We start from the raw sequence: 57,018 nt of genomic DNA, 5'->3' as shown, positions 1-57,018 counted from the left end.
CGCGGTGTCCTTCACGATCACGACGAGCTGGCTGACGATCGCGGGGAGCATCGTGGTGACCGCCTGCGGCAGCAGGATGAGCCGCATCACCTGGTTCTTGCGCAGACCGATCGCCAGGGCCGCTTCGGACTGCCCCTTCGGCAGGGCGAGGATGCCCGCGCGGACGATCTCCGCGAGCACCGACGCGTTGTACAGCACCAGGCCGGTGACGACCGCGTACAGCGGACGGTCGTCGGAAGTGACGTTCGTGTACTGGCTGTACAGCTCGTTACCGAAGATCATCAGGACGAGCACCGGGATCGCGCGGAAGAACTCGACCACGACGGTTGCCGGTATCCGCACCCACACATGGTCCGAGAGCCGGGCGATGCCGAAGAAGGCACCCAGCGGCAGCGCGATGACCATGGCCAGCGCGGCGGCCTTCAACGTGTTCTGCAGGCCGGGCCAGATGTACGTGGAGTAGGCCTCGGTGCCGCTGAAGAAGGGCTTCCACAGGGCCCACTCCAGCTGGCCCTTGTCGTCGAGGGACGTGTACACCCACCACACGAGGGCGACCAGGGCGACCAGGAAGACCGCCGTGTAGAGGATGTTGCGCCGCTTGGCACGCGGCCCCTGGGCGTCGTACAGGACCGAACTCATCGCTTCACCGCCACCTTCTTGCCCACCCAGCCGAGGATCAGACCGGTCGGCAGCGTCAGGCAGCAGAACCCGAAGGCGATGACCGCGGAGATCGCCAGCAGCTGTGCCTCGTTCTCCACCATCTGCTTCATCAGGAGCGCCGCTTCCGCCACGCCGATCGCGGCCGCCACCGTCGTGTTCTTCGTCAACGCGATCAGCACGTTGGCCAGCGGGCCGACGGCCGCGCGGAAGGCCTGCGGAAGGACGACCAGACCCAGCACCTGGGTGAAGCTCAGGCCGATGGCCCGGGCCGCCTCCGCCTGGCCGACCGGCACCGTGTTGATGCCGGCGCGGATCGCCTCGCACACGAAGGCCGACGTGTAGACGATCAGGCCCAGCACGGCCAGCCGGAAGTTGGTCGTGTCGACCTTGTCCGAGCCCAGGGTGACGCCCAGCGTGTTGCTCAGGCCGAGCGAGGCGAAGAGGATGATCACCGTGAGCGGGATGTTCCGCACGATGTTCACGTAGGCGGTGCCGAAACCGCGCATCAGCGGCACGGGGCCCACCCGCATGGCGGCCAGCAGAGTGCCCCAGACAAGGGAGCCCACGGCCGACAGCAGCGTGAGCTGCACTGTCGTCCAGAAGGCGCCCAGCACGTCGTACTTGTCAAGAAAGTCGAACACGATCTCCCGCGCTTTCGCGTGTAGGGATGCCCCCGGTGCGCCGCTGCCGTCGCAAGCGGCGCACCGGCCGGGCCCTGCCTCAGCTCTTGATGTCGCCGATCTTCGGGGCGGGCTCGTTCTTGTAGTCGGCCGGGCCGAAGTACTTCTTCACGGCCGCCTCCCAGGAACCGTCGGAGACCATCTCCTCAAGGGCCTTGTTGATCTTGTCCTTGAGGGCGCTGCCCTTCTTGACGCCGATGCCGTAGTTCTCGTTCGTCATCTTGAAGCCGCCGAGCTTGAACTTGCCCTTGAACTGGGCCTGGGAGGCGTATCCGGCGAGGATCGAGTCGTCCGTGGTCAGGGCGTCGATCGCCTTGCTCTGCAGACCGGTCAGGCACGCGGAGTAGGTCGGGTACTGCTGGAGCTGAGCCTTGGGGGCCAGCTTGTCGTGCACGTTCTGCGCCGACGTCGAGCCGGTCACCGAGCACAGCTTCTTGTTGTTGAGGTCGGCCGGCGACTTGATGGAGGTGTCGTCCGCGCGCACCAGCACGTCCTGGTGGGCCAACAGGTACGGGCCCGCGAAGTCGACCTTCGCCTGGCGCTTCGGGGTGATCGAGTAGGTGGCGGCGATGAAGTCGACGTCACCGCGCTGCAGCATGGTCTCGCGGTCGGCGCTCTTCGACTCCTTCCACTCGATCTGGTCGGCGCTGTAACCGAGCTTCTTGGCGACATAGGTGGCCACGTCGACGTCGAAGCCCGCGTAGCCCTGCGGGGTCTTCTGCCCGAGGCCCGGCTGGTCGTACTTGATGCCGATGGCGATCGACTTGCCGCCGCCGGAGGAGCCGCTGTCGTTCTTCTTGCCGCCGCCGCAGGCGGTGGCGGACAGGGCGAGGGCGAGGGTGACGGCCGAGGCGGCGGTGACCTTGCGGAGCTTCATGCTGAACATCCTTCGAAAATGGTGCGGGACGAGGTCCGTTGGAAAGGGCGACCCAGCTGGTGCGGGGCCGGGCGCATGCCGTCAGTGGTGCAGGATCTTGGACAGGAAGTCCTTGGCCCGGTCGCTGCGTGGGTTGCTGAAGAAGTGCTCCGGCGCGGCCTGTTCGACGATCCGGCCGTCGGCCATGAAGACCACCCGGTTCGCGGCCGAGCGTGCGAACCCCATCTCGTGGGTGACGACGATCATCGTCATGCCCTCACGGGCGAGCTGCTGCATGACCTCGAGGACCTCGTTGATCATCTCGGGGTCGAGGGCGGAGGTCGGCTCGTCGAAGAGCATGACCTTCGGGCCCATCGCCAGCGCCCGCGCGATCGCGACGCGCTGCTGCTGGCCGCCGGAGAGCTGGGCGGGGTACTTGTCGGCCTGGGTGCCCACCCCGACCCGGTCGAGCAGCGCCCGGGCCTTCTCCTCGGCCTGCTTCTTCTCCGTCCTGCGGACCTTGAGCTGGCCCAGCATCACGTTCTCGAGCACGGTCTTGTGCGCGAAGAGGTTGAAGGACTGGAAGACCATCCCGACGTCGGCCCGCAGCCGGGCCAGTTCCCTGCCCTCCTCGGGCAGCGGCTTGCCGTCGATGGTGATGGTGCCCGAGTCGATCGTCTCCAGGCGGTTGATCGTGCGGCACAGGGTGGACTTTCCGGACCCGGAAGGCCCGATGATCACGACGACCTCGCCGCGGTCGATCGTCAGGTCGATGTCCTGGAGCACGTGCAACGCGCCGAAGTGCTTGTTGACACTCTTCAGGACGACCAGTTCGTCGGACGTGACCGTGTCTTCCTTGGTCAGCGCTGCTTCGGTCATCGCTCTCGGGCTCCGTCCTGCTCGGTTTCGGAGGACAGTAATGAGCGGCTGTGACCTGCGTCATCACATCTGAGGGAGATCTGAGCATCACGATCCGATAGCAGGCGGACACGTGTCGTAGCACCGGCCACGCGCGCGCGTATCGGCCGGATAACGGAAGCGGCGGGCAACCGGAACCCTCTTGACGCCGTCCTTCTCCATCGGCGTGACTGCCATGGTGCACGCGCGCGTGCACTACAAGACGCACGGGAACCCACACCGTACGACCGCTGAACCGGAGGGGGCCGGGATGAGGCTGCTGCTCGTCGAGGACGACAACCATGTCGCCGCGGCCCTGTCCGCCGTGCTCGCCCGGCACGGATTCGACGTCACGCACGCGCGGAGCGGCGAGGAAGCCCTCCAGGCGCTCGTCCCCGAGGGCAGCGGTTTCGACGTCGTCCTGCTCGACCTGGGCCTGCCCGACCAGGACGGCTACGAGGTCTGCGGCAAGATCCGCAAACGCACCAGCACCCCGGTGATCATGGTCACCGCGCGCTCCGACGTCCGCTCGCGCATCCACGGGCTCAACCTGGGCGCCGACGACTACGTCGTGAAGCCGTACGACACCGGGGAACTGCTCGCCCGGATCCACGCCGTCAGCCGGCGCACCGTCCACGAGGACGCGGGCACCGGCGGCGACAGCTCGCTGTTGCTCGGCCCGGTCCGCATCGAACTGCCCACCCGGCAGGTCACGGTGGACGGTTCGGTCATCCAGCTGACTCGCAAGGAGTTCGACCTGCTCGCCCTGCTCGCACAGCGCCCGGGCGTCGTCTTCCGGCGCGAGCAGATCATCAGCGAGGTCTGGCGCACCAGTTGGGAGGGCACCGGCCGCACCCTGGAGGTGCACGTCGCCTCCCTGCGCGCCAAACTGCGCATGCCCGCGCTGATCGAGACCGTACGCGGGGTCGGCTACCGGCTCGTCGCGCCGGCCGCCTAGCGGGGCCGGGTTGCGCGCACGTCTGCTGCCGCTGCTGTTCGTTCTGATGGCGGCCGTCCTCCTCGCCCTCGGTGTCCCGCTCGCCGTCAGCGTGGCCGCTGCCCAGCAGCAGCGGGTCGTCGTCGACCGGATCGACGACACGGCGCGCTTCGCCGCGCTCGCCCAGTTCGTCACCGACGGGCCCAGCGGGTCCCGCCGTACGAGCACGGACGAGCGGCTGGAGGCCCTGCGCAGCGAACTCGACAGCTACTACGGCGTCTACGGCATTCGCGCGGGCGTCTTCTACCGCAACGGCTCGGCGATGGCCAACGCGCCCGACGACTGGTTCGTCCCGCAGAGGGGGGAGGTCCGGGAGGCGTTCGACGAGGCGCTGCTCAGCCGGCGCAGCCATGACCCGCGGCAGGTGTGGCCCTGGCAGCGCAGCCGGGTGATCGTCGCCTCGCCGGTGATCCGGGACGGGGACGTCGTGGCGGTCGTGGTCACCGACTCGCCCACCGGGCAGATGCGCTCCGGGACCCTGCACAGCTGGCTGCTCATCGGGGCCGGGGAGAGCGCGGCGATGCTGCTCGCCGTCGGCGCGGCGCTGCGGCTGACCGGCTGGGTGCTCCGGCCGGTGCGGGTGCTGGACGCCACCACCCACGACATCGCCACCGGGCGCCTGAAGTCCCGGGTCGCGGCCGCCGGCGGGCCGCCGGAACTCAGACGGCTGGCCCGGTCGTTCAACGAGATGGCGGACAACGTCGAGGACGTGCTGGAGCAGCAGCGCGCCTTCGTCGCGGACGCCTCGCACCAGTTGCGCAACCCGCTCTCGGCGCTGCTGCTGCGCATCGAACTGCTCGCCCTCGAACTCCCCGAGGGCAACGAGGAGATCGCCTCGGTCCGCACCGAGGGCAAGCGCCTCGCGCAGGTCCTGGACGACCTGCTCGACCTGGCGCTGGCCGAGCACGCCGAAGCCGACCTGAGCCTGACCGACGTCGGCGCGCTGGCCGAGGAGCGGGTGGCGGCCTGGGCCCCGGCCGCCGACGCGAAGGGCGTCCGGCTGACGGGCGACTGCCCGCCCACGACGGCCTGGGCGGACCCGATCACCCTGTCCAGCGCCCTGGACGCGGTGATCGACAACGCCGTGAAGTTCACCCCTGCGGACGGCACGGTGACGGTCACCGTGGCCGCCGACGGCGCCACCTCCACGATCGTGGTGACGGACACCGGCCCCGGCCTCACCGACGAGGAACTCGCCCGCGTGGGCGACCGCTTCTGGCGCAGCGGCCGCCACCAGAACATCAAGGGCTCAGGCCTCGGCCTGTCCATCACCCGCGCGTTGCTCGAGGCGGGCGGCGGCTCGATCGAGTACGACCACCACGACGGGGGCGGGCTGCGGGTGACGGTGGCGGTGCCGCGGCACGGAGAGCGCTGAGGACCGGTTCGACAGGGGGCTCCCGCCCGTCCCGCTAGGGCTTCACCGAGCGGTAGTAGCGGCGGGCGCCCTCCTGGAGGGGGAGCGGGTCGGTGTAGATCGCGGTGCGCAGGTCGACCAGTTGGGCGGAGTGGACGTGCGCGCCGATGCCGTCGCGGCTCTTGATGACCGTGCGGGTCACCCACTCGGTCAGCCGGGGATCCACGTCCGTGCGGGTCATGAGGAGGTTGGAGACGGCGATCGTGGGCACCTCGTTGCCCTGCTGTACGGCCGGGTACGCCGACTCGGGGATGTTGGCGGGCCGGTAGTAACGGGTCTCCTGGCCCTCGCTGTGCAGCTCGGCGACGAGGCTGCCGTCGATCGGCACGAACTTGAAGGCGGACCTCTGCGCCAGCGGCACCAGCCCCTTGGTGGGCAGGCCGCCCGACCAGAAGAACGCGTCGATCTTCTTCTGCCGCAGCCGCTCCGGCCCGGTGTCGATGCCGTCCGCGACCGGGGTGATGTCCGTGCGCGGGTCGATTCCGGCGGCCCTGAGCACCCGGTCGGCGATCAGCCGTACCCCGGAGTCGGGCAGCCCGATCGCCACCCGCCTGTGCCGCAGGTCCGCCACGCTCCTGATGTCCGAGCCGCTGCGCACGATGAGATGCACGTAGTCGTCGTAGAGCCGGGCCACCCCGCGCAGCCGCCCGGCGCCGCTGCCGTGCTCCAGCTCGTACGTCTCCACCGCGTCCGCCGCCGCGATGGTGAAGTCGGCCCTGCCGGTCGCCACCCGCTGCACGTTCTCCTGCGAACCAGCGCTGTTGAGCAGCTCCACCTTCAGCCCGGGCATGTCCTTGGCCAGCTCGCTGCGCAGCCGCTCGCCATACTCCTGGTAGACCCCCGAGGCCGTGCCCGTGCTGAAGACGATCGTCCCGCTCGGCGGCTTCTGGCCCAGGGGCAGCAGCCACCACAGCAGCAGCCCGAGCGCCACCGCTCCGGCGGCCGCGACCGGCAGCGCCCGGCGCCTGCCGGGCCGGGGGAACACCTTTGACATGCGGCGATCCTGCCAGCCGACGCACCGCGCTGGCCAGGGCCGAGGTCACTCCGGGGCCGGAGAGCGGCCCAGGGCGTTGTCAGTGGTGGCCGTTAGAGTCGTCGCATGAGCACTTCGCCCGCCGACCTCGTCCGTGAATTCCACCACGCCTTCGGCCTCGACGCCCGCAGCACGCCGACCGAGGTGGCTCCTGAACTGGCCGCGCACCGCGGGGAACTGCTCGCCGAGGAGGCCGCGGAGGTCGCCGAGGTCGCGGTCGAGGGCCCGCTGGACAGGCTCGCACACGAACTGGCCGACGTGGTGTACGTCGCCTACGGCACGGCCCTCGTCCACGGCTTCGACCTCGATCAGGTGATCGCCGAGATCCACCGCGCAAACATGAGCAAGCTCGGCCCGGACGGACAGGTCGCCCGCCGGGCCGACGGCAAGGTCCTCAAGGGGGAGCACTACCGGGCGCCGGACGTGTCGGCCGTACTGCGCCGCCAGGGCTGGATACCGGCGGCGGGGCAGGACGGTTCCGGTCTCGGCTAGAGCGTGCCGCCCGCCAGCTTCCACTCGCGGTGCAGCACGCCGAGCGGGATGTCCCGCTGGACGACCGGCGTGCCGAAGAGGGACAGCTGGAGCCGCAGGGTCCCGGACAGGTCGACCCCGCCGTACACCCCCCAGGCCAGCCCGGCCTTCACCCCGCCCGCACCGGTCGAGCCGGAGACCGTGCCGGAGGCCTCGCCGCGGAGGTACGGGGCCAGGTCCGCGGTGACGCCGACGGTGCCGTAGAGGCCGACCGAGGCCTCGGCGCCGAGGGCGGTCTTCAGGCTCCCGGCGCTGGTGACGGAGGCGTGTACGGGGGTGCTCGTCATGTCCGAGGAGCTGACCGGCGTCCAGCCCCTGGACGGGCCGAAGGTGCCGCCCGCCCTGAAGGCGCCCTTGAGGCTCTGCTCGACGTCGACGGTGACCCGCCCGTCGCCGCTGATCCGGGCGTAACAGGTCAGGTCGAGGTTGACGACGACCGGGACGGGGCCGACCTGGAGGACGGGGTCGGCGTGCAGCTTGGCGAACGGGATCCGTAGCGGGGCGCCGGTGGTCGCGGCGGCCCGGCCCCCGACCGACCAGCCCGAGGTCCACGTGCCGGAGACGCCCAGGTACGCCGAGCCGGGCGCCGCGTTCGTCCCGCTGCCCCCGTAGGCGAAGTCGACCCGCGGGGCGACCTGGACGTAGCCGCGCACCGAGGCGCTCGCCGAGGCCGGGGCGTCAGCGGCCGTCGGCACCTCGGCGCGCACGTCGAGCCGGAGGCTGCCGAGCGGCACGGTCCCGCCCTCGGGACCGACCCGCACGTCACCGGCCTTCGCCCAGGACACCTTCACATCGGGCAGCAGCTTGTCGACGGTGAAGGACGAGGGGTCGACCGGTACGGCACCCTTCGCGGTGTCGTCGCCGAGCAGCGCGTTGAGCGTGGCCGGTTCCGTCTGCACCTCCGTGCCGCGGTCCGACTCACCGACCACCTTGGTGACCTTGGCGAGCAGCCCGTGCGGCGCCCCGGGCGCGGGCGCGCTGGCGATCACATCGCCCACCGCGGTCCGGTGCGGGGCGGCGGAGGGGGACGGGGAGGGGGAGAGAGCGGTGGGAGAACTCCCTTTCCCGGATGGCCTGTTGGAGAGTACGGCCCGTCGCGTGCGGCTGTCGTACGAGCTGACGGCGAGCGTGGTCCTGTGCGCCCGCTGCCCGGTGCCGGGGGGTCCCGCCGTGGCGGTCGGGGTGGTGGCGGGAGCGGCTGCGACGGTGAGCGAGTGGTCGGTGCCGTCGGCCGTACGGTCGATGGTCGTGATCCGCTGTCCGGGCCCGGCGGCGGCCGACGGCTCGGTGTGCGGCGGGGGCGAGGAACAGGCCGCGGCGAGGAAGAGGGTGGACACGGCGAAGGCGGGCAGCAGGGCGCGCCGGTGCCTCATGCGTCTGCGCAAGGTACGTCCTGAGGGGGGTGGGGGTGGTAGAGAGGTACCGACGAGCGGGCTACTCATAGGTAGAACCAGCCGGTAACTTGATGTCAGGCCATGAGCATGCCACGCCGCACCCATCGTTCCCTCACCATCCGGCCACAGGTGAACGTGAGGTGTGACACGGCGAGTTCGGGCCGCCGCTGACCCGAACTCCGCCAGATTTCGGCCGTGTTGAGGCCGACCGCCGCCCGGATGCGGACGGACGGCGGCCCGCCGTAACTGACCCGATCTCAGCGGTTGTCGAGACCGGCGCCGCCGAGCCGGGTCAGCAGTCCCGACAGTTGTGCGATGTCCTCGGCGCTCCATGCCGAGGCCGCGAAGACCTCGGCGGCGGTCTCCTCGGCCGTGGCGCGCATCTCCGTCAGCCGCTGCCGGCCCGTCGGAGTCAGTGACGCGTACGCCACGCGCGCGTCCCGGGCATCGGACTCGCGGGTCACCAGCCCGATCCGCTCCAGCGGGGCCAGCCCGCGGGTGACCCCGGAGGCGGTCAGGCCCAGGGCCTCGGCGAGGTCGACCCGGCGCATCCGGCCGCCCGGCGCCTGCCCCAGCCGCAGGAGCAGGGTGAAGTCGGCGAGGCTGACCCCGTGCAGCCCGCTCAGCCGGGAGTCGAAGCGCCGTACGAGCGCCGTCTGTGCCCTGACCAGCCGCAGGGCCGCGTCGAGGGTGTCACTCATCGCCACTCCCCCGTGTCGCAGACCCACTCATTGCCAGATCCTTGAGTACTCAAGTTTATGCCCCGTTGAAACCGTGGAAACCGTCGGCACGCGCCGCGCGCCGCTGCCGCTTGCCCATCGGGGCCTGGGAGAGGTCCTCGGCGCTGGAACGCAGCTGCTTGAAGCCGTAGCCGCGCCCGGCCAGCCAGGCCTTCGCCGCTTCCTCGGCCCGCTCGGTCGCCTCCAGGATGTCCTCCTCTTCCTCGCCGGTGTCGGAGAAGCGGAAGACGAAGGCGGGGCGGGCGGCGATGTCGTAGGTGAGGGTGCCCTCGGGCGTGAACGCGGCCCGCAGGACGTCGTGTTCGGCGGCGTCGGCCAGCAGCGCGGCCCGCTGGGCGTCGGTGAGGCCGTCGAAGACGCCGCGGACGGTGATCCGGAAGGTACGAGTACTCATCCCGCGACCTTAGGCACGGCGGGCGCGTCGGCTCCACCGGGTTTCCCGAGGGCGGCTGGTTCCTCGTCGAGGTCGGGCAGGTCCAGGGAGCAGATCCGGGCGGCCTCGTCGGCGGGGATGCCGAACTGACGCAGCAGGCCCCGGGCGACCAGATCCGTGAAGGCCCCGTCGTCGCGGTCGGGCTGCGCGTGCAGCAGGGAGCCCAGGGCCAGGGTCGCGCCCGCCGTGACCGCCGGCGCGAGGTCCGGGTCCTCCACCTCGAACCGGCCCGCGGCCACCGCGGCGCGATGTCGTGCAGGGCGCGTGGCGCCAGGCCCCGAGGAGGGGGACACCCGCAAGTGCAGTGGGCGCGCAGGCGCGCACCAGGCCGACGGGAACACCTGGTTCCCGCCGGCCCGTCGTCCCCCGTGACCCCAGGATGGCCCCGGCCCGGCCCCCTTCGCACCCGCGTTTCCGTCAACTCCCGTACCACGCCCGGGATTCGACCGGCCCACGCCCATTCGCCCCGCCCGGTGGCCGCCGCCCGGGCGAACCCCGGGCGGGGCTCGGCCCGAGAGTTCCGCCGGCCCGGTGACCGCTGCTTCGCTGGTGGTGGGGAGCCGGGCGGTGGAGGGGGACGGTGGTGACGGGGGGCTGGATGACGGGGGAGTCGGGCGGCGGGAGGGGCGCGATGGTGGCGGGGGAGCCCGGCTAATGGGGGGAGGTGGCAGTGCAGGGGAGTCGGGCGGCGGAGGTGGGACGGGGTGACGGGGGTCAGGCGGCGGACGGGAGACGGCGGTGACGGGGATCCGGCGGCGGAGTGGGACGGCGGTGAAGGGGGAGCCGGATGACGGACGGAGACGTGGGAGTCGGGCGGCGGAGGGGAGACGGCGGTGACGGGGGAGCCAAGCGATGGAGGGGGACGGCGTGGACATCGGAGGGGCGACCGTGTCGGTGGCCGTCGCGGTCGTCGGTGTCGTCGGGACGCTGCTGTCCGCGTTGCTGACCCAGCGCGCGGCCTACCGCAGCCGCCGGCGCGAGCTGGAGCACGCCGAGCGGGTGCGGGAGCGGCGCGGAGAGGCCCGGGAACTGCGCGCGTGCTACGTCGCGCTCAACACCGCCGCCCGCCAGTATCTGGCCGCCCTCACCGACCAGATGCACGCCCTGGGACGGGACGAGGAGGCACGGGCCGTACGGCAGCGGCTGGCCGAGGCGCGCGACCAGTACCGGGACGCGTACGCGCAGGCACAGATGCGGATGCCGGAACCGGTGCTCGACCTCGCGGGCGACCTCAGCCGCGAACTGGGCGCGCTGTACGGCATGGTGCGCCGGCTGGACGAGGGTGTCCCGCGGGCCGGGGACGCGCCGGACGTCGCACGGGTGGGCATCGAGGCCCAGTGGGGCCGACTGCGGCGGATGCGGCGCGAGATGCGGGCGGGCCTGGGCGTGTCCGGGGCGGATTCCGGGCGCTGACACGGCAGTTGCGGATTCTCACTGGCCTCGGCCCCAGAGGGGCGGCACAGTGGCGGCGGTTCCAGGGCGGCCGGGCAGCCGAGGAGGACAGGGAAGGGCGGATGCCGGTGAGCGACGAGGAGGGCGGCGGCGTACGAGGGCTGCGGACCTGGGCGGACGACGCCATGGCGCGGGCCAGGCGGCTGACCCCGGGGCTGACACCCGACGCGGTGCCGCTGCGGGCGGGTGTCGTACCCCGCCGGGACTACGGCACGTCGGTCGCCGAACTCGAGCAGCTGACGCGGCTGCTCGACCACGACCCCCGGCTGCGCAGCGCGGTGGGCGTCCGGCTGGGCGGCGCGCCGGCCATGCGGCACCTGGCCTGGGGCGGCGAGGCGGCGGAGCGCGAGCGCGCGGAGACGCTGCTGCGGCAGGCGCGGGACCCGGGGGGCGCGCTCGGCGCCACCGCGGCCGAGGAGGACCGGCGGTGGGCGGCGCTGTTCCTGCTCGCGCTCATCGCACCACTGCCGCCGCAGCCGGCCCTGGCCGGTGCGGCACCCGACCTCTCCGCGTTCCTCGCCTGGGCCGAACGCGCGGGGCCCGACCTCGCCGCCACCGCCGCCCGTGAGGCCGCCGTACGCGACCACCGCACCGACCCCGCCGTGGAACAGGCCTGGGAGGAGACGCTCGACGCGCTCTGCGACTGGGCCCACGCCCACGAGGTGCTCGCCCCCGTCCTCGCCGACCCGGAGCGGCGCCTCCTGGGCCGGAGCGAGGGCGAGGGAGCGGCGCTCGGACGCGCGCCCCGGGGCGCGGCGACGGCCCCGGTGTTGCCGGCCGATCCCGGCATGGCGCTGCCGTACGCCGAGGTCGAGGTCAGGCTCTGCGGAACGCCCTCCACCGGCAGGCCAGGCTGTGCGGCGGGATCTCCGAGCTGCCCGGCAGCGAGCCGGCCGCCGCCGGCACACCCGACGACGTCCTCGCCTTCCTCCACGGCGAGGCCTCGCCGCTCCACATCGCCTCGCACGGTTCGGCGCGCATCCGGCCCACGGTCTCGGCGCTGCATCTGGAGGGCGACCTGACGGTGCAGCGGCTCCTGGACCGGACGGAGAGTCAACAGGGCGCTGATAACGGGCCGCTCACCCTGACCACGGCGTTCGTCGCGGCCGGCGCCCGGGACGTCGCCGGTTCCCGCGGGATGGCCCGGGACGGTGCGTCGGCCCTGCTCATGGCGGTGTTCCACCAGTGCATGAACGTCGACGGACTCGGCCCCGCCGACGCGTTGCGGGCCGGGCAGCTGTGGATGCCCGACCCCGAGCGCGAGAACCCGGGCTCGCTGCACGGCCGGTTGCTGCGCGAGATGCGCCGTCCGGGGCTCGAACACATCTCGCTGTGGGCACGGTTCATCCATCAGGGCCATCCAGGCGATCAGGGCCATCCGGGCCATCCCGGCCTCCCCGAGGGGGAGCGGGCGGAGAGGAGTACGGCGTGAACGACGCGAACGCGGGGGCGACGGAACGGTTGCTCGCCCTGATCGGCGCACACCTGGACAGCATCCGCGAGGCCCTGGACGACGAACAGTACGCGGAGCTGCTCACCCGCCTCGCGGCGCTCGCCGGGACGGCGCCGGACGACGACCGGGAGGTACGCCGGACCTTCCAGCGCGTCCGCCTGGCGCTCCTCGAGCTGCCGTTGGACCATCCGGTGCACGAGGCACTGGACTCCGTACGGCTGGTCGCGGCGCCACCGGGACCGCGGGCCGTGACAGGGGCCCAGGACCTGCTGGCACGGCTCCGGCTCACGTCACCGCCGTACCGACCGGAACCCCAACCGGTGGCCCCGGACCCGGAACTGGACCTGCTACGGCAGGCACCCGGCCTCTCCGCCGCCGAGGCGCGGGCCCGCTGCGGCGGTCCGCCGCCACCGGAGCTGATCAGAATCCCGGACGCCCGGGACGGCGGCGACCGCTACCCGGAGTTCCAGTTCGCCGCGGGCGACGGCACCCCGTACGAGGTCGTGCTGGAGGTCAACCGGCTGCTGCTCGCGGAGATCGACCCCTGGGGTGCCGCGGCCTGGTGGCTCAGTGCCAACACCTGGCTGGGCGGCACACCCGCGTCGCTGCTCGGCCGGCTGCCCGACCACCGGCTGTTCGGCGCGGCCGGCGCACTGGCGGAGGGGGAATGATGAACGGCTTCTTCCCCATGATCGACCTGGAACTGCGCCCCAACCGCCAGGTCGTCCCGGCCGGCACGGAGCTGTGGCGGGTGCACCAGTCCCAGTACGCCCCGGACCAGTTCAACCCGAGGCTCGCCGACATCCACTTCGACGGCGGCCGCTTCGAGGGCACCGTGCTGGATCCCTACCACAGCCTCTATCTGGCCGACACCGCGCTCACCGCCCTCGCGGAGAGCGTGCTGCGCTCCCGGCCCTTCGAGCGGCCGCACAGCAAGCGGACGATTCCCTACCGTACGGTGTGGCAGCGCTCGCTGAGCGCCCTGCGCACCCGGTACGAGCTGACCCTGGTCTCCCTGGTCGACGGCAAGGACCTGGCCGCCGTCTGCCAGGACTCCACGCTCCTCGAGGACGAGAGCAACTACGCCAGATCACGGCGCTGGTCGAGCGAGATCCGGGCGCAGGCACCGGATGCGATGGGGCTGATCTGGGAGTCCCGGCGCAACCGGTCCCAGTTCGCGATGGTCCTCTTCCACGACCGCTGCGAGCACGGCACCGGAGGCCCCCTGGAGGTACTGCCCGACCGGGGCATCCCGGACCTCGGCTCCCGGGCGGGCCGTGAGCGCGCGAACGAGATCCTCGAACCCCTGCGGGCGGAGATCTCGGAGCCTGTGTGGCCGTGATGGTGTGAGGCCGCCGGAGGGCGTCCTCAGGGAAGTTCCGCGTCGTTCGGCGGGAAGCCGTATCGTCCCTGCAGCCGGACGAAGCAGGCCCCGGTCAGCACCCGCACCGGTTCCAGACCCGAGGTGGTGCGCTCGAAGCGGATCACCTGCTCGTGCCCGCCCGGCCCGATCGGCTGCACCAGGCGGCCGCGCTGTCGCACCTGCGCGACCAGCGGCGCCGGTACCTCCGGGAACGCGGCCGACACAAGGACCGCGTCGTAGGGAGCGCGGTCCGGCACGCCGCCGCTGCCGTCGCCGACCCGAAGCTCCACGTTCCGCACACCCTGCCGCGCAAGATTCGCGCGTGCCTGCCGGGCGATGTCCGGCCGTATCTCGATGCTGACCACGTCGGCCGAGAGCTGGGCGAGCAGGGCGGTCTGGAAGCCCAGGCCGGTACCCACCTCGAGGACGTGCTCGCTCCCGTCCAGGTCGAGGCTCTCGATCATCATGGCGGACAGTGACGGCTGTGTGGTGACCTGTCCCTGCCCGATGGCCACGGGTACGTCCCGGTAGGCGGCGGCCACCTGTCCGGCCGGGACGAATTCCGCCCGGGGTGTCGTCCGCACGGCCGCGAGCAGTCGCTCGTCCCTGATCCCGGCGGCCCTGAGGGCTCGTTCGAGATCTTCGGGCTCCCCGGACACGGAGTTCACAGGCAGATCACCACACCACCAGGCTAGGCGGCCTGTGGTGTGGGCGGCGGTGCCGTCAGGTCCCGGCGTTGAACACGTCGGTGCCGAAGTGGTCGAGGCCCTTCTGCCCGGCGTAGCCGAGGTACGGCAGTCCGAACCGGGGGAGAGTACGAACGGCTTCCGTACGGCCGCCGCCGAGGCCGGTGACACCGGGCAGCGGGGTGTTCGGGGCCGGGCCTTCGCCGCAGCAGGCGGAGGCGTCCTCCTGCGGCCCGTCCGACTCCTCGAAGGTGATCACCAGCATGCCGTCCTTCTCGAAGGCGGGGAGGAGGTGATGACCGGGATTTATTGCTTCAGCCAGGCGTCGGCGGAGGCCAGCCCGCCCGGACGGCCGTCCACGCAGCCGTGATGCCTTGCAGGTCGGTGGCGAGCGCCGAGAGGTCGACGACGTGCCCGGCGCAGGTGTCCTGCTGGTCGATGACGGGGTGGAAGTACATGAAGGGGTTCTGGTGGGTGACGTACTCGTCGCCCACCCGCGCCTTCTGCGTGTCGTTCCACCGCGCCGACCGCGGGGTGACGGCACGGATGTCCGTGTCCGGCGCCTGGCCGGAGATCTGCGCGAGGTAGTTGTCCAGGCTGTTGTGGCCGATGCCCTGGTCCTGCGAGAGCAGCACGCCCTTCGAGCGCGGCGTCTGGCTGAGGTGCGGCGCCTTGGAGTCGGGGCCCAGGCTTCGTCGTACCCCTTGTTCTCCAGGTTGATCACGAAGACGTGGTGGGGGCCCGCGGCGGGCGCGGCCTCGGCCTGCAGCGCCGTCCGGGTCGTTGTACTGGCAGCCCGGCCTGCTTGCCGTCGGCGCCGGGAGGGAGGGCCTGCTGTGCGGAGGGGAAGGTCTGACCGGCGTCGGCCAGACCTTCCGTGACGAGGGGGGCGGTTGCCGTCGCGGCTGCGGCCCCGATGATCAGCCATCTGCGGGAGATGCTCGCAGGGCTCTTATGGCCGACCCATATAACCGGAGAGTAATAATCCGTCGGCAGTCACGGTCCGTGGCCGGAATGGTCTGCCGCGATCACGGCGGCAGGGGTCCTCCAGGGAGCACCTACCCTTGAGGCATGACCAGCAGCAGCGACCGGAGCCTCGAAGTGGACGTTCAGGGACCCAAGACCTACGAAGTGCGTACCTACGGGTGCCAGATGAACGTTCACGATTCCGAGCGATTGTCCGGGCTGCTGGAGGAGGCCGGCTACGTGCGCGCCCCGGAAGGCTCCGACGGCGACGCGGACGTCGTCGTCTTCAACACCTGCGCCGTGCGCGAGAACGCCGACAACCGGCTGTACGGCAACCTCGGCCGGCTGGCGCCGAAGAAGACCTCGCGGCCCGGCATGCAGATCGCGGTCGGCGGCTGCCTGGCGCAGAAGGACCGCGACACCATCGTGAAGAAGGCGCCCTGGGTCGACGTCGTCTTCGGCACCCACAACATCGGCAAGCTCCCGGTCCTGCTGGAACGCGCGCGCGTGCAGGAAGAGGCGCAGGTCGAGATCGCGGAGTCCCTCGAGGCCTTCCCCTCCACCCTGCCGACCCGCCGCGAGAGTGCCTACGCGGCCTGGGTGTCGATCTCCGTCGGCTGCAACAACACCTGCACCTTCTGCATCGTCCCGGCCCTGCGCGGCAAGGAGAAGGACCGCCGCCCCGGCGACATCCTCGCCGAGGTCGAGGCGCTGGTCGCCGAGGGCGTCTCCGAGATCACGCTGCTCGGCCAGAACGTCAACGCCTACGGCTCCGACATCGGCGACCGCGAGGCCTTCAGCAAGCTCCTGCGCGCCTGCGGGAACATCGAGGGCCTGGAGCGCGTCCGCTTCACCTCCCCGCATCCGCGTGACTTCACCGACGACGTCATCGCCGCCATGGCCGAGACCCCGAACGTGATGCCACAGCTGCACATGCCGCTGCAGTCCGGCTCGGACACGGTCCTGAAGGCGATGCGCCGCTCGTACCGGCAGGAGCGTTACCTCGGGATCATCGAGAAGGTGCGGGCCGCCATCCCGCACGCCGCGATCACGACCGACATCATCGTGGGCTTCCCCGGCGAGACCGAGGAGGACTTCGAGCAGACCCTGCACGCCGTCCGCGAGGCCCGGTTCGCGCAGGCCTTCACCTTCCAGTACTCCAAGCGGCCCGGAACCCCGGCCGCGACGATGGAGAACCAGATCCCCAAGGAGGTCGTCCAGGCGCGTTACGAGCGTCTCGTCGCCCTTCAGGAGGAGATCTCCTGGGAGGAGAACAAGAAGCAGGTCGGCCGCACCATGGAGCTGATGGTCGCCGAGGGCGAGGGCCGCAAGGACGGCGCCACGCACCGGCTCTCCGGCCGCGCCCCCGACAACCGGCTCGTCCACTTCACCAAGCCGGAGCAGGAGGTGCGCCCCGGCGACGTGGTCACGGTCGAGGTGACGTACGCCGCCCCGCACCACCTCCTCGCCGAGGGCTCCGTCCTCGCCGTGCGCCGCACGCGCGCGGGGGACGCCTGGGAGAAGCGCAACGCCGCCGAGGCCGCCAAGCCGGCGGGCGTCATGCTGGGCCTCCCCAAGATCGGCGTCCCGGCTCCGCTGCCGGTCGTGACGGGAAGCGGCTGCGGCTGCGACTGACCCGAGACCGGGCCACCAGCTGACGACCGGGGGTGTGGCTGGGGGTGAGGCGTTCGGCTCCGGGCTGCCCTGGGCACCCCGGTCGCCCGGGAGCCGGACACCGGCTCCCGGCCGCCCTGGTCCGCCCGTCCGTGCTGCCACGGCGTTACGCTGCCGATCATGCTTGTCGCCGCCGCAGTCTGCCTCTGCCCTCCGCTGCTCGTTCCCGAGGTCGCCGCGGGTGCCGCATCCGAGATGGACGCCGCGCGCTCGGCCTGTGCCGACGCGCTCGGAGTGCTCGCCGCCGCCCGCCCGGACCTCCTGGTGGTCGTCGGCCCCGCCGAGCGCAGCGGACGCGGACCGTTTCTGCAGGGCACCCCGGGCTCGTTCCGCGGCTTCGGCGTCGACCTGGAGGTACGGCTGGGCCCGGCCACGGACACCGTCCCCGAGGGCGAGCTGCCGCCCTCGCTCGCCGTCGGCGCCTGGCTGCTCGGGCGGACCGGCTGGGCGGACGCCCCGATCGAGGGACTCGGCGTCGGGGAGGCCCTGGAGCCCGAGCGGTGCATCGAGGCCGGCCGGGAGATCGGCGCCCGGGCCGGGCGGGTGGCGCTGCTGGTGATGGGAGACGCCAGCGCGTGCCGCACGCTCAAGGCGCCGGGCTACCTGGACGAGCGGGCCGCCCCCTTCGACGCCGAGGTCGCACGGGCACTGGGCACGGCGGACGTGGCCGCCGTCAAGGCGCTGGACGCTCGGCTGGCGTACGAACTGAAGGCCTCCGGCCGGGCCCCCTGGCAGGTCCTGGCCGGCGCCGCCGAGGACACGGACCTCACCGGCGCACTGCTGTACGAGGACGCGCCGTACGGCGTCGGGTACGTGGTCGCCACTTGGTCGTAAGAGACCACCTGTGCGCCTCTGGACCGACGTTCCAGGCCCGCCGGTGCTGCGAGGCGGGGCCTTCACGTGAGCTGAGGAGCCGAGCCGCCGTACCCGGACACGGCGGACGGCCGGGAGCCGCTGTGCTCCGCGACCGTCCACCGATCCGTGTGCCCTGTCCGCCTGCCGTACAGGAGGCTCGTGACCGCCTGTCGTGCAGATGGCTCAGGAGGCCGGCGGCGGACCCTCCGGCCGGGTGGGTGTCACCGGGTCCGTGGCGCCGGTGTCCGGACCGGTGCCCTCCTTGTGCGCGAGGCGGTCCATCGCCTCCTTGGCCTTGCCGGTACCCGCGTGGATCTTGTCGCTGTACTTGCCCTTGGTCCGCTCGTCGACGGCCTTCGCGGCCTTGTCGATGCCGTGCGTGACCTTGTCCCCGTGCTGCCGCGCGAGGTCCGACACCTTGTCCTTGGCCGGGCCGAGCTTGGCCTTCATGTTGTCCAACAGACCCATGGTCCACCTTCCCTCGCGGGACACTTACCTGCGGGCGCCCTCGCCGGCCGCGCTGTCGGCGGCCTCCTCAGCGGACTGCTGCTTGGGGATGCCGGAGCCCTCGGACGACTCGTCCGTACCCGCGTCCGACCGCGCCGACACGTCCGCGCGCTCTTCCCCGGCCGAACCCTTCGCCTCCGCCGCTCCGGCTTCCGTCTCCGCCGCCTCCGACTCTGTCGACTCCGTCTCCGCCACCTCGGCCCCGTCCGGCTCCACACCGGCCGTCGCCTCGGCGTCCGACGTCTCCGGAGTCGCCTTCGACTTGCCGAAGATTCGAGCAAACACGCCCATATCCACTCCATACGGTACTCGTGCGGGCGAATTCCCGCGTCACCCGGTGCGTACGGTTGCGCCGCCCGGGTCACCGCCTCCGGTGGACCGGACGGCGCACCTCGCCACGGGCAACGACGCGGGAACCCACCCGTCACGTAACTCGTTCGAGACCCCACCGGGAGGTTTGCGAAACTGGTGCGGTGAGCAGTGCACTCCTCTTCCCCCGCGTCATCGCCGTCGTCGGACCCACCGCGGCCGGAAAGTCCGATCTCGGCGTCTTTCTGGCCCAGCAGCTCGGCGGCGAGGTCGTCAACGCCGACTCCATGCAGCTCTACCGAGGGATGGACATCGGCACCGCCAAGCTGACGCCCGAGGAGCGCGGCGGCATACCGCACCACCTGCTGGACATCTGGGACGTGACGGTCACCGCCTCCGTCGCCGAGTACCAGAAACTGGCCCGCGCCCGGATCGACGCCCTGCTCGCCGAGGGCCGCTGGCCGATCCTGGTCGGCGGCTCCGGCCTGTACGTCCGCGGGGCCGTGGACAACCTCGAGTTCCCCGGCACCGACCCCGAGGTCCGGGCCCGGCTGGAGGAGGAGCTGGCCCTGCGCGGCTCGGGCGCCCTGCACGCCCGGCTGGCCGCCGCCGACCCCGAGGCGGCCCGCGCGATCCTGCCCAGCAACGGCCGCCGTATCGTCCGGGCGCTGGAGGTGATCGAGATCACCGGCCGGCCCTTCACCGCGAACCTGCCCGGGCACGACTCGGTCTACGACACCGTCCAGATCGGTGTCGACGTCGCTCGTCCAGAACTGGACGACCGCATCGCGCGCCGCGTCGACCGGATGTGGGAGGCCGGTCTCGTGGACGAGGTGCGCGCACTGGGGGCGCAGGGATTGCGCGAGGGGCGCACGGCGTCGCGCGCGCTGGGTTACCAGCAGGTCCTCGCGGCGCTCGCCGGGGAGTGCACCGACGCGGAGGCGAGGGCCGAGACCGTACGCGCGACCAAGCGCTTCGCGCGCCGTCAGGATTCATGGTTCAGGCGGGACCCCCGGGTGCACTGGTTGAGTGGGGCCGCGGCCGACCGCGGGGAACTTCCGCACCAGGCGCTGGCGTTGGTCGAACGACCGGTTACAGCCTGATCACGTGATGGCATCGGGATGCGCCGCCGGTCATCGCGGCCTTCGGCGCCGTGCCATCATCGAGCTTCGATCGACCAAGTGGAGCCTAGTTGGGAGGGCGCGTGGCGATGGAGGCCGGCCCTCGCGACACCGCACACAGTGCCGAGCACGTCACCACCGCCGGCGATGAACCGGACCCCGCCGAGGCCTGCCCGACCATGAGCGGACTCACGGAGAACCGGCCGGCCGACGACCGCCTGGACAGGGACCGCTGGACCGACGAGCGGCTGACGGACGTGACCGACGAGCAGCTGATCGACGACCGGCTCGACGGGGACCGCCTGCCGGGTGACCGGCTGGCCGATGACGGCCCCGACGAGTCCCCGGACGGGGTGACCGCCGACGGACCGACGCCCGAGGAGATGTACGAGAGCGGGCCCGAGGTCGAGGTCGAGCTGCGCCCGCAGCGCCGGCTGCGCATCTGGCAGCTCGCGCCCATCGTGGCACTGTCCGCCGTCGGCTCCCTGATGTTCGCCTTCCCGCTCGCCTTCGACTTCGGCGACAGCGGCGCGGTGATCGCCATGCTCGGCCTGCTGATCTGCTCCTGCGCCGCGGGCTGGGGCATGATGGCCGCCCGCCGCGTGGGCTACACCTGGCCCGGCCTGCCCCCGCGCGGCTCCGGCCGCCGGGCCGACTGGCGGGTGGTGATCGGGTACGTCCTGCTGGTGGCCATGGTGGTCGTCCTCGCGGTGTGGCGGGTGGCCCGCCTGCGCGGCTAGCCCCGCACCGAGGCTGATCACGGGCGGCGCGGGGAGTGTCGTGCCCACCCCGTACGATCGAAGAATGAGCACGCGCACGCGCATCCCCTTCCTCAAGGGCCACGGCACCGAGAACGACTTCGTGATCGTCCCGGACCCCGGGAACGCCCTCGACCTGCCCCCGGCCGCCGTCGCCGCCCTGTGCGACCGCCGCGCCGGCATCGGCGGCGACGGAGTGCTGCACGTCGTACGGTCCGCCGCGCACCCGGAGGCGGAGGCGATGGCCGCCGAGGCCGAGTGGTTCATGGACTACCGCAACGCCGACGGCTCGGTCGCCGAGATGTGCGGCAACGGCGTCCGTGTGTTCGCGCGCTACCTCCAGCACGCCGGACATGTGGCCGAAGGTGACTTCACGATCGCCACGCGCGCGGGCGTGCGCTCCGTCCACCTCGCGAAGGACGGAGACGTCACCGTCGGCATGGGCCGGGCCCGCCTCCCCGAGGGGGAGGTCACGGTGACCGTCGGCGAGCGCAGCTGGCCCGCGCGCAACGTGAACATGGGCAACCCGCACGCGGTCGCCTTCGTGGCGGACCTCGCCCACGCGGGCCGGCTGTTCGACCCGCCCCCGGTCAGCCCGGCGGAGGCGTACCCGGACGGGGTGAACGTCGAGTTCGTGGTCGACCGCGGCCCCCGCCACGTCGCCATGCGCGTGCACGAGCGCGGCTCCGGCGAGACCCGCTCGTGCGGCACGGGCACGTGTGCCGTCGCCGTGGCCGCCGCCCGGCGCGACGGCGTCGACCCCGCGGTCACCGGCATCCCGGCCACGTACACCGTGGACGTGCCCGGCGGACGCCTGGTCATCACCGAGCGGCCCGACGGCGAGATCGAGATGACCGGACCCGCCGTGATCGTCGCCGAGGGGGAGATCGACGGAGAATGGCTGGAAAACGCCGTCCGCTGACCCGGCGACAGATCTGACGCAACGACGACTACGGCGGCCCCCGGCGCCCGGAACAGCGGTTTCCGGCGCCCGCGGGCGCCCGGGGACGCCCGCATCCGCAGCCGAGCCCAGGCCACATGGCGCAAACCCTAAACCTCATTTCCATCACTCGAATGGGTGATCCGTTTCACGCTCGGCGAGAGGCGGTCGGTCGCACGTGGTGGGCTCGATAGCATCAAGCACCGGCACGGACGGGGGAACGTCGCCATCCCTGAGCCGCGTCCGCCCTGGAGCCCCGTCCGCCGGTCCACGAGCCGGAGGTGCCCATGAGTGCGGAGGCCACGAACCCTGCGACCCCTGGCCCGGTAGCGCCCGCGGCGTCCGCGGCGGCCACCGCCCCCGCGGTGCCCCGGGCGGACCGCAGGAAGTCCCGGCCCCGGATCGACCTGCGCAGGCTCGGCCGGGCCGCGCTGCTCGGCCCGGCCGTCCGCGGCAAACTGCCCGACGCCATCAGCCATGTCGTGGAGGCGCACCGCGCCCACCACCCCGACGCCGACCTCGACCCGCTGCGCCGCGCCTACGTCCTCGCGGAGTCCTCGCACCGCGGCCAGATGCGCAAGAGCGGCGAGCCGTACATCACCCACCCGCTCGCCGTGACCCTCATCCTCGCCGAACTCGGCGCGGAGACCACGACATTGACCGCCTCGCTGCTCCACGACACCGTCGAGGACACCGACGTGACGCTGGATCAGGTGCGGGAACAGTTCGGCGAGGAGGTTCGTTATCTGGTCGACGGGGTGACGAAACTCGAGAAGGTCGACTACGGGGCCGCCGCCGAGCCCGAGACCTTCCGCAAGATGCTCGTCGCCACCGGCAGCGATGTGCGCGTGATGTCGATCAAGCTCGCCGACCGTCTGCACAACATGCGCACGCTCGGCGTGATGCGCCCCGAGAAACAGGCGCGGATCGCCAAGGTCACCCGTGACGTCCTCATCCCGCTCGCCGAGCGCCTCGGCGTGCAGGCCCTGAAGACCGAGCTGGAGGACCTGGTCTTCGCCATCCTGCACCCCGAGGAGTACGAGCACACCAGAGAACTCATCGCCGAGAACGCCACCCGCCCGGGCGACCCGCTCGCCGAGGTCGCCGACGAGGTGCGCGCGGTGCTGCGCGAGGCCGGCATCCAGGCCGAAGTCCTCATCCGCCCGCGGCACTTCGTCTCCGTCCACCGCGTGTCGCGCAAACGCGGGCAACTGCGCGGCGCCGACTTCGGCCGCCTGCTCGTGCTGGTGAGCGAGGACGCCGACTGTTACGGCGTCCTCGGCGAGCTGCACACGTGCATGACCCCGGTCGTCTCGGAGTTCAAGGACTTCATCGCCGTACCGAAGTTCAACCTGTACCAGTCGCTGCACACCGCCGTCGCCTGCCCCGACGGCCAGGTGGTCGAAGTCCTCATCCGCACCCACCAGATGCACAAGGTCGCCGAGGCCGGCGTCGTCGCGCTCGGCAATCCGTACGCCCCCGCCTCCGACGCCCCCGCCTCCGACGCCCCCGCCTCCGACGGCGCCGACGGCGAGCGCGTCGACCCCACCCGACCCGGCTGGCTCTCCCGGCTCCTCGACTGGCAGCAGGCCGCCCCCGACCCCGACACCTTCTGGTCGACGCTGCGCGAGGACCTCGCCCAGGACCGCGAGATCACCGTCTTCCGCCCGGACGGCGGCACCCTCGGCCTGCCCGAGGGCGCCACCTGCGTGGACGCGGCCTACGCCCAGTACGGAGAGGACGCGCACGCGTGCATCGGCGCTCGGGTCAACGGCCGCCTGGCCACCCTCAGCACCGTTCTGAAGGACGGTGACACCGTCCAGCTCCTCATGGGGCAGGACCCGGCCTCCGAGCCGTCCCGCGAGTGGCTGGAGCACGCCCACACCCCGGCCGCCCGCATCGCCATCCAGCGCTGGCTGGCGACCCACCCCGGCGGCGGCGCCGGGACGGAGGAGGCGACCGCGCCCCGCCCCGAACCGACCGACGGCACTTCCCCCGCAGAGAACACAGCGCGGGAGAACGCGGCCAGGGACAGCGCGGCCCGGGAGAGCACCGACCGCTCCCGGGGCGCGGACGTCCTCGTGGACCGGCCCGGCGCCGCCGTACGGCTCGCCGGCTGCTGCACACCCGTACCGCCCGACGAGATCACCGGCTTCGCCGTCCGCGGGGGAGTGGTGACGGTGCACCGCGTCGAGTGCGCCATGGTGGCGCACATGAAGAGCCGGGGGCGCGCGGAGATCGGCGTGCGCTGGGGGGACACCACCGAGATCCGGGTCACGCTGGTCGCTGAATCGTTCGGCCGCCCCCATCTGCTCGCCGACCTCACCGAGGCGATCTCCTCCACCGGCGCGGACATCGTCTCGGCGACCGTGGAACCGCCCACCCAACAGCGGGTACGGCACACGTACACCCTCCAGCTCCCCGACGCGGCCCACCTCCAAGCCCTGATGCGCGCCATGCGGGACGTGCCGGGCGTGTACGACGTGGCCCGCGCCCAGCACCAGGGCCCGGCCTTCTGAGCGACTCCGGGCATACATGATCAGGAAGCCGCTGGATCTTGATCACGAGGGGCTGGAAGCTGATCGGAAGGCGTCCGGGCCGAACCCGTTCGGGTGGGCCGGGCGCGCGTCGCCGTCGTAGCGGAGCAGCGCACTGGTAGCGGTGGTCCATGCTGCTCACCCCCCGCTCCCGGCGCACGCCCCGGATCTCCCGGCACCACAAGGCGGCCCTGCTCGCCTCCGCCGTCTCCGTCTGCCTCCTCGCCGCCGCGGCCCCGGCCGAGCCTCTGGGCATCGGTGACCGCCTCTACCCGTACCTGGGCAACCCCGGCTACGACGTGGCGTCGTACGACCTGTCCTTCACCTATCCCGGCAGAAACGACAAGCCGCTCGAGGCCGTCACCACCATCGACGCCTGGACCACCGCCGACCTGGAGCACCTCAACCTCGACTTCACGCACGGCACCGTCCGCTCCGTCGAGGTCGACGGGCACCCCGCGGACTTCACCCAGGCCGGCGAGGACCTCGTCGTCACCCCGGACCACACTCTGTCCGAGGGCAGCTGGACCCGGATCACGGTGCGGCACACCAGCGACCCCGTGCCCGCCAAGGGCCAGGACGGCGGCTGGGTGCAGACCACCGACGGCCTCGCCATGGCGAACCAGGCCGACGCGGCCCACCTGGTCTTCCCGTGCAACGACCACCCGTCCGACAAGGCGATGTTCACCTTCCACATCACCGCGCCGAACGGCTACACGGTCGTGGCCAACGGGGTGCCCACGGGCGCGGACCGGGTCGGGAGGTCGACCACCTGGACCTACCGCACCCAGCACCCCATGGCGACCGAACTCGCCCAGGTGTCCATCGGCCGCACCGCCGTGCTGCACCGCGAGGGACCACACGGACTGCCGATGCGTGACGTCGTCCCCAGCGCCGACACCAAGGCCCTCGAACCGTGGCTGGCCAAGACGCCCGGCCAGATCGCCTGGATGGAGAGCAAGGTCGGTAAGTTCCCCTTCGAGACGTACGGCGTGCTCATGGCACAGGCCTCCACCGGGTTCGAGCTGGAGACCCAGACCCTCTCGCTCTTCGAGAAGAACCTGTTCACCGAGCCCGCCTACCCCAAGTGGTACATCGAGTCGATCATGGTGCACGAGCTGTCCCACCAGTGGTTCGGCGACAGCGTGAGCCCGCGTGCGTGGTCCGACGTCTGGCTCAACGAGGGGCACGCCACCTGGTACGAGGAGCTGTACGCCGAGGAGACCGCGCACCGGCCCATGGAGGACCGGATGAAGGCCGCCTACAGCGCCTCCGACAGCTGGCGCGAGGCCGGTGGCCCGCCCGCCCGGCCCAAGCCGCCCGCGCCCGGCCAGAAGATCGGCATCTTCCGCCCGAACGTCTACGACGGCGCCGCTCTCGTGCTCTACGCCCTGCGCCAGGAGATCGGCCGCCCGGCCTTCGAACGCCTGGAGCGTCTCTGGGTCCGCACCCACCGGGACTCCACCGCCACCACCGCCGACTTCGTCCGGCTGGCCTCGGCGGTCTCCGGCCGCGACCTCGGCGGCTTCCTGCAGCCCTGGCTGTACGGCGACAAGACCCCGCCGATGCCCGGCCACCCGGACTGGAAGCCGCAGGCACCGGTCAAATGGGCCGAGCCGGCCGCTTCCGGGGGACCGCGGAGCACGCGATAACACGGTGACGAGACGGGCCGCCTCGTGCGACCATCTTCGGGTCGGCGTGCGCCGGGACACGGGAATCTCCCGGGGCACTCGTACGTTGTCCGGACAGGCGGTTCTGACGGCCGCCGTACGGCGCCGAAACGGCACTCCCCATCGACGTAAGGATCCAATGACCTCCTCTTCTTCCCCTTCCCAGGACACCAAGCGCTTCGCGCACGCCCATCCCGAGGGTCTTCGGGCCGATGCCCTGATGGAAGAGGACGTCGCCTGGAGCTACGAGATCGACGGCGAGCGGGACGGCGACCAGTTCGACCGCTCCGAGCGCGCGGCCCTGCGCCGTGTGGCGGGCCTGTCCACCGAGCTGGAGGACGTCACCGAGGTCGAGTACCGCCAGCTCCGTCTGGAGCGGGTCGTGCTCGTCGGCGTGTGGACCACCGGCACCGCCCAGGACGCCGACAACTCCCTCGCGGAGCTGGCGGCCCTCGCCGAGACCGCGGGCGCGCACGTGCTCGACGGCGTCATCCAGCGCCGCGACAAGCCCGACGCGGCCACCTACATCGGCTCCGGCAAGGCCCTGGAGCTGCGCGACATCGTCCTCGAAACGGGCGCCGACACGGTCATCTGCGACGGTGAGCTGAGCCCCGGCCAGCTGATCCAGCTGGAGGACGTGGTCAAGGTCAAGGTCATCGACCGTACGGCCCTGATCCTGGACATCTTCGCCCAGCACGCCAAGTCCCGCGAGGGCAAGGCGCAGGTCGCGCTCGCCCAGATGCAGTACATGCTGCCGAGGCTGCGCGGCTGGGGTCAGTCGCTGTCCCGGCAGATGGGTGGCGGTCGCGGCGGCCTCGCCACGCGCGGCCCCGGTGAGACCAAGATCGAGACGGACCGGCGCCGGATCCGCGAGAAGATGGCGCGGATGCGCCGGGAGATCGCGGAGATGAAGACCGGCCGCGAGCTCAAGCGCCAGGAGCGCCGGCGCAACAAGGTGCCGTCCGTCGCCATCGCGGGCTACACCAACGCCGGCAAGTCCTCCCTGCTCAACCGCCTCACGGGCGCCGGTGTCCTGGTCGAGAACGCCCTGTTCGCGACCCTGGACCCGACCGTCCGCCGCGCGGAGACGCCCGGTGGCCGCCTGTACACGCTCGCGGACACGGTCGGCTTCGTCCGCCACCTGCCGCACCATCTGGTCGAGGCGTTCCGCTCCACGATGGAGGAGGTCGGCGACTCCGACCTGATCCTGCACGTGGTGGACGGCTCGCACCCGAACCCGGAGGAGCAGCTCGCCGCCGTGCGCGAGGTCATCCGGGACGTCGGCGCCACCGACGTGCCCGAGATCGTCGTGATCAACAAGGCGGACGCGGCCGACCCGCTGGTCCTCCAGCGACTGCTGCGCGTCGAGAAGCGCTCCCTCGCGGTCTCGGCCCGCACCGGCCAGGGCATCGAGGAACTGCTCGCCCTCCTCGACCACGACCTGCCCCGCCCCGCGGTCGAGATCGAGGCCCTCGTGCCGTACACCCACGGCAAGCTCGTCGCCCGCGCCCACTCCGAGGGCGAGGTCCTCTCCGAGGAACACACCGCGGAGGGCACCCTGCTCAAGGTCCGGGTACACGAGGAACTGGCAGCCGACCTGGCGCCGTACGTCGCGGTGTCGGCGGCCTGACCCTCGGCTGCACGAAAGGCCCGCTCCCTTGTGCAGGGGGCGGGCCTTCGTGTGCCCCGTCAGGGGCGGGGGGCCGTATCGATATGCGGCTCCGCCGCGTGGGCGCGATCAGCCACAGACGACCTTTACTGTCCGGCGAACTTCTTGCTCACCGACTGATACACACCCTTGGCCACAGAACCCAGCCGAGGCCCGGCCAACCACCCCGAACTCACCGGGCCGATAGACGTGTTGGACACCAGCGCCGGCTTACCGTCGGAACCGACCTCCACCCAGCCCCCTCCGGAGGACCCGGCGGTCATGGTGCAGCCGATCCGGTACATCGTCGGGTCGGACTGCTTGATGGACAGCCGGCCCGGCTTGTCCTTGCACTGGTAGAGCAGCTGCCCGTCGAACGGAGCCGCCTCCGGGTACCCGGACGCGGTGATGCTGTTCACCTTCGGCACCGCCGGGGCGCCGAAGTTCACCGGCAGCGCCCCGCCGACCGTCTCCTCCAGCGACTTGCCGCCGTTGCCCTGCTCCGGCGTCACATGGATCACCGCGTAGTCGTACGAGGCACCGGCGCCGCCGGTCTCACCGCCCCCGTCGATCCACTGCTGCGAGGTCTGCGCCGCGTCGGCCCACCACACGCCGTACGGCGCGATCTCGGACCTGCTGGCCTTCTGCAACTGGTCGACCGACTTGGCGGAGTTGTTGTACGACGGCACGAAGGCCATGTTGCGGTACCAGCCGCCGTTCTTGCCGGCGTGCACACAGTGACCCGCCGTCCAGACCAGGTTGGACTTGCCGGGGTGCGAGGGGTCCTCCACGACCGTGCCCGAGCACACCATGTGGCCCTCGGGAGAGTCGAAGAACACCTTGCCCGAGGTGGCCGCGTTGACGTGGTACGGCGCCGCCACCGCCTGCGCCTTCACCGGCTGCGGGGTCGGGTCGGTCACACCCTGGTCACCGGAGATGTCGTTGTCGTTGACGCCCTTGTTGGGGTCGTTGGCGTGCCGCATCCGGTCCGGGTCCCACAGGCCCTTGATGATCGGGTTGATGAAGTCGTTGGCCTCGCGCAGCCAGTCCTGCTTGTTCCAGTTCTGCCAGGCGCCGTGCTTCCACTTGTCGATGTCGATCCCGTGTTCCTTGAGCTTCTGCTTGAGGTCGTCCGGGATCCTGATCTTTCCGTCGCCGGCCGCGGCCGCGGAGGCGCTCGGCTTGCTGTCGGCGTTGTCGTCGCCGTTGCAGGCGGTGGCGGTCATCGCCAGCGCCGAGACGAGGGCGACCGCCGCGAGCGAGGTGGAGGTGCGGCGGGTGCCCCTCCCTCGCCGAACGATGAACGACGGCCGTATGGATCGCATGCTCTTGACTCCCCCTGTGCTGAAGGAACTCGGCGCTTGTGCCGTGTCACCGACGCGGAACTCATGAGGAGTTCATGCCGGTCTCACGGCGTTCTTGGAACGGCGTCCCACACTATGCCCTCGCTGTGGGGGACTTCCGACGGAACGGCAACGGTTCGGCTACAAGCCGTCTGACCTGGCCGATCCTCCGTGGATGTGCCGTGGAGACGCCGATGTGACGTCTGCTCACCCCGCCCGGCTCCCGGACCGCCCGCCTTTTCCCGGTCACATGGCAATGTTCTTCCCTTGACCCGTAACTCGCCGGGCGGTCCGCGGTTGTAGCGGTGGGGGGCCAGCTGCCTGTCTGCGGTCCCCGCGGATCAACTCGCCTCTGAACAGCGAGGAGGACAGCGAGCCGTGGCCGTTACGGAGTCGATGGCTGGGGGTGCACACGGGGAAGCGCGTGGTGTGCAGGAGGGGATCCTCAGACGCCAGTCGGCGCGGGAATCCTCGGCGCGCACCTATGCCCGGGCCCTGCCCATCGTCCCCGTGCGGGCACGCGGACTCACCATCGAGGGCGCCGACGGCCGCCGCTACCTGGACTGCCTCTCCGGCGCGGGCACCCTCGCCCTCGGCCACAACCACCCGGTCGTGCTGGAGGCCATCCGCAGGGTCCTCGACTCCGGCGCCCCCCTCTCCGTCCTGGACCTGGCGACCCCCGTCAAGGACGCCTTCATCACCGAGCTGTTCCGTACCCTCCCGCCCGGCCTCGCCGACCGGGCCCGCGTCCAGTTCTGCGGACCGGCCGGCACCGACGCCGTCGAGGCCGCGCTGAAACTGGTCCGGGCCGCGACCGGCCGCACCGGCATCCTCGCCTTCACCGGCGCCTATCACGGCATGACCGCCGGCGCCCTGGCCGCCTCCGGCGGCGCCCGCGACGTCCAGGTCGCTCGCCTGCCCTACCCGCAGGACTACCGCTGCCCCTTCGGCGTCGGCGGCCCGTACGGCGCCGAACTCGCCGCCCGCTGGACCGAGTCCCTCCTCGACGACCCCAAGTCCGGCGTACCGCTGCCCGCCGGCCTGATCCTCGAACCCGTCCAGGGCGAGGGCGGGGTGATCCCCGGGCCGGACGACTGGCTGCGCCGCATGCGACAGCTCACGGCCGACCGGTCCATCCCGCTGATCGCCGACGAGATCCAGACCGGCGTCGGCCGGACCGGCGCCTTCTGGGCCGTCGGCCACAGCGGCATCACCCCCGACGTCATGGTCCTGTCCAAGGCCATCGGCGGCAGCCTCCCGCTGGCCGTGATCGTCTACCGCGACGACCTCGACGTCTGGCAACCCGGCGCCCACGCGGGCACCTTCCGCGGCAACCAGCTCGCCATGGCCGCGGGCACCGCCACCCTCGCCCACGTCCGCGAGAACGGCCTCGCTGCACGAGCCGCCTCCCTCGGCTCCCACATGCTCGCCCAACTCACCGAACTCTCCCGCCAGTTCCCCTGCGTCGGCGAGGTGCGAGGGCGCGGGCTGATGATCGGGGTCGAGCTGGTGGACTCGGACAGTGACTGGGACGGAGACGGTGAGGGCGATGGCGACGGCGCCGATCCCCCCGCCCCCGAGCCCGGCGACCGCGTCCCAGCCTCCGGCGACCTCGCCCCTGTGCCCCTCGGCCCGCACCCCGCCCGCGCCCCACGCCCCGCGGCTCCCGAACTCGCCGCGGCCGTGCAACGCGAGTGCCTCCAGCGCGGGTTGATCGTCGAACTCGGCGGCCGGCACGCGTCCGTGGTCCGGCTGCTGCCTCCGCTGACGATCAGTGACGAGCAGGCGGCCGCCGTGCTGGACCGCCTGGCGGACGCGGTCGCCGCCGTGGCCCGCCACCACGAGGAGCACGGCCCGCAGCCCGATACCCAGCGTGGTGCACAACGCGGCCCCCAGCGCGGCCGACGTCACGGCCCCGCCCAGCGCGCCGGCTGAGCCCGGCATCCGCCCCGCCCGGCCTCTCCCCTCCCTGCCGCAGGCGCTCGCCAACCGCGAGCCCTCGGCGCCGCGGTCCACCGCGCCGCCGAGGCAACCGCGGGCCATCAGAGAACGGCGACCGGGCGACAGCACGAGCCCCGCACCCCTCCAGCCGGCCCCGAGGAACCGTCATGAACGCCACTCCCAGTCCCGACGGCAGCTCCGGTTCTCCCGACGAACAAGGAGACTCCGGCACCCCGCCCTCGCCCGTCCCGCTCGCCGAGTCGGTCCCTCAGCAGAAGCGGCGCACCGCGGATCTCACGCGAGTGACGGAGCCCGGCGCCGATCTGCTGGAGGATCCCGACCCGCGCACCGCGGCCCAGTGCGCGGCCACGGAGAACCTGCTGCGGTGCTGGGTGCGTGAGACCGACCTCGCTGCCCCCACGAGCGGCACCCTCCGTCTCCCACTCCCTGCCAGCGGCACCTCCCTCCTCGTACCGGTCCGCTACTGGTCCCCGACGGGCTGGCACCGCTTCGGCCCGCCACGCCTCACCCACGCACCCGATTCCGCCCCTCCTGTCGATGCCGTCACCCTGGCCGCGCTGCTCGCCCGGGAGACAACCGGCGCCCCGGCCACCCCGCCCGCCGCCCCGGCCCTCGCCGCGTCCGGCCAGGGCGACGACGGCGACCTCGCGGCCAGGGTCGCCGACTCCCTGCGTCGCACCGCGACCTTCATCCGCGACCGCCGCGAGCACCCCGCCGAGGTCCCCGACCTCTTCCTCGGCGCCGAGCAGGCCCTCCTCCTCGGCCACCCCCTGCACCCGACTCCCAAGAGCCGGGAAGGCCTGACCGAGTCCGAAGCCCGCCTGTACTCACCCGAGGTGCGGGGCTCCTTCCCGCTGCACTGGATGGCTGTCTCCCCCTCTCTCCTCGCCACCGACTCGGCATGGACCGAACGCGGCCGCCCCGTCCCCGCCGATCACCTCGCCCGGCGCCTCGCCGGCCCCGGCCTCCCTCTGCCCGACGGTTACGCCGCGCTGCCACTGCACCCATGGCAGGCCCGTGAGCTGTGCCACCGCGCGCCCGTCGCCGCCCTGCTCGACTCCGGACTCCTCCGCGACCTCGGCCCCTACGGCACCGCCTGGCATTCCACCTCCTCTGTACGTACGGTCCATCGATCCGGCGCCCCCGCGATGCTCAAGCTGTCGCTGGGCCTGCGCATCACCAACTCCCGCCGCGAGAACCTGCGCAAGGAACTCCACCGCGGAGTCGAGGTGCACCGACTGCTGCGCACCGGCCTGTCCCAGCAGTGGCAGGCGGTCCACCCCGGCTTCGACATCGTTCGCGACCCGGCCTGGCTGGCCGTGGACGACCCGGGCGGACGTCGCGTGCCCGGCCTCGACGTGATGATCCGGCACAACCCCTTCGCCCCGGCCGACGACGTCGGCTGCGTCGCCGGACTCGTCTCGCCCCGGCCCCTCGCCGAGCCCGGCGGCACTCTCTCGGCGCAGTCCGGCGCCTTGCCGATGCGGTCCCGGCTGGCCCAGCTCGTGGCGCGGCTCGCCGCCCGCACCGGCCGTCCCGTGGGAGCCGTCGCCGCGGAGTGGTTCCTCCGGTACCTGGAGCAGGTCGTCCGGCCCGTGCTCTGGCTGGACGGCGAGGCCGGCATCGCCCTGGAAGCACATCAGCAGAACACCCTGCTCCTGCTGGACCGGGACGGCTGGCCGGCCGGTGGCCGCTACCGCGACAACCAGGGCTACTACTTCCGCGAGTCCCGGCGGGCCGAACTGGATGCCCGACTGCCCGGTATCGGCGAGCGCAGTGACACCTTCGTCTCCGACGAGGTCGCCGACGAACGCTTCGCCTACTACCTCGCCATCAACAACGTGCTGGGACTGATCGGCGCGTTCGGCTCCCAGCGCCTCGCCGACGAGCGCCTGCTCCTCGCCGCCTTCCGCCGCTTCCTGACGGACCTCGTCTCGGGGTCCGCCGCACCACGCACCTCCCTGCCCCGCCGCCTGCTCGACTCACCCGTCCTGCGCTGCAAGGCCAACCTGCTGACCCGCCTGCACGGCCTGGACGAACTCGTCGGCCCGGTCGACACCCAGTCCGTCTACGTCACCATCACCAACCCCCTTCATTCCTGAGCGATTCACCCCGTCACTTCTGAGCGAACCGCCCGACCGCCTTCCCGAGGACCATGACCCACCCCGCCTCCTGAGAGGAGCGCACCGTGCCTCCCACCGACGCGAACGCCGGCAGCAGCCCCGCCCCGGTTCCCCCGGGCGCCCCTGTCCGCCCGGGCCCCACCGGCCCCCGAGCGGACGGCGCGGGCAGCCGGGACACGCCGTTCAGCGGGTTCACCATCGAGGCCGACGACGAGGACGTAGAGGACACGCTGGACCTCCACTTGCCCGCCGACTTCCTCGCCCGCTTCGTCGCGGGAACGGCCTGCCTCCTCGACCAGCTCCCCACATGGGGGCCGGTCGCCACCCCCCTCGGCTCCCTCCACCTCGTGCCCGTCCGTGTCGAAGACGACCTGCCGCTCGTGCATGGCTGGATGAACGACCCCGAGGTCGCCCGGTTCTGGGAGCTGGCCGGGCCCCGGAACCGGACCGAGGAGCACCTACGGGCCCAACTCGACGGCGACGGACGGAGTGTGCCGTGTCTCGGCGTACTGGACGGCACACCGATGAGCTACTGGGAGATCTACCGGGCGGACCTGGATCGACTCGCCCGTCACTATCCGGCCCGTCCGCACGACACCGGGATTCATCTCCTCGTCGGTGGGGCCGCGGATCGGGGGCGGGGGCTGGGATCCGCCCTGCTCCGAGCCGTCGCCGACCTCATCCTCGCCCGGCGCCCGGCGTGCGCTCGTGTCGTAGCGGAACCCGATCTTCACAACACCCCCTCCGTCGCAGCGTTCCTGAGCGCCGGATTCCGGTTCGCCGCCGAGGTCGACCTGCCCGGCAAGCGGGCTGCCCTCATGGTCCGGGACCGAGTCCTGCGCGATGTGTTGTAGCGCTGAGTGACTGCGCGTTCACAGATGGAACGTCCCCGGTGCGGGCGCGGTTCCCGCTCGATCAAAAAATTCCGAGACGGCGGAGAAGCCCGGGAATCCTCCGCATCCACCGCCCGCTCTCCCTCCCACCGCATCCAGGAGCCCGGCCGTGATCCCGCCCCCCGTTCCCGCCGTGACCGCCCGTTTGTCAGTGCCGGGCCGTAGGGTGGTCGGGCTATGACGAAGCCCTCACTTCCCGAACTCCTGCATGCCGCTGTCACCGCTGTCGGCGGCACGGAGCGCCCCGGCCAGGTGACCATGGCCGAAGCGGTCGCCGAGGCGATCGACGACGGATCCCACCTGCTGGTCCAGGCCGGCACCGGCACCGGAAAGTCGCTGGGCTATCTCGTGCCCGCGCTCGCGCACGGGGAGAGAGTGATCGTCGCGACGGCCACGCTGGCGTTGCAGCGCCAACTCGTGGAGCGGGACCTGCCGCGCACGGTCGACGCGCTGCACCCGCTGCTGCGTCGCCGCCCGGAGTTCGCGATGCTGAAGGGCAGGTCGAACTATCTGTGCCTGCACCGGCTGCACGAGGGCATGCCGCAGGACGAGGAGGACGGACTCTTCGACCAGTTCGAGGCCGCCGCGCCCACCAGCAAGCTGGGCCAGGACCTGCTGCGGCTGCGTGACTGGGCGGACGAGACCGAGAGCGGTGACCGGGACGATCTCACCCCGGGTGTGTCGGACCGTGCCTGGGCGCAGGTGTCGGTGTCCTCGCGTGAGTGCCTCGGCGCGACGAAGTGCGCCTACGGTGCCGAGTGCTTCGCGGAGATGGCCCGCGAGCGCGCCAAGCTCGCCGAAGTCGTCGTCACGAACCACGCCCTGCTCGCCATCGACGCCATCGAGGGCGCCCCGGTACTGCCCCAGCACGAGGTGCTGATCGTGGACGAGGCCCATGAGCTCGTCTCCAGGGTCACCGGCGTCGCCACCGGCGAACTCACCCCGGGCCAGGTCAACCGCGCCGTGCGCCGCGCCGCCAAGCTCGTCAACGAGAAGGCCGCCGACCAGCTCCAGACCGCCGCCGAGGGCTTCGAGCGGCTGATGGAGCTGGCCCTGCCGGGCCGTCTGGAGGAGATCCCGGAGGATCTCGCCTACGCCCTGATGGCGCTGCGGGACGCCGCGCGCACGGTCATCTCCGGGATCGGCGCGACGCGCGACAAGTCGGTCCAGGACGAGGACGCGGTCCGCAAGCAGGCGCTGGCCTCGGTGGAGACGGTGCACGACGTGGCGGAGCGCGTCCTGAACGGCTCGGAGTGGGACGTCGTCTGGTACGAGCGGCACGACCGCTTCGGCGCCTCCCTGCGGATCGCGCCCATGTCGGTCTCGGGCCTGCTCAGGGAGAAGCTCTTCGCGGACCGCGCGGTCGTCCTCACCTCCGCGACCCTGAAGCTGGGCGGGGACTTCAACGGGGTCGGTGCCTCGCTGGGGCTGGCCCCCGAGGGCACGGAGGGTGAGGATCTGCCGCAGTGGAAGGGTGTCGACGTCGGCTCCCCCTTCGACTACCGCAAGCAGGGCATCCTCTACGTCGCCAAGCACCTGTCGCGCCCGGCGCGGGACGGCGAACGTTCCGACATGCTCGACGAGCTGACCGAACTCATCCAGGCGGCCGGCGGCCGCACCCTCGGACTGTTCTCGTCCATGCGGGCCGCCCAGCTCGCCGCGGAGGAACTGCGCTCACGGATTCCGGAGTTCCCGATCCTGCTCCAGGGCGAGGAGACCCTCGGCGAGCTGATCAAGAACTTCGCGGCCGGCCCGAAGACGTGTCTCTTCGGCACGCTGTCCCTGTGGCAGGGCGTCGACGTCCCTGGCCCCAGCTGCCAACTGGTCGTCATGGACAAGATCCCGTTCCCGCGCCCCGACGACCCGCTGATGAGTGCCCGGCAGAAGGCGGTCGAGGACGCGGGCGGCAACGGCTTCATGGCGGTGGCCGCCACCCACGCAGCCCTGCTCATGGCCCAGGGCGCGGGCCGGCTCGTCCGCGCGTCGGGGGACCGGGGCGTGGTCGCCGTACTGGACCAGCGGCTGGCCACCGCACGCTACGGAGGCTATCTCAAGGCGTCACTGCCGGACTTCTGGTACACCACGGACCGTAACCAGGTGCGCAAGTCACTCGCGGCGATCGATGCGGCGGCGAAGCGGACGGAGGCGGAGGCAGCGCATACGGAGGCGGCGCAGGCCTCGTGATCGCGGAGCCGATCGCCGGGTAGCCTGACCGGCGGCCGGTCAGGCTACCCCGCGATGCCAGGGGGCCGCAGACCACCCCGGACACAGCAGGGCCCCGGAACCGGCGCAGGGGTTCCGGGGCCCGGTCAGGGAGCGAACCGGCCGACCGGCCCGCCCGCGGCAGGCGTCACACGCGCCGCAGCACCGCGACGACCTTGCCCAGGATGGTCGCGTCGTCGCCCGGAATCGGGTCGTAGGCCGCGTTGTGCGGGAGGAGCCACACGTGGCCGTCCTCGCGCTTGAAGCGCTTGACGGTGGCCTCGCCGTCGAGCATGGCCGCCACGATGTCGCCGTTCTCGGCGACGGGCTGACGGCGCACGGTGACCCAGTCGCCGTCGCAGATCGCGGCCTCGATCATGGAGTCGCCGACGACCTTGAGGACGAACAGCTCACCGTCACCGACAAGCTGGCGGGGGAGAGGGAAGACGTCCTCGACGGACTCCTCCGCGAGGATGGGCCCACCGGCGGCGATTCGGCCGACCAGCGGGACGTACGACGCGGCGGGCTTGCCCGCGGTGTCCGTGGGCTGCACGGTCACGGCCTGGTCGGAGCCGCGGACCTCGTACGCGCGCGGGCGGTGCGGGTCGCGGCGCAGGAAGCCCTTGCGCTCCAGCGCCATCAGCTGGTGCGCGACCGAGGAGGTGCTGGAGAGGCCGACGGCCTGACCGATCTCCCGCATGGACGGCGGGTAACCGCGGCGCTGCACGGAATCCCGGATGACTTCGATCACGCGGCGCTGCCGGTCCGTGAGTCCGGAGCTGTCCGCCCGGATTCCTGGAGGTCGGCCCGGCAAGGAGCGCTTGTGCTCGGGATTCGTGGCTTCGTTCATCGCGTGTACCGGCTCGACTCGGCCCTGGGAGCGGTCCTGGGCGGTGATGGTGGCACTGTCTGCGGTGGTGGTCACGTCGGCCCCTCTCGATGGTCTCCCTGCTGGACAACGGTAGTTGCTTTCGAAAGGTTGCGCCAAACACACGTTCGAGTGAAAAAGTGCGATTCACCTGACGTGATCATGTGTCTGGGTGTATAGCTAACGCGCCATCGGGCGGGCAAAAGCGCCCATTGTTGTACTCTTCACCGCCGGGGTCGCCGACCTTGTGAGTCGTGCCCCAGTCTGCCATCCGGAACCCGGCCGACCGGGATCCGGGGCCCTTCTGGGCCGGAGTCCCACGCGTCCTCCGTGCGGCACCCACGGTATCTCCGTAAGTCCCGAGACTGTACGGCTCCGTGTCCGCGTGTCCCGGGCCGGAAGCGGACGGTGCCGGTGTCGTCTGCCGTTTCGCCGCGACACGCGTGCGTGCCTGGATGTATGAGCCAATCCCTACATCTAGTGCTTGGATGGCTACAGCAGCCCACAAGTTGTGGTCCCCCCGGTCTTCGGAGGCTCCGCGATCGCCTATGCTTAGGGCTGCTTCGCGGGGCCCATGGGGTTCAGCGAGGTTGTTGAGTCTGCTGTGAGGAGGGTTGGAGATCATGCACTGCCCCTTCTGCAGGCACCCCGACAGCCGTGTGGTCGACAGTCGTACGACCGACGACGGCACGTCGATCCGCAGGCGCCGCCAGTGCCCCGACTGCTCCCGTCGTTTCACGACCGTGGAGACGTGCTCGCTCATGGTGGTCAAGCGGTCCGGAGTCACCGAGCCTTTCAGTCGTACCAAGGTCATCAACGGCGTGCGCAAGGCATGCCAGGGACGGCCTGTCACCGAGGACGCACTCGCCCAGCTCGGCCAGCGGGTCGAGGAGGCGGTGCGGGCCACCGGAAGTGCCGAGCTGACCACCCACGACGTGGGTCTGGCCATACTCGGCCCGTTGCAGGAGCTCGACCTCGTTGCCTATCTGCGATTCGCCTCCGTCTACCGGGCGTTCGACTCGCTCGAGGACTTCGAGGCCGCCATCGCGGAGCTGAGGGAGGCGACGCGAGGCCCCGCCGCGGGCGACGACGACGCGGGAGCGGGGAGCCAGGAAGACGATCGCGGGCCAGGTGGGACCACGCAGGTCCCCGAACCCGCCCACGCCGCCGACTGACCGGCGGGCCGGAAACCGGAGGGAGACCCGGATTCCGGCCGGGAGGCGGCGATCCAAGACCTGTTGCGGGTGGCAGCTGAGGGTGCCCGCAACACAAGACAGAACACCGTGCCACGGGAACAAACGGGGCACTTCAGGGCGTTTTCGCCCGTACAGGGAGGCGGCATGACAGAGACGGCGAGCGGTCCGGCACGAGGTTCCCGAGCCAAGGGCGGCAAGGCGGGAAACAAGGGACTGCACATCGAGCGCATCCACACCACCCCCGGCGTGCACCCGTACGACGAGGTCGAGTGGGTGAGCCGTGACGTCGTCATGACCAACTGGCGCGACGGCTCGGTCAATTTCGAGCAGCGTGGCGTCGAGTTCCCCGACTTCTGGTCGGTGAACGCGGTCAACATCGTCACCAGCAAGTACTTCCGTGGTGCCGTCGGCACCCCGCAGCGCGAGGTCAGCCTCAAGCAGCTGATCGACCGCATCGTGAAGACGTACCGGAAGGCCGGTGAGGACTACAAGTACTTCGCCTCGCCCGCCGACGCCGAGATCTTCGAGCACGAGTTGGCCTACGCCCTCCTGCACCAGATCTTCAGCTTCAACAGCCCCGTCTGGTTCAACGTGGGCACCCCGCAGCCCCAGCAGGTCTCCGCCTGCTTCATCCTGTCCGTCGACGACTCCATGGAGTCGATCCTCGACTGGTACAAGGAAGAGGGCATGATCTTCAAGGGCGGCTCCGGCGCCGGCCTGAACCTGTCGCGCATCCGCTCCTCCAAGGAGCTGCTGTCCTCCGGCGGCAACGCCTCCGGCCCGGTCTCCTTCATGCGCGGCGCCGACGCCTCCGCCGGCACCATCAAGTCCGGTGGTGCCACCCGCCGCGCCGCCAAGATGGTCGTGCTCGACGTCGACCACCCCGACATCGAGGACTTCATCGAGACCAAGGTCAAGGAAGAGGAGAAGATCCGCGTCCTGCGCGACGCGGGCTTCGACATGGACCTGGGCGGCGACGACATCACCTCCGTCCAGTACCAGAACGCCAACAACTCGGTCCGCGTGAACGACGAGTTCATGAAGGCGGTCGAGGAGGGCGGCAACTTCGGCCTGCGCGCGCGTATGACCGGCGAGGTCATCGAGGAGGTCGACGCCAAGGCGCTCTTCCGCAAGATCGCCGAGGCCGCCTGGGCCTGCGCCGACCCCGGCATCCAGTACGACGACACCATCAACACCTGGCACACCTGCCCCGAGTCCGGCCGGATCACCGCGTCGAACCCGTGCAGCGAGTACATGCACCTGGACAACACGTCCTGCAACCTGGCCTCGCTGAACCTGATGAAGTTCCTGCAGGACGACGGCAAGGGCAACCAGTCCTTCCAGGCCGAGCGCTTCCAGAAGGTCGTCGAGCTGGTCATCACCGCGATGGACATCTCGATCTGCTTCGCGGACTTCCCGACCCAGAAGATCGGCGAGAACACACGCGCGTTCCGCCAGCTCGGCATCGGCTACGCCAACCTCGGCGCCCTGCTGATGGCCACCGGCCACGCCTACGACTCCAACGGCGGCCGCGCCCTGGCCGGCGCGATCACCTCCCTGATGACGGGTACGGCCTACCGCCGCTCCGCCGAGCTGGCCGCGGTCGTCGGCCCGTACGACGGTTACGCCCGCAACGCCGACGCCCACAAGCGCGTCATGCAGCAGCACGCCGACGCCAACGGCAAGGCCGTCCGCATGGACGACCTGGACACCCCGGTGTGGGCCGCCGCCACGGAGGCCTGGCAGGACGTGCAGCGTCTCGGCGAGAAGAACGGTTTCCGTAACTCCCAGGCGTCCGTGCTCGCCCCGACCGGCACCATCGGCCTCGCGATGTCCTGCGACACCACCGGTGTCGAGCCCGACCTCGCGCTGGTCAAGTTCAAGAAGCTCGTCGGCGGCGGCTCGATGCAGATCGTCAACGGCACCGTCCCGCAGGCCCTGCGCCGCCTGGGCTACCAGGAGGAGCAGATCGAGGCGGTCGTCGCCCACATCGCCGAGAACGGCAACGTGATCGACGCTCCTGGTCTGAAGCAGGAGCACTACGAGGTCTTCGACTGCGCCATGGGCGAGCGCGCCATCTCCCCGATGGGCCACGTCCGCATGATGGCCGCGATCCAGCCGTGGATCTCCGGCGCCATCTCCAAGACGGTCAACATGCCGGAGACGGCGACCGTCGAGGAGGTCGAGGAGATCTACTTCGAGGCCTGGAAGCTGGGCGTCAAGGCGCTCGCGATCTACCGCGACAACTGCAAGGTCGGCCAGCCGCTCTCCGCCAAGAAGAAGGAGGACGAGAAGGCCGAGATCGCCGAGAAGGCCGAGGAGACGATCCGCACCGCGGTCGAGAAGGTGGTCGAGTACCGCCCGGTCCGCAAGCGCCTCCCCAAGGGCCGCCCCGGCATCACCACGTCCTTCACGGTCGGCGGAGCCGAGGGCTACATGACCGCCAACTCCTACCCGGACGACGGTCTCGGCGAGGTCTTCCTGAAGATGTCCAAGCAGGGCTCCACCCTCGCGGGCATGATGGACGCGTTCTCCATCGCGGTCTCCGTCGGTCTGCAGTACGGCGTCCCGCTGGAGACGTACGTCTCGAAGTTCACCAACATGCGCTTCGAGCCGGCCGGCATGACCGACGACCCGGACGTGCGGATGGCCCAGTCGATCGTCGACTACATCTTCCGCCGCCTGGCGCTGGACTTCCTGCCCTTCGAGACCCGCTCCGCGCTCGGCATCCACTCCGCCGAGGAGCGCCAGCGCCACCTGGAGACCGGTTCCTACGAGCCGGCCGACGACGAGGTCGACGTCGAGGGCCTGGCCCAGTCGGCGCCGCGCACCCAGGAGCTGAAGGCCGTGGCCACGCCGAAGGCCGAGTCCGAGGCGGCCAAGCCCGCCCCGAAGCAGGCGCACACCAGCGCCGAACTGGTGGAGATGCAACTGGGCATCCAGGCCGACGCCCCGCTGTGCTTCTCCTGCGGCACGAAGATGCAGCGCGCCGGTTCCTGCTACATCTGCGAGGGCTGCGGTTCGACCAGCGGCTGCAGCTGATGACATGCGGTAACTGAAGTAAGGGGCGCCGGTTATTGCCGGCGCCCCTTACTCGTTGCGTGCGTCAGAGCTGGTGCGCCCTGCCCATGACGCGGGTGAACGCCGCCGGGTCCTCCTCGAATCCGTGGACGCCGGGGCGGAAGGTCCAGTCTCCGGAGTCGTTCCGCGCGAACTCGGCGATGGTGGCCGCCGTCGCCCCGAGGACCGCGCCGAAGTCGTCCTCGGCGAGTACGGTGTAGCCCTCCCGGATGCGCATGGCCGGATTCAGCACATTGACGAACGTCTTGTGCCCGGGCCGCTGTTGGATGACCACACCGACCACCACGCGCGCGTACCGGTCGGCGAGCCGGTCCAGTTCGAGCGTCATGACCTCGTCCCAGCCGAAGCCCCTGCCGTCGACGCTGTCCCTGTTGAGGAAGATCGTGCCGTCGGGCGAGCGGCTGTCGAAGTGCACGAGATAGGCGGGCGTTCCGTACGCGTCGTCCGAGGTGAACGTCGCGGCGATGATGTCGAGATCGGTGGGCGGCTGACCCGCCGGACTCGGGTCCCACTTGACCGCGACCTCGACCTTGCGGATTCCCTTGCTGAAGCCGGACAACGGGCTTCCCCTTCCCCCTGTGACTGCTCTGTCCCCAACTCGTGGGGAGCCAGGGCTCTTTGCCCATCGTGCCACGCGCGCGGGGCGCATGCGCGGGTGATCTCCGCCGGAGCGTGACCGGCGCCACGTCCGGTGGCCTTACGATGGCGCGGTGCTGGTCAAGTGGATTCGCTGCACCGTGGTGGACCGCCGCGGCTTCGAGCGGGGGCAGCGGAAATGGGCGGGGCTTCTGGGGGAGCCGGGGTTTCGGGGACAGGGCGGAGGCTGGAGCCGACAGCGGCCGGGAGTGGTGCACATCTTCGCCTTCTGGGAGAGCCGCGCCTTCTACGACTCCTTCATGGCCCGCTCGCACGACCGCCTGGCGTCCGCCCAGTCCGGCACGTTCAAGGACGCCCAGGTCAAGCTCTTCGAGTACCGCTTCGACGTGAAGACGGGTTTCGAACCGCGGTTCACCGACGCCGACCTGATCCGGGTGGCGCTGTGCCAGGTCCACGAGGAGCGCGTGGAGCACTTCATGCTCATGCAGGAGAAGGTCTGGAACCCCGCGATGGCCGGTTCACCAGGCATGATCCGGGGCATGTTCGCCGAGGCACCCGAGCAGGAGTTCCTGGTCCTGTCGATGTGGCGTTCGGCGGCCGAACACGGCAAGTACCGCACCGAGCGTGTGGAACGCCTCGCCCTGCGCGCCCAGACCGAGGCCGACATCGCGGCGCTCTCGGGTGACATCGTGGACCTGGAACCGGCCTGGACGGTCTGAGTCCACAGGTGTTGGTTTGAATATCAAACTCACCACTAAAGGTGTGCGAAACGCGTCCGGGGAGGGTCCGAGACGCGGGTTTCGTGTGACCTACGCCGTATGGAGCCCGTACGAGTGCTCGACTTTCCCCCGCTCGATCTAGGGTTTTGGCATGGCACGACCACGGCGCATCGTCCTTGTCCGGCACGGCGAGTCAACGGGCAACATCGACGACTCCGTGTACGAGCGTGAGCCCGACCACGCGCTCGCCCTCACCGAGCGGGGCTGGCGACAGGCCCAGGAGACCGGCAAGGAGCTCAGGGAGCTTTTCGGCAGGGAACGCGTGAGCGTGTACGTCTCCCCGTACCGCCGCACCCACGAGACGCTCCGCGCCTTCCATCTCGACCCCGGTCTCATACGCGTCCGGGAGGAGCCGCGGCTGCGCGAACAGGACTGGGGCAACTGGCAGGACCGCGACGACGTACGCCTGCAGAAGGCCTACCGGGACGCGTACGGCCACTTCTTCTTCCGGTTCCCTCAGGGCGAGTCCGGCGCCGACGTGTACGACCGGGTCGGCGGCTTCCTGGAGAGCCTCTACCGCAGCTTCGAGGCCCCCGACCACCCGCCGAACGTGCTCCTGGTGACGCACGGGCTCGCGATGCGGCTGTTCTGCATGCGCTGGTTCCACTGGACCGTCGCGGAATTCGAGTCGCTGTCGAACCCGGGGAACGCGGAGATGCGGATGCTCGTTCTGGGAGACGACGGCAAGTACACGCTCGACCGCCCCTTCGAGCGCTGGCGCGAGCCGATGCCGTACTGGGTGAACGGATAGAGTGGCAGAGCGATGACCGCTGACTCCTCTTCCTCCGGGCGCCTGGAGCGCGCCCTGGCGAGCCTGCGTGGACTGGCCGTGGGAGACGCCCTGGGTTCCCAGTTCTTCGTCCCGGCGCACTATCCCCTGCTGAAGCGACGCGAGCTGCCCCCGGGCCCTTGGCAGTGGACGGACGACACCGAGATGGCCTGCTCCGTGGTCGCCGTCCTCGGCGCCCACCGCCGCATCGACCAGGACGCGCTGGCCCGCTCCTTCGCCGACCACCACGACTTCGACCGGGGCTACGGGCCCGCGGTCAACCGGCTGCTGCGGCTCGTCCGGGAGGGCGGCGACTGGCGAGAGCTGGCCGCCGGGCTCTTCAACGGGCGGGGGTCCTGGGGCAACGGAGCGGCGATGCGGATCGCCCCGCTGGGCGCCTGGTACGCGGACGATCCGGAGCAGGCGACTCATCAAGCGGAGATCTCGGCCTACCCCACCCATCAGCACCGTGAGGCCGTGGTCGGGGCCATGGCCGTGGCCGCCGCGGCGGCGCTGGCCGGCTCGCCGGACGGGCCCCCGAGCCCCGAGGCGCTCCTCGACGGCGTCATCGCCCTGGTGCCGAAGAGCGCGGTCGGCCAGGGACTCCGGCGCGCCCGGGACATGCTCGACTACGGCGACGCGGGCACCGTCGCGGCCGTTCTGGGCTGCGGACGTCGTACGACGGCCCATGACACCGTCCCCTTCGCCCTCTGGTCCGCCGCACGCAGCCTCGGGGACTTCGAGGCCGCGTTCTGGACCACCGCCCAGGTGGGCGGCGACGTGGACACGACCTGCGCGATCGTGGGCGGCGTGCTCGCCTCCGGCAAGCCGGGGAGACCGCCCGCCGAGTGGGCGGAGCGGGTCGAGGGGCTGCCGGAGTGGGTGCCGACGGGTGTCTGACGGGGCGCAGCGCGGCGCCGACTGCTGCGGGGGTGAGCGCCGGGTGACCGTGTCGCCGGCGTTCGGGGTGCGTCCGGTCTGCTGAGTGTGTGCCTAGGCCGGTCGGTTGTGTTTCCGGGCGGTCGGTTGTGTTTTCGGGAGGCCGGTGAAGGCCAGGTTCCGGTGCGTGCATGGCCTGATGAAAACTCTGCGCGACTGCCGGGAACTCTCTGTGACGGCCACCCGTTCTTCCCGTAACCGTGTATGCCGGGCCTTTCGGCAAGGTCCGCGGAGGAGCCGAAGGCGCAGGTCGGAGGGGGTGCGTGATGGCGTTCGTGTCGTGGGCTGTGGTCGTACTGGTTCTGATGTGGGCTCTGATGGCCGTGGTGCAGCCTGCCGGACCGACGTGCGTGCCGTCCGTCCCCGGGCGGCGGTCCGGCAGGCCGTGGCTCAGCGCGGTCCGGAAGGGGTCAGCCCATGCCCGGGCCGGCCATACCGGCGAGGGATTCGAGATCGTTCTTGCGGACCCTGAGCACCAGCCAGGCGGCGAGGAACGCCAGCCCGGCCATCGCGGCAGCCGGCACGAAGGCGATGGAGATGCCGTGGGCGAGCACGTCGTGTCCCCAGGGCGCGGGCAGCAGGTGAGTCTTGGCGAACTGCGCCTTCTGCTCCGGCGAACCGTTGTCGAGGAACTTCGGCAGCTGCTTCTTCACCTCGTCCTTGCTGGCCGAGCCGAAGACGGTCGTCAGGATAGACAACCCGAGCGAACCGCCCACCTGCTGCATCGCGTTGAGCAGACCGGAGGCCGCACCAGCCTCGTGCGGGGCGACGCCGGACACGGCCGTCACGGTGGCCGTCACGAAGTTCAGACCCATGCCGAAGCCGAACACCAGCATCGGCCCGAGCACTCCGCCGAGGTAGGAGCTGTCCGGCCGGATGAACGTCTGCCAGACCAGCCCGACGGCCACGAGCGCCGAGCCGACCATCATGAACGGCTTCGGGCCGAGCTTCGGCAGCAAGGACTGCGACAGGCCCGCGCCGACCGCGATCGCGACCGTCACAGGGAGGAAGGCCAGGCCGGCCTTGATGGCGCTGTAGCCGAGGACGTCCTGCACGAACAGCACGATGTAGAAGAACATGCCGAACATCGCCGCGGACAGGCTCAGCATGATCACATACGTGCCCCAGCGGTTGCGGTCCGTGAACATCCTGAGCGGGGTGATCGGCTCCTTCGCCCGCGTCTCGGTCAGGATGAAGGCGAGCAGCAGCACCACGGCCGCGCCGAACGAGCCGAGGGTGAGGCTGTCGCGCCAGCCGTTCTCCGCGGCCCGGATGAACCCGTACACCAGCGAGGCCATGCCCGCCGTCGAGGTCAGTGCGCCCGTGATGTCGAAGCGCCCCGGATGCCGCTCGGACTCGCTGATGTACAGCGGTGCGACCGCCGCGATCAGCACACCGATGGGTACGTTGACGAAGAGCACCCACCGCCAGTCCAGCCAGTCGGTGAGCATGCCGCCTGCGAGCAGGCCGATGGCACCGCCGCCCGCGGAGACGGCGGCGAACACACCGAAGGCCCGGTTGCGTTCCGGGCCTTCGGGGAAGGTCGTCGTGATCAGCGCCAGCGACGTGGGCGAGGCTATTGCACCGCCCACACCCTGCAGGGCCCGTGCGGCCAGCAGCTGCCAGGGTTCCTGGGCGAGACCGCCCAGCAGCGAAGCGAAGGTGAAGAGCAGGATGCCGGTGATGAACACCCGGCGGCGGCCGAGGATGTCACCGGCCCGCGCACCGAGCAGCAGCAGGCCGCCGAAGGTGAGCGTGTAGGCACTGACGACCCAAGTCAGGTCGGTCGTGCTGAATTTGAGCGCATCTTGAATGTGCGGGAGCGCGATGTTCACAATCGTCGCGTCGAGTACCACCATGAGTTGGCAGGCCGCGATGACGGTGAGTGCGATGCCGGGATGCCCCTCCCGGCGGGCCACGCCCGGTTTTGGATCCTTGAGTAGCTGAGAGGTCGTCACTATGGGTCCCCCATAAAGGCGTTAGTGAACGCTCGCGTTCACTTTCGGCTCCACGGTAGTGAGTCCCCAAGAGTGAACGCAAGCGTTCACTTAATCGGGTGCGCCGCCTCGCGTCCCCCTTTTGCTGCGGCGCGGCGCCCTTCGCCCCGGAACCCCCGCTTCCCTTGCACGCTGGAGAGACACAGATGGTTACCTCGCGCTGGACGGCCGACCCCACCCGGACGGCTTCCCCTCGTCGGCGCGGCGTGGTGCTGGAGCGCGCGATCCTGAATGCCGCTCTGGAACAACTCGGCTCGGTCGGCTGGAAGGGCCTGACCATGGAAGGCGTCGCGGCCGGCGCGCAGACGGGCAAGGCCGCGGTCTACCGCCGCTGGCCCAGCAAGGAGGATCTCGTCGCGGACGCGCTGGTGGCCGGACTGCCCCAGGTGGAGACGGTTCCGGACCTCGGAAGTGTGCGCGAGGACCTCCTCATTCTGTGCCGACGGGTGCGGGGGATCATGTACTCGCTCCCCGGTGTCGCGCTGCGTGCGGTGATCCACGAGTGCGACGATGCCCAGGCGGAGCGCTTTCAGAACGTGATCGTCGGAGGGGTCATCGAGCCGACGGTCACGCTGCTCCGTGATGTCATCACCCGTGGGATAGAGCGAGGTGAGGTCCGCCCGGACGCGGCCAACGGCTATGTCTTCGACGCTATCCCGGCCATGATGATGTACCGCTCCAAAGTGTGCGCGAGCGAATGGAGCGACCAAGATCTCGAGGAGATGATCGACCAGCTGATGCTCCCGCTGCTGCGGCCCCACAGCGTCTGATCCGGAGCCCCCGTGATCTGCGCGGCGGTCGGGCGACCGGGGTGTCGCGGGGCGATCCCGGCGGCGTACGCTAAGGGCGCCATGCCGTACGAACCACCTACTCACACTGTCGAGCGCTCCCTACGCGCCACGACCGGAGCGAAGGTCATCGCCGGTGTCGACGAGGTGGGGCGCGGCGCCTGGGCCGGACCTGTCACCGTCTGTGCCGCGATCACCGGACTACGCCGCCCGCCCGAGGGCCTGACCGACTCCAAGCTGCTGACCGTCAAGCGTCGTACAGAACTTGCCGTGGTCCTGCAGGCATGGGTGACGGCCTACGCCCTGGGGCATGCTTCCCCCGAGGAGATCGACGACCTGGGGATGACGGCCGCGCTGCGGCTCGCCGCCGTGCGCGCTCTGGACACCCTGCCGGTTCGCCCCGACGCCGTGATCCTCGATGGGAAGCACGACTATCTCGGCGCCCCCTGGAGGGTTCGCACGGTGATCAAGGGCGATCAGTCGTGTGTGGCCGTCGCCGCGGCGTCGGTGATCGCCAAGGTTCAGCGCGACAAAATGATGGCCGAACTGGGTATCGACCATGCAGACTTCGGATTTGCGGACAACGCCGGGTATCCGTCACCCGTGCACAAGGCCGCACTGGAGGAGTGGGGGCCCACCCCGCACCACCGCCTGTCGTGGGCGTATCTTGATGCGTTGCCTCAGTGGCGGCACCTCAAGAAGGTCCGCAGCTGGGCGGACGGAGGCGTTCCGGAAATCGAGGGTCAGCTCGACTTCGATTTCTGACGGTTCCGATCGCACTGATGTGCCACCCAGTTGCCCGCGCCGCACCAATGTTTGATAAATATCAGCTCATGCCTCTCATTCCCGAGGAGCCTCAGATTCACGAGAGTGCCCAGGGTCCCCGCGCTACTCCGGCCAGCGGCCGTACCGCGCCGACCCCCCGCCCCGTACCCGGCCCCCGTCCCGCGGCTCCGTCCCGCCCCGGTCGTCCCGGCCCTCTGCGGCCCGCGGCGCCGGTGCAGCGCACACCGCGTGACGTGGCTCCGGCCAAGCCGGGCCCGTCGGGCCCGGCCGCTCCCGCCGCTCCTGCGGCCACCCCGCAGATCCAGCTGATCCCGGCCTCGGCCGAGGGTGCGCTCGATGCCGCCGAAGAGGCGGTGGACCTGCTCCTGGACTCGGGCCGTGCCCCCGGCGACGTGCTCGTGATCACCACCGGTGCCCAGCACCCGTGGGCGGAGCACGAGCTGTCCTTCGGCGAAGCCTCCTACTGGGCACAGCACGACGCCGGTGACGACGTCTTCTACACGGACGCCGTCATCGCCGCCCGTGCCGCGTCCCGCCCTGTGGTGGTCGTGGCCGTCAACGGAGGCCCCAGCTCCGCAGCCGCCTCCGCCCTGCCGCTGGCCCACTCCCGGGCCGGTGCCCTGCTGATCGTCTGCGGCGACCCGCAGCAGATCAACACGGTGCTGGGCGCCGGCGTCTGAGCCACACCCGGTGCCTCGGGGTGGTACCGGGGTGACACTGGAGCCGCTCCGGCGGAATCCGCATGGAGTGGCTCTTGGTCTGCCCGGATGGCAGGCGGCCGCTGCACTCCTGGAACGACCTATCCGCCGGTCACCGGGGCGAGCAGCGACCGCCTGTGAGGTGTCGGTTGGGGCGGGCGCCGTAGTACGTGCGCGCCTGCGAGCCGTGGCGAGTGGCTGCCCCCCGGGCACTCCCCGCAGTCGTAGAGGCCGACCTGCCCCTCGGTGTCCGTTGTTCCAGGCCGCCTGGGCGACCTGACCGGGCGACCCGTGCACGGCCTGCCGTTCGCGTGGCCCGGGTGGCCGGCGCCGGGCGGTGCGTACGACCGAGGCGTACGACCTGGGCCCGGTGCCGTGACCTTCAGCGAGCCGCTGCCCGGCGCAGGACCTCGGATACCGGCCCGCCGGTGCGTGGCGCCAGCGGCGGGGTCTCCGACAAGGCGAAGGGCTCCGGTACGGAGTCGGCGTTGGGGCGGCGACCACCGCGCCCCTCGCCGAGCACCTGCCAGCCGTCGTGGGTCAGCGTGATGTACGCCCCGCAGCGCAGGCCGTGCAGCGTACAGGCGTCGCGCAGGCCCCACATCCAGGCGCCGTCCTCCTCCGTCCAGCGCGCATCGCCCTCACGGCAGTAGAGCAATACGGCCGTGCGCACCGGCGTGCGGCGTCGCAGGTCGTGCGGAATGACGCGGCGCAGTTGGGCGAGCAGCGCGTTGCGGAACATCCACCCGTCGGCCGGGGCCGGTCGACGGGTGAACGACGCGCTGGCGCACAGCCGCTCGTCGGGATCCAGCACCGCCACGATCGCCGTGGACGGCTTGGGGTGGTGCCGGGCATGCAGCCCGCTGACGACCTCACGGGGGTTGCGCAGCAGTGGGATTCCGGCGGCAGCCCATTCGGCCGGCTCGAGCAGGCGACTGGCGGAAACGGCGGACGCGGACGTCGACAACGAGGCCGCCGAGGACGAGGCGAATCCGAAGGTCACGTTCCTCCCTTCGGCTACGCGCCCACACTACGGGCGAGGTCGGATTTGGGAGCGCGCACCGCAGCAAGGCCCAACCGGACCACGGGCGAGCCGTGCGGGGAGCGGACCTCAATTCTTCCTGTCGAACTGGGATGCGGCAACGAGCAATTGGGGCCACCGACGGTTATCGGGGGGTGTGTGGCTTATATCCTTACCCGAAGCTTCGGCTGCTGACGCCTGAGGTGTCCAGCGGCAGCGCGTTGGCTGCCGCGGCCGGACGCGGAGTCAGCCCTGGACGGCCAGGACCAGCGGCAACACCCCCCGCGCGCCGGACTTTCGGAGCAGGCGCGCCGCGACCGCGAGGGTCCAGCCCGTCTCGGTGAAGTCGTCGACCAGCAGAACCGGACCATCGGCCTCGGCGAGCGCCGATGCGAGGGCGTGCGGCACTGTCAGCGCGCCGTCGAGGGCCTTCAACCGCTGGGCACTGTTGCTGCGCGACACCCGCGGCACGTCCTCGGCGTACGCCACGGAGCCGAGCAGAGGAAGCCGGCCCACCTCGGCGATCCGGGTGCCCAGGGAGTGGATCAGCCGGGGCCGGGAACGCGAGGCGATGGTGACGACACCCACCGGCCGGGGCTGGGCGTCGGACGTACCGGGGGTCCAGCCGCCGGGGCCCTTCGCCCAGTCGGCCAGAACGCCCACCACGGCCCGCGCCACGTCGTCCGGCACAGCGGTGTCCGGCGCCTGGGGCGCGAGGAGCGGCCGCAGCCGGTTGCCCCAACCGATGTCCGACAGTCGCCCCAGCGCCCGCCCCGGCAAGGCCTGTTCACCGGCCGGAATGCGCCCCTTGAGCGCGATGCCGATGGCCGGCAGCCCGGTCGGCCACATGCGGCGGGGTTCCACCTCGACACCGGCTCGGCCGAGGTCGTTGCGCGCGGCGTCCACCGCCGTCGCGGAGGTGTCGGCGGTGAAGCGCGGCCCCACGCAGTTGTCACAGCGTCCGCAGGGCTTGGCGCCCTCGTCGTCCAGCTGTCGCTGCAGGAACTCCATCCGGCACTCGGTGGTGGACGCGTAGGCGCGCATCGCCTGCTGCTCGGCCGCGCGTTGCCGGGCCACCCAGGCGTACCGCTCGGCGTCGTACGACCAAGGCTGTCCCGTCGCGACCCAGCCGCCCTTGACGCGGCGGACCGCACCGTCCACGTCGAGGACCTTCAGCATGGTCTCCAGTCGGGAGCGGCGCAGCTCGACCAGCGGTTCCAGAGCGGGCAGCGACAGCGGGCCGTCCGCCCGGGCGAGGACCTCCAGGGTGCGCCGGACCAGCTCCTCGGAGGGGAAGGCGAGCGAGGCGAAGTACTGCCAAATGGCCTCGTCCTCCTTGCCGGGCAGCAGCAGTACCTCGGCGTGCTCGACACCACGGCCGGCCCGGCCGACCTGCTGGTAGTAGGCGATGGGGGAGGAGGGGGAGCCGAGATGGACCACGAAGCCGAGATCCGGCTTGTCGAAGCCCATGCCGAGCGCGGAGGTGGCGACAAGTGCCTTGACCCGGTTGGCGAGCAGATCGTCCTCGGCCTGCTGCCGTTCGGCGTTCTCCGTCTTGCCCGTGTACGAGGCGACGGCGTGCCCGCGCCGCCGCAGGAAGGTGGCGACCTCTTCCGCCGCGGCGACCGTGAGTGTGTAGACGATGCCGGAGCCCGGCAGGTCGTCGAGATGGTCGGCGAGCCAGGCCATCCGGTGCGCGGCGTCCGGCAGCGGCAGCACCCCGAGGCTGAGGCTCTCCCGGTCCAGCGGTCCGCGCAGCACCAGCGCGTCCGACGAGCCGCCCGTGCCGAGCTGCTCGGCGACATCCGCGGTCACACGGGCATTGGCCGTGGCGGTGGTGGCCAGCACGGGCACGCCGGGCGGTAGATCGCCCAGCATGGTGCGCAGCCGCCGGTAGTCGGGACGGAAGTCATGGCCCCAGTCGGAGATGCAGTGGGCCTCGTCCACGACCAGCAGGCCGGTCGCCGCGGACAGCTTGGGCAGGACCTGGTCGCGGAAGTCGGGGTTGTTCAGCCGCTCCGGGCTGACGAGCAGGACATCGACCTGACCGGCCGCGATCTCGGCCTGGACGGCGTCCCACTCCTCGGTGTTCGCGGAATTGATGGTCCGGGCGTGGATACCGGCCCGGGCCGCGGCCTCCACCTGATTGCGCATGAGCGCGAGCAGCGGCGAGACGATCACCGTGGGTCCGCTTCCTCTGGCGCGCAGCAGCGAGGTCGCCACGAAATACACCGCGGACTTGCCCCACCCCGTGCGCTGTACGACCAGGGCCCGGCGCCGGTCGGCGACCAGCGCCTCGATCGCCCGCCACTGGTCCTCGCGCAGCCGGGCCCCGCCCGTGGCATCCCCGACGAGCCGGGCGAGGACTGCGTCCGCCTCTGCCCGGAGATCCGCGTTGCTCGTGTGCTCCATGCGCTCCATACAACAGGAAGGGACCGACAATCGGGCGTGCCCCGGACCGGTGCTGTGGACAACCGCGAAGGTCTTGTCGTGTCCCTGATTCGACTTATCCACAGGCTCAAGCGGAATTCCGAGATCCGCGAGATGGTCTCGGCATGGCGAATCACGGCGAAACCATCGGACCCTTCGACAACAACGACATCTCCGGACAGGAGCCGTTCACCGGACTGTCCGTACACGACACACAGGTCACGCTGCGCACCCCCGCCGAGCTGGCCGACGCCCTTCCCTACCTGCTCGGTTACCGTCCTGAGGACAGCATGGTGCTGGTCGCCCTCCATGACCGCGAAGGCCGCGGCCGGTTCGGCGGCCGGGCCAGGCTCGGCATCCCCGCGAGCGAGGAGGACTGGGAGGCGGCCGCCCGCCAGCTGGCCCAGGGATTGGTCAGGGGCAGTGAGCGGCGGGGCTCCCGCCCGGAGCAGATGGTGGCCTACGTCTGCCAGGAGCCGGGCCCGGGCGAGTCCGGCCGGGACGTCAAGCGACGGCTCGAGCGGCTGGCCCAGCTGCTGCGCACCCAGTGCGGCGACCTCGACGTACCGGTCATCGAGGCACTGTGCATCTCGGACGGCCGGTACTGGTCGTACTGCTGCCCGATCGAGGGCTGCTGCCCCGAGGACGGCTCGCCGATGGGCCTTCCCGGCACCTCGGTGCTGGCCGCCGCGGCCACCTACGCCGGCATCCAAGTACGCGGCACGCTCAGGGAGTTGCGGGCCAGGCTACAGCCCTTGGAGACCACCGCGGTGCCGGCGCAGGAGGTCGCGCTGGACGCGGCGGGCATGACCCTGGTGCCCCGCATTCTTGACGAGGCGTCCCGCCCGGACGTGGCCGAGGAGACCCTCGCCCTCGCCGAGCGGGTCATGCGCCGCTTCGCCGCGGCGGCCCCCGTGTCCGGCACGCACCCGGCGGACCTGCGGGACGACGGACTGCTCACACACGACGAGGCCGCGAGGCTCGTCCTCGGACTCCAGGACCGCACGACCCGCGACCGTGCGGCCACCTGGATGGAGGGCGAGGAGGCGGACCCGGCCCTCCGGCTCTGGCGCGCCGTGGCCCGCCGGTGCGTCGGGCCGTACGGCGAGCACGCCGCGGCCCCGCTGACCCTGGCCGGCTGGGTCGCATGGTCGACGGGCGACGAGCTGGAGGCCCGCGAGGCGCTGGCCATGGCCCTGGGCGCGGATCCCGACTACCTGTTCGCACGTCTGCTGCACCAGGCCTGCAACGAAGGGCTCGACCCCGAGGCTATTCGTCGCTGTCTGCGCGCGGACCGTACGGGGCGAGCGCAGACGGAAACCACGAAACGGCCGGATCCGGCGGTGGATTCGGCCGAGACCGAACGCCCGGTCAGTGAGGGTGCGACGCCCGGAGTGAGTGCACGGGCGGACGACCAGGTCACCGAAGCGGAGTCGGGCACGGGCTCACGTCGACGCCGCCGCGTGCGCTCCGCCGACGGCGGTGAGAGCCGTCTGCGAAGCACGGCCCGGACGGCTCGGACAGCGGGTGCCCGGCGGCCGGCCGGCTCCCACCCCCGGCCGTCGGCGCCCGAGCCCTTGCGGCCCGCCACGCGCGGTCCCGGCGCCACGCGTACGCGTGCGTCGGACCGGGACTCCACCAGTACCACCCCGTCGGGGAGCGGCCCTCGCGAGCCCGAGGGGGAGGGATGAGTGCTTTGACGCTGGTCGAGCAGGCCCGCGCGACGAAGACGAGTGGCCCTCCGACGGAGAAGGCGGGGCGGCTCGTACGCTCCCGGATCCCGCGTGCGCACCCAGCCCCTGCGCGTCCGGTGGCGTCCGGACGGTGCCGCCACCGTGGTGCTGGTGCCCGTACGGTCCTGGGCCGCCTGGCCGGTCTGGCGCGACGGGCATGCCGGAGCGCTACGGGGGCACGCGCGGGCGCACCGCCCGACCGATGGTGGCGCAGGATCACGACTGTGCTGAACGGCGCCTCCTCGGTCCCGCCGCGCCGCCATTCGGTCGGACTCCCTGACGCGGGCCGTGACCCGGACGAGGTCCTCTCCGTTCACCTGAGTGGCGGAACGCCTGAGCGGGCTCTGCCGCCGTACGACCGTTGTCCCACGGGACGCCCCACCGGCTGCCCAGCGGGTCCCAAGAGCAGAAGAAGCCGTCCCATGCCGCAGCCGCCGACTTCGTCCTCCGCCGCCGACGCCGAGCGGCCGCCGTGGGACGGGCCCGAGCGATTTCGGGCAGCCGGTGCCACCGCGGCGCAACCGGAGACCAGCTGTGTCCGGCCGCCGTCTCCGGACTCACGATCGGCTTCCCCGGCCGGCCGCGACGGGGCTCCGCCCCCGGCTGCTGACCGCGCCCGTCGGCCTGCCGCGATCCCGTCGCCCAGCACCGTGCCAGGCGGCCGCCCGGTGTCCGAGCTGCCGCCCACCCACGATGTGTTGATCTGTGTCGCCCTGCCCGGCCTCGCCATCTCCGGCGACCAGGGGCAGTTGGCCGGCCGGGGGCTGGACGGGTTCTACCGAGGCGGCCGGCGCCTGCTCTCGCGCTGCCAGATCCGCGTGGCCGGACGCGAACCGCTCGCCGTGCAGGCCAGGATGACCGGGGCCGACAGCGCCCGCTTCGTCGGGGCCCTGCGCGCATCCCCGGCGGCGGGTCCCGATCCGGATGTCATGGTCGAGCGCACGCGTCGCGCCGAGGGGACCGAGCGCATCATCCTCCGCAACGCCGCCGCGCGACCGCTGAGGCTCCCGGTCGAGGTCGCCCTCGGTACGGATCTCGCGGAGCTCGGCGCCATCGCCTCCGGCAGGGCGGGCCCCGAAGTCCCGGCCATGGTCCGCGACTCGGGCCTGCGCTGGGCCACGGCCGGCGTCGCCGCCAGCGTCACCGCCGACCCGCCCCCCTTCGACGCCCTGGCATCCGCCGGACTGCTGCGCTGGGAAGTGGAGCTGCCGCCGGGCGGAACGGCGACTGTGGAACTCCGGGTACGGCTCGACGGCGCGGGTCCCCTGCGGGCCGCGGGGCAGACCGCGACCGGTCCGCTCGCCCTCGCCCGGGCGACGGGTGACGACCCCAGGGTGGCCCCGCTCCTGCAGATGGCCGTCGCCGACCTCCAAGCCCTCCTCTTGCGCGACCCCGCCCACCCCGCCGACACCTACCTCGCCGCGGGCGCGCCATGGCGCTGCGGGATGGCGCCCGCCGAGGCCCTCGCCGCCACCCGCATGGCCCTGCCTCTCGGTACCCGGCTCGCCGCGGGCACACTGCGCACCCTGGCCCGCACCCAGCTCCCGGACCGGGATCCGCGGGCAGGCCTGATCCCCGGGCCACGGCGTGACGCCGGACCGCTCCTCCCACCGGGCTGCACGGGAACGGAGGCCACACTGCTCTTCCCCGTCCTGCTCGCCGAGGCCCGCCGCTGGGGGCTCCCCGAGCAGGAGACGAGAGAGCTGCTGCCGGCCGCTGAACGCTGTCTCACCTGGCTGCGGACCACCGTCGGCGACGGCATCTACCTCCCCGACCCGCAGCCCGCAGGCCCGGTCCGCTGCGAGACGCAGGCCCACGCGCACCGGGCGGCCCTGCTCGGTGCCGACCTCCTCGACGCCTACGACCGGCCCGGTGGCACCGAGTTACGCCAGTGGGCGCAGGACCTGCGGGCAGCCTTCCGGGCCGACTTCTGGGTCGAGGACCGCGGCGGCGGACGCCCTGCCGCGGCCCTGGCAGCGGACGGCCGGCCCGTTCCGCACCTGGGCTCCGCCGCCGTCCACCTGCTCGACACCGGCCTGCTCGGTTCCGGGCGGCTCGCCCAGGGCCTCCTCGACCAGGTGCAGACCGAACACCTCGCCCGGCTGCTCGGTACCCCCGCCCTGGACGCGGGCTGGGGGTTGCGCGGTCTCGGCGCCAAGGAGGCGGGACACAACCCGTTCGGCCATCGGACGGGAGCCGTCCGGGTCCACGAGACCGCGCTGGCCGTCACCGGACTGGCCGCCGCCGGCTACGAGAAGGAAGCGGGCGGCCTGCTGAGAGGCCTGCTGGCCGCGGCGGAGCACTTCGGCCACCGGCTGCCCGAGATGTTCGGCGGCGAGCAGCGTTCTGCAGGGAGCGCTCCCCTTCCGCACCCCGCGGCCTGCCGGCCGGCGGCCACCGCCGCAGCTTCCGCGATCATGGTGCTCATCGCTCTCGCGGGCATCCGCCCCGACGCCCCGGCCCGTACGGTCACCTTGCGCCCCGTGCGCAGTGCGCCGCTCGGGGAACTCGGGCTCACCGGGCTGCGCCTCGCCGGCGCCCCCTTCGCCGTGCGGATCAGCCGACTGGGACTCGCCATGGTCGAGGAGGCGGCGGACGGCCTGCAGCTGGGAGTGTGACCTCGTACGACGCGACCGAACGAAGTAGGGGAGTCGGCCCTGCGCCCCATAACGGAACGAAGCAGAACCACCACCGATGCGGCCGGCGAAGGGAGTGTTTATCGTCAGGCAGACGACTATGATCGCCGCATGCCCTACGACCCGTCAGCCTTTCCGCCCTTCGCCGTCACCGTGGACCTGGTCGTGCTGACCGTGCGCCGCCATGCCCTGTGCGCGCTGGCGGTACGCAGGGGCGAGCCCCCGTTCCAGGGGCGATGGGCACTGCCCGGCGGCTTCGTACGGGCCGACGAGGACCTTTCCCAGGCGGCGGCGCGCGAACTCGAAGAGGAGACCGGGCTGAGGGCGCATGATCCCGCGGCCCCGGCCCAGGACAACGGTGCCCACCTCGAGCAGCTCGCCACCTACGGCGACCCTAAGAGAGACCCGCGCATGCGGGTGGTCAGTGTCGCGCACCTTGCCCTCGCACCCGACCTGCCCGCACCGCGCGCGGGAGGGGACGCGAGCAACGCGCGCTGGGCGCCGGTGGAGGAGCTGCTCCAGCAGGGCGGCTACGGACGCGACGGCGAGCCGGTGGCGCCGCTCGCCTTCGACCACGCCCAGATCCTCGCCGACGGAGTGGAA

General features: G+C 71.5%; 51 protein-coding genes (2 of these 51 cut by a window edge). 31 read left to right on the top strand and 20 right to left on the bottom strand.

The features are described from left to right. From ACH47Z_RS35095 to ACH47Z_RS35080, 4 genes are all read right to left on the bottom strand, one after another. Positions 1-639: the 5' portion of an amino acid ABC transporter permease gene (locus ACH47Z_RS35095; protein ID WP_399081069.1), read on the bottom strand. Its footprint begins 255 nt before the window's first position; 639 of the gene's 894 nt are visible here — the first part of the coding sequence; its start codon is at positions 637-639; the stop codon falls past the left edge of the window. Further along, on the bottom strand, positions 636-1,301 hold the full coding sequence (locus ACH47Z_RS35090) for an amino acid ABC transporter permease (RefSeq protein ID WP_067053276.1): 666 nt from the start codon (positions 1,299-1,301) through the stop codon (positions 636-638). Before ACH47Z_RS35090 ends, ACH47Z_RS35095 begins: the two co-directional genes overlap by 4 nt. A gap of 79 nt (positions 1,302-1,380) precedes the next feature. Then, a complete protein-coding gene (locus tag ACH47Z_RS35085; RefSeq protein WP_399081068.1) occupies positions 1,381-2,217 on the bottom strand; it encodes a glutamate ABC transporter substrate-binding protein in 837 nt (278 codons plus the stop codon). Positions 2,218-2,298: 81 nt separating this feature from the next. Next, complete coding sequence (locus tag ACH47Z_RS35080) at positions 2,299-3,075, bottom strand: amino acid ABC transporter ATP-binding protein (protein ID WP_399081066.1); 777 nt, start codon at positions 3,073-3,075, stop codon at positions 2,299-2,301. 289 nt (positions 3,076-3,364) lie between these two features. On the opposite strand from ACH47Z_RS35080, the gene ACH47Z_RS35075 reads away from it, so the two are divergent. Together ACH47Z_RS35075 and ACH47Z_RS35070 are read left to right on the top strand one after the other, a co-directional pair. Further along, positions 3,365-4,051: a response regulator transcription factor gene (locus ACH47Z_RS35075; protein ID WP_399081064.1), complete on the top strand. Its 687-nt coding sequence runs from the start codon at positions 3,365-3,367 to the stop codon at positions 4,049-4,051. Between the two features lie 10 nt (positions 4,052-4,061). Beyond that, complete coding sequence (locus ACH47Z_RS35070) at positions 4,062-5,465, top strand: ATP-binding protein (RefSeq protein WP_399081062.1); 1,404 nt, start codon at positions 4,062-4,064, stop codon at positions 5,463-5,465. A 34-nt stretch (positions 5,466-5,499) separates the two neighbouring features. On the opposite strand, the gene ACH47Z_RS35065 is transcribed toward ACH47Z_RS35070, so the two are convergent. After that, a complete protein-coding gene (locus ACH47Z_RS35065; protein ID WP_399081060.1) occupies positions 5,500-6,498 on the bottom strand; it encodes a TAXI family TRAP transporter solute-binding subunit in 999 nt (332 codons plus the stop codon). 105 nt (positions 6,499-6,603) lie between these two features. On the opposite strand from ACH47Z_RS35065, the gene ACH47Z_RS35060 reads away from it, so the two are divergent. Then, positions 6,604-7,029 carry a MazG nucleotide pyrophosphohydrolase domain-containing protein gene (locus ACH47Z_RS35060; protein WP_399081058.1) on the top strand — a complete coding sequence of 142 codons (426 nt, stop codon included), beginning with the start codon at positions 6,604-6,606 and terminating at the stop codon, positions 7,027-7,029. Here ACH47Z_RS35060 and ACH47Z_RS35055 read toward each other — a convergent pair. The 4 genes from ACH47Z_RS35055 to ACH47Z_RS35040 form a co-directional block, all read right to left on the bottom strand. After that, positions 7,026-8,441: a hypothetical protein gene (locus ACH47Z_RS35055; RefSeq protein WP_399081057.1), complete on the bottom strand. Its 1,416-nt coding sequence runs from the start codon at positions 8,439-8,441 to the stop codon at positions 7,026-7,028. The two genes, ACH47Z_RS35060 and ACH47Z_RS35055, sit on opposite strands and share 4 nt — an antisense overlap. Before the next feature lie 278 nt (positions 8,442-8,719). Next, complete coding sequence (locus ACH47Z_RS35050; RefSeq protein WP_399081055.1) at positions 8,720-9,163, bottom strand: MarR family winged helix-turn-helix transcriptional regulator; 444 nt, start codon at positions 9,161-9,163, stop codon at positions 8,720-8,722. A 55-nt stretch (positions 9,164-9,218) separates the two neighbouring features. Beyond that, positions 9,219-9,596 carry a DUF6204 family protein gene (locus tag ACH47Z_RS35045; protein ID WP_399081053.1) on the bottom strand — a complete coding sequence of 126 codons (378 nt, stop codon included), beginning with the start codon at positions 9,594-9,596 and terminating at the stop codon, positions 9,219-9,221. Next, positions 9,593-10,096: a hypothetical protein gene (locus ACH47Z_RS35040; RefSeq protein ID WP_399081052.1), complete on the bottom strand. Its 504-nt coding sequence runs from the start codon at positions 10,094-10,096 to the stop codon at positions 9,593-9,595. Before ACH47Z_RS35040 ends, ACH47Z_RS35045 begins: the two co-directional genes overlap by 4 nt. Before the next feature lie 406 nt (positions 10,097-10,502). On the opposite strand from ACH47Z_RS35040, the gene ACH47Z_RS35035 reads away from it, so the two are divergent. From ACH47Z_RS35035 to ACH47Z_RS35015, 5 genes are all read left to right on the top strand, one after another. Continuing rightward, positions 10,503-11,048, top strand: coding sequence for a hypothetical protein (locus ACH47Z_RS35035; RefSeq protein WP_399081050.1), 546 nt, complete (start codon positions 10,503-10,505; stop codon positions 11,046-11,048). A gap of 101 nt (positions 11,049-11,149) precedes the next feature. Continuing rightward, positions 11,150-12,109 (top strand): hypothetical protein, encoded by a 960-nt coding sequence (locus ACH47Z_RS35030; protein ID WP_399081048.1) that lies wholly within the window; start codon positions 11,150-11,152, stop codon positions 12,107-12,109. Beyond that, the gene (locus ACH47Z_RS35025) at positions 12,043-12,519 is read left to right on the top strand and encodes a CHAT domain-containing protein (protein WP_399081124.1); all 477 of its coding nucleotides are present in this window, start codon (positions 12,043-12,045) and stop codon (positions 12,517-12,519) included. The genes ACH47Z_RS35030 and ACH47Z_RS35025 overlap by 67 nt, the downstream gene beginning before the upstream one ends. Continuing rightward, entirely contained in the window at positions 12,516-13,211 is a 696-nt protein-coding gene (locus tag ACH47Z_RS35020; RefSeq protein WP_399081046.1) for a hypothetical protein, read from the top strand. Before ACH47Z_RS35025 ends, ACH47Z_RS35020 begins: the two co-directional genes overlap by 4 nt. Further along, the gene (locus ACH47Z_RS35015; RefSeq protein WP_399081044.1) at positions 13,208-13,882 is read left to right on the top strand and encodes an RES family NAD+ phosphorylase; all 675 of its coding nucleotides are present in this window, start codon (positions 13,208-13,210) and stop codon (positions 13,880-13,882) included. Before ACH47Z_RS35020 ends, ACH47Z_RS35015 begins: the two co-directional genes overlap by 4 nt. Before the next feature lie 26 nt (positions 13,883-13,908). Here the strand turns inward: ACH47Z_RS35015 and ACH47Z_RS35010 are convergent, their stop codons facing one another. Genes ACH47Z_RS35010 through ACH47Z_RS35000 form a run of 3 tightly spaced genes read right to left on the bottom strand, consistent with a single transcriptional unit; the run spans position 13,909 to position 15,224 of the window. After that, entirely contained in the window at positions 13,909-14,571 is a 663-nt protein-coding gene (locus ACH47Z_RS35010; RefSeq protein ID WP_399081043.1) for a protein-L-isoaspartate O-methyltransferase, read from the bottom strand. Positions 14,572-14,626: 55 nt separating this feature from the next. Beyond that, positions 14,627-14,854: a hypothetical protein gene (locus ACH47Z_RS35005; protein ID WP_399081041.1), complete on the bottom strand. Its 228-nt coding sequence runs from the start codon at positions 14,852-14,854 to the stop codon at positions 14,627-14,629. A 49-nt stretch (positions 14,855-14,903) separates the two neighbouring features. After that, on the bottom strand, positions 14,904-15,224 hold the full coding sequence (locus tag ACH47Z_RS35000; protein WP_399081039.1) for a hypothetical protein: 321 nt from the start codon (positions 15,222-15,224) through the stop codon (positions 14,904-14,906). A gap of 436 nt (positions 15,225-15,660) precedes the next feature. Between ACH47Z_RS35000 and miaB the strand changes: the two genes are divergently transcribed. Together miaB and ACH47Z_RS34990 are read left to right on the top strand one after the other, a co-directional pair. Next, positions 15,661-17,190 (top strand): tRNA (N6-isopentenyl adenosine(37)-C2)-methylthiotransferase MiaB, encoded by a 1,530-nt coding sequence (gene miaB / locus ACH47Z_RS34995; protein ID WP_399081037.1) that lies wholly within the window; start codon positions 15,661-15,663, stop codon positions 17,188-17,190. A gap of 159 nt (positions 17,191-17,349) precedes the next feature. Beyond that, positions 17,350-18,063 carry a class III extradiol dioxygenase subunit B-like domain-containing protein gene (locus ACH47Z_RS34990; protein ID WP_399081035.1) on the top strand — a complete coding sequence of 238 codons (714 nt, stop codon included), beginning with the start codon at positions 17,350-17,352 and terminating at the stop codon, positions 18,061-18,063. A gap of 204 nt (positions 18,064-18,267) precedes the next feature. On the opposite strand, the gene ACH47Z_RS34985 is transcribed toward ACH47Z_RS34990, so the two are convergent. Both ACH47Z_RS34985 and ACH47Z_RS34980 read right to left on the bottom strand, forming a co-directional pair. Next, positions 18,268-18,552: an antitoxin gene (locus ACH47Z_RS34985; protein WP_399081033.1), complete on the bottom strand. Its 285-nt coding sequence runs from the start codon at positions 18,550-18,552 to the stop codon at positions 18,268-18,270. Between the two features lie 24 nt (positions 18,553-18,576). After that, positions 18,577-18,882 carry a hypothetical protein gene (locus tag ACH47Z_RS34980; RefSeq protein ID WP_399081031.1) on the bottom strand — a complete coding sequence of 102 codons (306 nt, stop codon included), beginning with the start codon at positions 18,880-18,882 and terminating at the stop codon, positions 18,577-18,579. 182 nt (positions 18,883-19,064) lie between these two features. On the opposite strand from ACH47Z_RS34980, the gene miaA reads away from it, so the two are divergent. The 6 genes from miaA to hflX all read left to right on the top strand — a co-directional run bounded on the left by miaA (position 19,065) and on the right by hflX (position 27,556). Beyond that, complete coding sequence (gene miaA, locus ACH47Z_RS34975; protein ID WP_399081029.1) at positions 19,065-20,003, top strand: tRNA (adenosine(37)-N6)-dimethylallyltransferase MiaA; 939 nt, start codon at positions 19,065-19,067, stop codon at positions 20,001-20,003. Between the two features lie 197 nt (positions 20,004-20,200). After that, the gene (locus ACH47Z_RS34970) at positions 20,201-20,761 is read left to right on the top strand and encodes a hypothetical protein (RefSeq protein ID WP_399081122.1); all 561 of its coding nucleotides are present in this window, start codon (positions 20,201-20,203) and stop codon (positions 20,759-20,761) included. A 64-nt stretch (positions 20,762-20,825) separates the two neighbouring features. Then, the gene (dapF, locus tag ACH47Z_RS34965; RefSeq protein ID WP_399081027.1) at positions 20,826-21,701 is read left to right on the top strand and encodes a diaminopimelate epimerase; all 876 of its coding nucleotides are present in this window, start codon (positions 20,826-20,828) and stop codon (positions 21,699-21,701) included. A gap of 305 nt (positions 21,702-22,006) precedes the next feature. Continuing rightward, a complete protein-coding gene (locus ACH47Z_RS34960) occupies positions 22,007-24,238 on the top strand; it encodes a RelA/SpoT family protein (protein WP_399081025.1) in 2,232 nt (743 codons plus the stop codon). A gap of 149 nt (positions 24,239-24,387) precedes the next feature. After that, the gene (locus ACH47Z_RS34955) at positions 24,388-25,908 is read left to right on the top strand and encodes a M1 family metallopeptidase (RefSeq protein WP_399081024.1); all 1,521 of its coding nucleotides are present in this window, start codon (positions 24,388-24,390) and stop codon (positions 25,906-25,908) included. 157 nt (positions 25,909-26,065) lie between these two features. Then, the gene (hflX, locus tag ACH47Z_RS34950; protein WP_399081022.1) at positions 26,066-27,556 is read left to right on the top strand and encodes a GTPase HflX; all 1,491 of its coding nucleotides are present in this window, start codon (positions 26,066-26,068) and stop codon (positions 27,554-27,556) included. A 125-nt stretch (positions 27,557-27,681) separates the two neighbouring features. Here hflX and ACH47Z_RS34945 read toward each other — a convergent pair whose 3' ends face one another. After that, the gene (locus ACH47Z_RS34945; RefSeq protein WP_399081020.1) at positions 27,682-28,899 is read right to left on the bottom strand and encodes a trypsin-like serine peptidase; all 1,218 of its coding nucleotides are present in this window, start codon (positions 28,897-28,899) and stop codon (positions 27,682-27,684) included. Positions 28,900-29,313: 414 nt separating this feature from the next. Between ACH47Z_RS34945 and ACH47Z_RS34940 the strand changes: the two genes are divergently transcribed. From ACH47Z_RS34940 to ACH47Z_RS34925, 4 genes are all read left to right on the top strand, one after another. Then, positions 29,314-30,852 (top strand): diaminobutyrate--2-oxoglutarate transaminase family protein, encoded by a 1,539-nt coding sequence (locus ACH47Z_RS34940; RefSeq protein WP_399081018.1) that lies wholly within the window; start codon positions 29,314-29,316, stop codon positions 30,850-30,852. A gap of 173 nt (positions 30,853-31,025) precedes the next feature. Further along, the gene (locus tag ACH47Z_RS34935) at positions 31,026-32,981 is read left to right on the top strand and encodes an IucA/IucC family protein (protein ID WP_399081017.1); all 1,956 of its coding nucleotides are present in this window, start codon (positions 31,026-31,028) and stop codon (positions 32,979-32,981) included. A gap of 86 nt (positions 32,982-33,067) precedes the next feature. After that, entirely contained in the window at positions 33,068-33,856 is a 789-nt protein-coding gene (locus tag ACH47Z_RS34930; RefSeq protein WP_399081015.1) for a GNAT family N-acetyltransferase, read from the top strand. 216 nt (positions 33,857-34,072) lie between these two features. Next, on the top strand, positions 34,073-36,079 hold the full coding sequence (locus tag ACH47Z_RS34925; RefSeq protein WP_399081013.1) for an ATP-dependent DNA helicase: 2,007 nt from the start codon (positions 34,073-34,075) through the stop codon (positions 36,077-36,079). 166 nt (positions 36,080-36,245) lie between these two features. Here the strand turns inward: ACH47Z_RS34925 and lexA are convergent, their stop codons facing one another. Beyond that, positions 36,246-37,022 (bottom strand): transcriptional repressor LexA, encoded by a 777-nt coding sequence (gene lexA, locus ACH47Z_RS34920; RefSeq protein WP_399081011.1) that lies wholly within the window; start codon positions 37,020-37,022, stop codon positions 36,246-36,248. Positions 37,023-37,588: 566 nt separating this feature from the next. On the opposite strand from lexA, the gene nrdR reads away from it, so the two are divergent. Together nrdR and ACH47Z_RS34910 are read left to right on the top strand one after the other, a co-directional pair. Further along, on the top strand, positions 37,589-38,140 hold the full coding sequence (gene nrdR, locus ACH47Z_RS34915; RefSeq protein ID WP_399081009.1) for a transcriptional regulator NrdR: 552 nt from the start codon (positions 37,589-37,591) through the stop codon (positions 38,138-38,140). Between the two features lie 165 nt (positions 38,141-38,305). Beyond that, positions 38,306-41,203, top strand: coding sequence for a vitamin B12-dependent ribonucleotide reductase (locus ACH47Z_RS34910; RefSeq protein ID WP_399081007.1), 2,898 nt, complete (start codon positions 38,306-38,308; stop codon positions 41,201-41,203). Between the two features lie 64 nt (positions 41,204-41,267). On the opposite strand, the gene ACH47Z_RS34905 is transcribed toward ACH47Z_RS34910, so the two are convergent. Continuing rightward, entirely contained in the window at positions 41,268-41,876 is a 609-nt protein-coding gene (locus ACH47Z_RS34905) for a TerD family protein (RefSeq protein WP_399081005.1), read from the bottom strand. A 76-nt stretch (positions 41,877-41,952) separates the two neighbouring features. On the opposite strand from ACH47Z_RS34905, the gene ACH47Z_RS34900 reads away from it, so the two are divergent. The 3 genes from ACH47Z_RS34900 to ACH47Z_RS34890 all read left to right on the top strand — a co-directional run bounded on the left by ACH47Z_RS34900 (position 41,953) and on the right by ACH47Z_RS34890 (position 44,287). Then, complete coding sequence (locus ACH47Z_RS34900; RefSeq protein ID WP_399081004.1) at positions 41,953-42,558, top strand: YdbC family protein; 606 nt, start codon at positions 41,953-41,955, stop codon at positions 42,556-42,558. Between the two features lie 151 nt (positions 42,559-42,709). Beyond that, entirely contained in the window at positions 42,710-43,369 is a 660-nt protein-coding gene (locus ACH47Z_RS34895; protein WP_399081002.1) for a histidine phosphatase family protein, read from the top strand. Between the two features lie 12 nt (positions 43,370-43,381). Further along, positions 43,382-44,287: an ADP-ribosylglycohydrolase family protein gene (locus ACH47Z_RS34890; RefSeq protein ID WP_399081000.1), complete on the top strand. Its 906-nt coding sequence runs from the start codon at positions 43,382-43,384 to the stop codon at positions 44,285-44,287. Positions 44,288-44,736: 449 nt separating this feature from the next. Here ACH47Z_RS34890 and ACH47Z_RS34885 read toward each other — a convergent pair whose 3' ends face one another. After that, on the bottom strand, positions 44,737-46,284 hold the full coding sequence (locus tag ACH47Z_RS34885) for an MFS transporter (RefSeq protein WP_399080999.1): 1,548 nt from the start codon (positions 46,282-46,284) through the stop codon (positions 44,737-44,739). Between the two features lie 185 nt (positions 46,285-46,469). Between ACH47Z_RS34885 and ACH47Z_RS34880 the strand changes: the two genes are divergently transcribed. The 3 genes from ACH47Z_RS34880 to ACH47Z_RS34870 all read left to right on the top strand — a co-directional run bounded on the left by ACH47Z_RS34880 (position 46,470) and on the right by ACH47Z_RS34870 (position 48,577). Beyond that, positions 46,470-47,093: a TetR/AcrR family transcriptional regulator gene (locus tag ACH47Z_RS34880; RefSeq protein ID WP_399081120.1), complete on the top strand. Its 624-nt coding sequence runs from the start codon at positions 46,470-46,472 to the stop codon at positions 47,091-47,093. A gap of 81 nt (positions 47,094-47,174) precedes the next feature. Then, a complete protein-coding gene (locus tag ACH47Z_RS34875) occupies positions 47,175-47,876 on the top strand; it encodes a ribonuclease HII (RefSeq protein ID WP_399081118.1) in 702 nt (233 codons plus the stop codon). Between the two features lie 68 nt (positions 47,877-47,944). After that, positions 47,945-48,577, top strand: a complete 633-nt coding sequence (locus ACH47Z_RS34870; RefSeq protein WP_399080997.1) for a hypothetical protein — start codon at positions 47,945-47,947, stop codon at positions 48,575-48,577. Positions 48,578-48,977: 400 nt separating this feature from the next. Here ACH47Z_RS34870 and ACH47Z_RS34865 read toward each other — a convergent pair whose 3' ends face one another. Together ACH47Z_RS34865 and ACH47Z_RS34860 are read right to left on the bottom strand one after the other, a co-directional pair. After that, positions 48,978-49,598, bottom strand: coding sequence for a hypothetical protein (locus ACH47Z_RS34865; protein WP_399080995.1), 621 nt, complete (start codon positions 49,596-49,598; stop codon positions 48,978-48,980). A 264-nt stretch (positions 49,599-49,862) separates the two neighbouring features. Then, the gene (locus tag ACH47Z_RS34860; protein WP_399080993.1) at positions 49,863-52,028 is read right to left on the bottom strand and encodes a RecQ family ATP-dependent DNA helicase; all 2,166 of its coding nucleotides are present in this window, start codon (positions 52,026-52,028) and stop codon (positions 49,863-49,865) included. Positions 52,029-52,171: 143 nt separating this feature from the next. On the opposite strand from ACH47Z_RS34860, the gene ACH47Z_RS34855 reads away from it, so the two are divergent. From ACH47Z_RS34855 to ACH47Z_RS34845, 3 genes are all read left to right on the top strand, one after another. Next, positions 52,172-53,737, top strand: a complete 1,566-nt coding sequence (locus tag ACH47Z_RS34855; protein WP_399080991.1) for a DUF4192 domain-containing protein — start codon at positions 52,172-52,174, stop codon at positions 53,735-53,737. A gap of 710 nt (positions 53,738-54,447) precedes the next feature. Next, positions 54,448-56,397: a glycogen debranching N-terminal domain-containing protein gene (locus ACH47Z_RS34850; protein WP_399080989.1), complete on the top strand. Its 1,950-nt coding sequence runs from the start codon at positions 54,448-54,450 to the stop codon at positions 56,395-56,397. 129 nt (positions 56,398-56,526) lie between these two features. Beyond that, on the top strand, positions 56,527-57,018 hold the 5' portion of the coding sequence (locus ACH47Z_RS34845) for an NUDIX domain-containing protein (RefSeq protein ID WP_399080987.1). 267 nt of this gene lie beyond the right edge of the window; 492 of the gene's 759 nt are visible here — the first part of the coding sequence; the start codon lies at positions 56,527-56,529; the stop codon falls past the right edge of the window.

It is taken from the genome of Streptomyces sp. NPDC020192 (assembly GCF_044388685.1).
Classification (GTDB): Bacteria; Actinomycetota; Actinomycetes; order Streptomycetales; family Streptomycetaceae; genus Streptomyces.
The sequence above is the reverse complement of the archived record's forward strand: the minus strand, read 5'-3'. Positions and strand labels throughout refer to the sequence as shown.

Coding starts and splice junctions, on each gene's coding strand:
- ACH47Z_RS35085 (WP_399081068.1), bottom strand. CDS start 2,217: ATGAAGCTCCGCAAGGTCACCGCCGCCTCGGCCGTCACCCTCGCCCTC.
- ACH47Z_RS34990 (WP_399081035.1), top strand. CDS start 17,350: ATGCTTGTCGCCGCCGCAGTCTGCCTCTGCCCTCCGCTGCTCGTTCCC.
- ACH47Z_RS35060 (WP_399081058.1), top strand. CDS start 6,604: ATGAGCACTTCGCCCGCCGACCTCGTCCGTGAATTCCACCACGCCTTC.
- ACH47Z_RS34970 (WP_399081122.1), top strand. CDS start 20,201: ATGAGCGGACTCACGGAGAACCGGCCGGCCGACGACCGCCTGGACAGG.
- miaB (WP_399081037.1), top strand. CDS start 15,661: ATGACCAGCAGCAGCGACCGGAGCCTCGAAGTGGACGTTCAGGGACCC.
- ACH47Z_RS35080 (WP_399081066.1), bottom strand. CDS start 3,075: ATGACCGAAGCAGCGCTGACCAAGGAAGACACGGTCACGTCCGACGAA.
- ACH47Z_RS35045 (WP_399081053.1), bottom strand. CDS start 9,596: ATGAGTACTCGTACCTTCCGGATCACCGTCCGCGGCGTCTTCGACGGC.
- ACH47Z_RS34955 (WP_399081024.1), top strand. CDS start 24,388: ATGCTGCTCACCCCCCGCTCCCGGCGCACGCCCCGGATCTCCCGGCAC.
- dapF (WP_399081027.1), top strand. CDS start 20,826: ATGAGCACGCGCACGCGCATCCCCTTCCTCAAGGGCCACGGCACCGAG.
- ACH47Z_RS34980 (WP_399081031.1), bottom strand. CDS start 18,882: ATGGGCGTGTTTGCTCGAATCTTCGGCAAGTCGAAGGCGACTCCGGAG.
- ACH47Z_RS34870 (WP_399080997.1), top strand. CDS start 47,945: ATGCCTCTCATTCCCGAGGAGCCTCAGATTCACGAGAGTGCCCAGGGT.
- ACH47Z_RS35050 (WP_399081055.1), bottom strand. CDS start 9,163: ATGAGTGACACCCTCGACGCGGCCCTGCGGCTGGTCAGGGCACAGACG.
- ACH47Z_RS34945 (WP_399081020.1), bottom strand. CDS start 28,899: ATGCGATCCATACGGCCGTCGTTCATCGTTCGGCGAGGGAGGGGCACC.
- ACH47Z_RS35005 (WP_399081041.1), bottom strand. CDS start 14,854: ATGCTGGTGATCACCTTCGAGGAGTCGGACGGGCCGCAGGAGGACGCC.
- ACH47Z_RS34985 (WP_399081033.1), bottom strand. CDS start 18,552: ATGGGTCTGTTGGACAACATGAAGGCCAAGCTCGGCCCGGCCAAGGAC.
- ACH47Z_RS34925 (WP_399081013.1), top strand. CDS start 34,073: ATGACGAAGCCCTCACTTCCCGAACTCCTGCATGCCGCTGTCACCGCT.
- ACH47Z_RS34895 (WP_399081002.1), top strand. CDS start 42,710: ATGGCACGACCACGGCGCATCGTCCTTGTCCGGCACGGCGAGTCAACG.
- ACH47Z_RS35055 (WP_399081057.1), bottom strand. CDS start 8,441: ATGAGGCACCGGCGCGCCCTGCTGCCCGCCTTCGCCGTGTCCACCCTC.
- ACH47Z_RS34890 (WP_399081000.1), top strand. CDS start 43,382: ATGACCGCTGACTCCTCTTCCTCCGGGCGCCTGGAGCGCGCCCTGGCG.
- ACH47Z_RS35030 (WP_399081048.1), top strand. CDS start 11,150: ATGCCGGTGAGCGACGAGGAGGGCGGCGGCGTACGAGGGCTGCGGACC.
- ACH47Z_RS35065 (WP_399081060.1), bottom strand. CDS start 6,498: ATGTCAAAGGTGTTCCCCCGGCCCGGCAGGCGCCGGGCGCTGCCGGTC.
- ACH47Z_RS34960 (WP_399081025.1), top strand. CDS start 22,007: ATGAGTGCGGAGGCCACGAACCCTGCGACCCCTGGCCCGGTAGCGCCC.
- ACH47Z_RS34935 (WP_399081017.1), top strand. CDS start 31,026: ATGAACGCCACTCCCAGTCCCGACGGCAGCTCCGGTTCTCCCGACGAA.
- ACH47Z_RS34875 (WP_399081118.1), top strand. CDS start 47,175: ATGCCGTACGAACCACCTACTCACACTGTCGAGCGCTCCCTACGCGCC.
- hflX (WP_399081022.1), top strand. CDS start 26,066: ATGACCTCCTCTTCTTCCCCTTCCCAGGACACCAAGCGCTTCGCGCAC.
- nrdR (WP_399081009.1), top strand. CDS start 37,589: ATGCACTGCCCCTTCTGCAGGCACCCCGACAGCCGTGTGGTCGACAGT.
- ACH47Z_RS35015 (WP_399081044.1), top strand. CDS start 13,208: ATGATGAACGGCTTCTTCCCCATGATCGACCTGGAACTGCGCCCCAAC.
- ACH47Z_RS34940 (WP_399081018.1), top strand. CDS start 29,314: ATGGCTGGGGGTGCACACGGGGAAGCGCGTGGTGTGCAGGAGGGGATC.
- ACH47Z_RS34855 (WP_399080991.1), top strand. CDS start 52,172: ATGGCGAATCACGGCGAAACCATCGGACCCTTCGACAACAACGACATC.
- ACH47Z_RS34910 (WP_399081007.1), top strand. CDS start 38,306: ATGACAGAGACGGCGAGCGGTCCGGCACGAGGTTCCCGAGCCAAGGGC.
- ACH47Z_RS34880 (WP_399081120.1), top strand. CDS start 46,470: ATGGTTACCTCGCGCTGGACGGCCGACCCCACCCGGACGGCTTCCCCT.
- ACH47Z_RS35075 (WP_399081064.1), top strand. CDS start 3,365: ATGAGGCTGCTGCTCGTCGAGGACGACAACCATGTCGCCGCGGCCCTG.
- ACH47Z_RS34860 (WP_399080993.1), bottom strand. CDS start 52,028: ATGGAGCACACGAGCAACGCGGATCTCCGGGCAGAGGCGGACGCAGTC.
- ACH47Z_RS35040 (WP_399081052.1), bottom strand. CDS start 10,096: ATGGGCGTGGGCCGGTCGAATCCCGGGCGTGGTACGGGAGTTGACGGA.